Genomic DNA, 50,537 nt, shown 5'->3' with positions numbered 1-50,537 from the left:
CGCGGACTGCTGCTCGGCACCGAGATCGGCAACAACGGCTGGATCGCGATCGCCTGGTGCGTCGGCCTGTCCGTCCTCGGCCACCGCTGGTCGACGGCGCTGTTCAACCGCGACCCGAAGTAACCGCCACGACAGCACGGGCCGCCTCCCGCAACTCGTCCCGCTCCAGGGCGGCGAACTCCGACACCGCGTCGGCGTACGCCGCCCCGGCGGCCTTCCCGGCGGCCCCGACCGCCTTGCGGGCGCGGTCCGCCGACATCGTCGGCTGGTAGTCGCGCAGCACCCGCAGCCGTTCGGCCAGCGCCATCATCCGTACGGCCGAGGCGTCGCCGGAGGCGAGTCCCGCCATGCCGAGGGCGTGCAGCACCGTCCCGATCACAGGGAGGTCCATGGACGAGCCGGCCGGGCCGGAGAGCATCGTCAGCAGCCCCTGCCGCAGCCGCTCGAGAGGCTCCGCGACCAGCTCGAGGCGGCCGGCATGCGCGTGTGCGGTCACCGCCACCGACTGGGTCTTCAACGCCCACCGGTCGAGGAAGGGATCGCCGCTGTGCATCGGGCCGGCCTCGGCCACCCCCTCCACGGCGCTGCGCCACAGGCCGAGCCCGACCTCCGTCAGTCCGCGGGCGAGAGCGATCTCGGCCCGGCCCCCGGGGTCGGTGTTGCCGGGGTCGCCCTTCTGCTGGATGCCGATCTCCTCCGCCTGCCGCAGCCAGTACTCGGCCTCGTCGGGGTCACCGCGCTGCAGACAGGCGAGGACGAGGCCCCAGCGGACGCCGATGGTGTCGTGCTCGTCGCCGAGCCGCGGCAGCGCCTCGAGCGCCGCCTTGAGATGCCCGTACGCGGCCTCGCCCTGCTCCGTCTGCAAGCACAGCTGGCTCAGCCGGGTGTGTCCCATGACCTGCAGGAACGGGTTGTCGACCGGCGCCAGCGCGGAGAGGGTCCGGCGGGCCGAGGTGAGCGCGCGGTCGATGTCGTGCTCCGACTCCCAGACATAGGTGGCGACGTACTCGGCGACGCCGGCGAGCAGCGGCTGCCCGCTGTCGCAGAGCTTGTGCAGCACGTCGTAGTCGGGGGGCAGCATCTCGGGGACCGCGCTCAGCACTGCCGCGACGGCGCGCAGCAGGGTGTCCGGCGGGGCCGGGGGCAGCCGCCGGAGGGTGACGAGCTGGCGTACGACGTGCGGGCCGTAGCCCATGAACAGGCTCACCGTGCACAACACCGCTGCGGCGCGGGCGACTTCGACGTACTCGGGCTCGGGGTGGTAGTGCGACAGCGGCGGTCCGGTGTCCTCGGCGAGGGCGACGAGGCGGAGGTAGTGGGAGTCCGTGGACCACAGGGCGGCGAGGGCGGCGGTGAGGGCGGCGATGGTGGGGCCGTCCGTGCGGGCGAGGGCGTGCCGCAGGGCCTGCACGAGATTGTCCTGCTCGGCCCTGATCCGCTCCCTGGCGGCAACGAGGTCTCCGCCGTCCGGGCGGAGCCGGGAAGCCGGTGAAGGCTGCGAGCCGAAGAGCCAGTCGTGGTGCGCGACCCCGAAGTCCCGCGCCCAGGCGAGGAACCGGCCGACGGCCTCCTCGTCCTCGCCCGCCTCCGCGCGCCGGGCCGCACTGAACTCCCGTACGGTCTCCAGCATCCGGAACCGCACACCGACCGGGGTGTCGACGACGGTCAGCAGGGACTGGCCGGCCAGCTGCTCCAGCAGCGCCAGCGCGTCCTCGCCCAGCACCCGCTCCGCCGCTTCGCCCGGGAAGCCGCCGGGGAAGACGGACAGCGTGCGCAGCGCCGCCCTGGCGTCCTCCGCGAGCAGGTTCCAGCTCCACTCCACGACCGCGTGCAGCGTGCGGTGCCGCTCCGGTGCGTCCCGCGCCCCGCTGCGCAGCAGCGCGAACCGGTCTCCGAGGCGGCGGGCGATCTCCGGCACCGAGAGGACCCGCACCCGCGCCGCGGCCAGCTCCACGGCGAGCGGCAGCCCGTCGAGGTGGCGGCACAGCCCGGCCACCGCGTCCGGCGGCAGCTCCACACCGGGCCGGGCGGCCCGGGCCCGCTGCGTGAACAGCTCGACCGAGGTCTCGGGCCCGAGCTCCGGCAGCGCGTACACCGCTTCCGAGGTGAGGCCGAGCGGGGCCCGGCTGGTGGCGAGCACCCGCAGGTCCTCCGAGGACGAGACCAGGGCCTGTACGAGGTCGGCGGCGCCCCGGACGACCTGCTCGCAGTTGTCGAGGACCAGCAGGGCGGGACCGGAGCCGAGCGCACCGAGGATGCCGGCCACCGGGTCGGCCGGGGCGTGGCCGCTCATGGCGCCGGGCCGCCCCTCGCCCGCGCCGAGCGCGGAGGCCACCTCCGCGGCCACGTCCGCGTCCGCGGTGACGCCGGCGAGCGGCACGACATACACCACGCGCTGCTCGGCCCGGCGGCTGACGGCGTGCGCGAGCCGGGTCTTGCCGAGGCCACCGGGACCGACGACGGTGACGGCGCGGAAGGCGCCCAGCAGCCGCTGCACCGCCGCGATGTCCTCGTCCCGTCCCAGCAGCGGATTCGGCTCGTGCGGCACGCCGTGCCGGACCACGGGCGCCTCGCCGCGCAGCAGCTCCCGCTGTACGGCCTTGAGCCCGGCGCCGGGATCCGTGCCGAGTTCGTCGCGCAGCTCACGGCGGTACGCCTCGTACCGCGTCAGCGCGGCGGACGGGCCCGCCGTCGCCGCCTCGCCGCGCAGCAGCTCGGCGAGCACCTCCTCGTCGCGCGGACGCTCCGCGGCGGCCACGGCCAGCGGCCCGGCCGCCTCCGCGTGCCGCCCGAGGCGGGCGAGCGCGAGCGCCTTCGCGCGGAGAAGCGTGCCGCGAACGGGGGCGCGCTCGGTGCGCAGCGCGGCTACGGGGTCGTCGGCGTCGCCGGCCCCGTCAGGGGCGCCCTCCCACAGCGCGAGCCCGGCCTCGGCCGCGGCCAGCGAGCCCGCGTGGTCCCCGGCCCTGGCCCGCTCCGCGCTCGCGGCGGCGTGCAGCAGCAGGGAGGAGCTGTCGACCTGGTCCTCGGCGAGGGCGAGCCGGTATCCGGTCGGCGTGCTCACGAGGACGTCGGAGCCCAGCTGCGCCCGCGCCCTGGACACGAGGACCTGCACCGCCTTTCCCGGCCGCTCCGGCAACTCCTCCGGCCACAGGCCCGCCACGAGCCGCTCGGTGCTGCAGCCCGTGCGCAGGTCGCCCGCGAGCAGCGCGAGGAGGCCGCGGAGCCGGGGCGCGGTGACCTCCCGTCCGCGATAGGCGACACGCGGCAGCAGGGTCAGGTCGGTGGTCACCCGTGCAGGTTAGCCAAGGCGGCGGCCTCCGTGACTCCCCCGGTGGCCCAACCACCGCCGCGCGGACGACCCTTGCGCGACGCACGTCCACGGACGGCCGGGGGGAGGAGCCACCGGCGGCACGGACACCGGCTCCCCCGAAACCTCGTCCGCGTCCGCCGCTCCGGAGGCTGAATTCCGTTAACACGGAGGCAACTCCGGGGAAGCGGTACCGATATACGGACACGCGAGGCTGCTGCGCGTACGGCCGTGCGGGTGCCGTAAACGGGCCGGGGCGCGCCATGTCGCCCCGGCCCGTCGCACTGCCCGGCCGCCCGGCTGTCCAGCCGCCCCGGCTTCCCCGGCCGCCCGGAAAACCGGAGGAGCGGCGGCGGCGCCCTTGTTACGGTGGATGGCATGGCACGAGGTATCTGGTCGCAGAAGGTTCGGTCCCGCCGCTGACGGCGGCGCCTTCTCCCTGTTGACATTGCGCTCGCCGTTCCGGTTCCCGCCGGGCGGCCGCCTTCTGCTGTCCCCCGGCTCCCCTGCGAGCTGCGGAGCATCCGTTGAACCTCACCCCTTCGACCACCCCTGCCGGCGTCGCCACCCCCGAAGTCATGTCCCCGCCCGCCGCGGCGGGCGGCAGCGCGCACCTCCGTGCCGAGGGCGTCACCCTCACCCGCGGGGCGCGGCGTGTCCTGAACGACGTCACGGTCACCGTCTCCGCCCGGTCGCGGATCGCCCTCGTCGGCGAGAACGGCCGGGGCAAGACGGCCCTGCTGCACGTCCTGGCCGGGCTGATCGCGCCCGACGAGGGCACCGTGCACCGGGCCGGCACCGTCGGCCTGGCCCGCCAGGAGCTGTCCGCGCGGGACGGCGAGACCGTCGGCACCCTGACCCGCGAGGCGCTGGCCCCGTCCCTCGCGGCCCTCCGCGCGCTGGACGAGGCCGCCCTCGCCCTGGCCGAGGGCGGCGGTCCCGCCGCCGACGACCGCTACGCCGCCGCGCTCGACGCCGCCACCCGGCTCGACGCGTGGGACGCGCAGCGCCGCGTCGACGTCGCCCTCGGCTCCCTCGGCGCCTGCACCGACCGCGACCGTCCGCTGGCGGCGCTGTCGGTCGGACAGCGCTACCGGGTCCGGCTGGCCTGCCTGCTCGGCACGCGGCACGACGTCCTGCTGCTCGACGAGCCGACCAACCACCTCGACGCGGGAGGACTGGACTTCCTGACCCGCCGCCTGCGCGAGCACGACGGCGCCCTCGCCGTCGTCAGCCACGACCGGGCGCTGCTGCGGGACGTCGCGGACCGCTTCCTCGACCTCGACCCGGCCCGCGACGGGAAGCCGCGCCTGTACGCCGGCGGCTACGACGCCTGGCAGGACGCCCGGCGCCGTGAGCGCGAACGCTGGGAGCGGGAGTACCAGGAGCAGCAGGCCGAGCACCGGCGGCTGAAGGACGCCGTGTCCACGGCGCGCGACCGGCTTTCCACCGGCTGGCGCCCGGACAAGGGAACCGGCAAGCACCAGCGGCAGTCCCGCGCACCGGGCGTGGTGCAGGCCCTGAACCGGCAGCAGGACGCCCTGGACGCGCACCGCCTCGACGTGCCGGAGCCGCCGTCCGCGCTGCGCTGGCCGGACCCGGGGGTGCGGCCGGGCGCGCCCCTGCTGCGGGCGCACGGCGTCGCGGTCGCCGGACGGCTGGCCGGTCCCGTCGACCTCACCCTCGACGGCGGTGACCGGCTGCTCGTCACCGGGCCGAACGGTGCCGGGAAGTCCACGCTGCTCGCCGTCCTGGCCGGCGCGCTCGAGGCCACGCGGGGGTACGTGCGGGCGGCGGAGGGGGCGCGGGTCGTCCGCGTCACCCAGGAGACCGCCGCGCAGGACCCCGGGCTCACCGCCCGCGAGGTGCACGCCCGCCATGTCGGGCGGCTGGTGGCGCGCGGCACGCTCCGCGACGCCGACGCCGTCCCGCTCGGGGCACTCGGACTGCTGGACACCGAGGCGCTGCGCACGCCGGTCGGGCGGATGTCCCAGGGACAGCAGCGGCGCCTCGACCTGGCGCTGGCGCTGGCCGGGCGCCCCGGACTGGTCCTGCTCGACGAGCCGACCAACCACCTGTCGTCGGCACTCGTCGACGAGCTGACCGACGCGCTCCGCACCACGAGCGCCGCCGTCGTCGTCGCGACCCACGACCGGCAGCTGCTCCGCGACCTCACGGACTGGCCACGCCTGGAGGTGGCCGCACTCCGGCACCGGAGGGACGGGGAGGAGTAGGGCCTGCCCGGCGGATCGAGTCGAAGGCAATCGGCGGTGTCCGTCCCGCTGGGGCGAGTGGGGTCCGGTGCGTTCAGCTGCAAGGCGGAGGAGGGCGCCGACGCGATGGGGCCCTCCCTGCTCGAGCGGAGCCGAGAGCTCGGGGGAGTCGGCAACCGACGACAACGCCGCAGACGAGCGTGCCGGACCCCGCGTCTTCGGCATGATCCGCCGGACAGGCCCCGGGGACCGGCTGACGGGGACGGCCGGTGCGGCCGTCCCCGTCAGCCGTCCGTCGGCGGCTCCCCCGGGGCCCCCGAGGGCACCACCTGCTTCTCCTCCGCGAAGTGGCACGCCGAGTCGTGCGCCGCCGGGCCGCCGGCCCTGCGGAAGACCTCGGGGACCGCCAGCAGCGGCACCTCCTCGGCGCAGCGCGCCTGCGCCTTCCAGCAGCGGGTGCGGAAGCGGCAGCCGGAGGGGATGTCGGTGGGGGACGGGACGTCACCGGTGAGGATGATCCGCTCGCGGTGCTCCCGTGCCTGCGGGTCCGGTACGGGGACGGCGGACAGGAGTGCCTGCGTGTACGGGTGGGTCGGGTGGTCGTAGATCTGGGTGTCGGTGCCGATCTCGACGATCCGGCCCAGGTACATCACGCCGACCCGGTCGGAGATGTGCCGGACGATCGACAGGTCGTGGGCGATGAAGACGAACGCCAGGTCGAACTCGCTCTGCAACCGGTCCATCAGGTTGATGACCTGGGCCTGGACGGAGACGTCCAGCGCGGAGACCGGTTCGTCGGCGACGATCACCTCGGGGCGCAGCGCCAGCCCGCGGGCGATGCCGATGCGCTGGCGCTGCCCGCCGGAGAACTGGTGCGGATACCGGTTGATGTACTCCGGGTTGAGCCCGACCACGTCCAGCAGGTGCCGCACCCGCCCCCGCCGGTCGCCCTTCGGCGCCACCTCGGGGTGGATGTCGAAGGGCTCCCCGATGATGTCGCCCACCGTCATCCGGGGGTTGAGGGAGGTGTACGGGTCCTGGAACACCATCTGGATGTTGCGGCGGACGGCCTTCAGTGCCTTCCCCGACAGCCTGGTGACGTCCTCGCCCTTGTAGCGGATCGTGCCGGCCGTCGGCCTCTCCAGGTGGACCAGCATCTTCGCGACCGTGGACTTGCCGCACCCCGACTCGCCCACGATGCCCAGGGTCTCGCCCCGGCCGAGCGTGAAGTCGACCCCGTCGACGGCCTTCACGGCGCCGACCTGCTTGCGGATCAGGACGCCCTGGGTCAGCGGGTAGTGCTTGACCAGGCCGGAGACCTCCAGGATCGGCTCAGCCATCGAGGCACTCCCTCCAGAAGTGGCAGGCGCTCCCCCGCGTTCCCGAGACCTCGTACAGCGGCGGCTCGTCGGTGCGGCAGACGCCTTGGGCCATCGGGCAGCGGGGGTGGAAGGCGCAGCCGGGCGGGATGTGCATGAGGTTGGGCGGCAGTCCCTTGATGGCGTAGAGCTCCCGGCCCTTCTGGTCGAGGCGCGGGATGGAGTCCAGCAGGCCCCGGGTGTACGGGTGGGCGGGGGCCTTGTAGAGGTCGTGCACGGGGGCCGACTCGACGATCCGGCCCGCGTACATGACGGCGATCCGGTCGGCGACGTCGGCGACCACGCCGAGGTCGTGGGTGATGAGGATGAGCCCCATGTGGTACTCGCGCTGGAGTTCCGCGAGGAGTTCCATGACCTGGGCCTGGACGGTGACGTCGAGGGCGGTGGTCGGTTCGTCGGCGATGATCAGGGCCGGTTCCAGGGCCAGCGCCATGGCGATCATGATGCGCTGGCGCATGCCGCCGGAGAACTGGTGCGGGTACTGCCGCGCCCGCTCCCGGGCGGCGGGGATGCGGACCCGGTCCATCAGCTCGACGGCCCTGGCCCGCGCGTCCTTCTTGGACATGCCCCGGTGGACGACGAACATCTCGCCGAGCTGGTCGCCCACGGAGATCACCGGGTTGAGGGAGGACAGCGCGTCCTGGAAGATCATCGCCATCTCGGCGCCCCGCACCCTGCGGCGCTCCTCCTCCTTCAGGGTGAGGAGGTCGCGCCCCTGGAAGACGACCTCGCCGCCGGTGATGCGGCCGGGCGGCATGTCGAGGATGCCCATGACCGCCTGCGCGGTCACCGACTTGCCGGAGCCGGACTCGCCGAGCACGGCGAGCGTCTCCCCCGCGTCGACGCCGTAGCTGACGCCGTTGACGGCCTGGGCGACGCCGTCCCGGGTGTGGAACTCCACGTGCAGGTCACGCACTTCGAGCAGCATGGCGGCGGCTCACCTCAGCTTCGGGTCGAGGGCGTCGCGCACCGCGTCGCCGAGCATGATGAACGCCAGGACGGTGATCGCGAGGGCGCCGGAGGGCCACAGCAGCGCGTGCGGGGCGTTGCGGATGTAGGGCGAGGCCGCGGAGATGTCGATGCCCCAGGACACGCTGGGCGGCTTCAGGCCGACGCCGAGGTAGGACAGGGTCGCCTCCAGCGAGATGTACGTACCGAGCGCGATGGTCGCCACGACGATGACCGGGGCGACGGCGTTGGGCGCGATGTGCCGGAGCATCAGACGGGAGTTCGAGGCGCCGAGGGCGCGCGCGGCCTGGACGTAGTCGTTCTGCTTGACGGTGATGACCGAGCCGCGGGCGATCCGGGAGAGCTGCGGCCAGCCCAGCAGCACGATGAAGCCGATGACGGGCCAGACGGTGGTGCTGGTGATGACGGACAGCAGCACCAGGCCGCCGAGGACGACCGGGATGGCGAAGAAGACGTCGGTGATCCGCGACAGGACCGAGTCCCACACCCCGCCGAAGAAGCCGGCCAGCGCGCCCAGGACGCTGCCGAGGACCGCGACGCCGAGCGTGGCGCAGACGCCGACGGTGACGGACGTACGGGCGCCGTGGACGGTACGGGTGTAGACGTCGCAGCCCTGCCCGTTGAAGCCGAAGGGGTGACCGGCCTGCGAGCCCTCCTGGGCCTTGGCGAGGTCGCACTTGAGCGGGCTGCCGGAGGCGATCAGCGAGGGCCACAGGGAGATGACGACCAGGAAGAGGATCACCAGGGAGGAGACGACGAAGACGGGGTTGCGGCGCAGGTCGCGCCAGGCGTCGGACCACAGGGAGCGCGGTCTGTCCTGCGGGCCGGTGCCGTCGGGGCCGGCCGGGGCCCCCTCCAGGGTCTCGGCCTCGTCGACGCCCAGGTCCATGGTGCCGCCCATGCCGGTCCCGGCGACGGCGCGGTCGGGGTCGAAGTGCGGTTCAGGCATAGCGGATCCTCGGGTCGAGAACAGCGTACAGAAGATCGACGACGAGGTTGGCGACCAGGAAGACCAGCACGAGGACGGTCACGAAGCCGACGACGGTCTGGGTGTTCTGCCGCAGGATGCCCTGGTAGATCTGGTAGCCGACACCGTGGATGTTGAAGATCCGCTCGGTGACGATCGCGCCGCCCATGAGGAAGCCGATGTCCGCGCCGATGAAGGTGACCACCGGGATGAGGGAGTTGCGCAGCAGGTGCCGGGTGATGACCCGGCGCCGGGGCAGCCCCTTGGCGATGGCGGTGCGGACGTAGTCGGAGCGCCGGTTCTCGGCGATGGAGGTACGGGTCAGCCGGGTGACGTAGGCCAGCGAGACGGAGGCCAGCACCAGGCCGGGCAGGAGCAGCTCGTCGAACGGGGCCTCGGAGGACACCGACGGGCTGATCCACCCCCACTTCACCCCCAGCAGCAGCTGGAGCAGCAGGCCGGTGACGAAGGTGGGGACGGAGATGACGACGAGGGTGAGCAGCAGGACGCCGGTGTCGACGGGCCGCCCCCGGCGCAGTCCGGTGACCACGCCGAGGGCGATGCCGACGACGATCTCGAAGAGGATCGCGATGAGCGTGAGCCGGATGGTGACGGGGAACGCGGTCGCCATCAGCTCGGTGACCTCCTGGCCGTTGAACGCCGTGCCGAAGTCGCCGGTGAACAGGTTCCCCATGTAGGTCAGGTACTGCTGCCAGACGGGCTGGTCGAGGCCGAACTCCCGCTCCAGCTGGGCGGCCGTCGCCGGGTCGCAGCGCCGCTCGCCGCAGAGCCCGGCGATGGGGTCGCCCATCACGTTCACCATGAGGAAGATCAGCAGCGTGGCCCCGGCGAACACCGGGATCATCTGGAGCAGCCGCCGGACGACGTAGCGTCCCACGGCCGGTCAGCTCACCTTGATCTGGTCGTACACGGGGACGCTGAAGGGGTTGAGCTTCACGTCGGACAGCCGCTCGGACCAGCCCGCGCTGCCGTTCTGGTACCACAGCGGGATGGCGGCCATGTTGTCGCGGACCACCTCCTCGGCCTGCTGGAACAGGTCGATGGCCTTGGCGGTGTCGGTCTCCTGGTTGGCCCGGTCGACGAACTCGTCGAAGTCGTTGTTGGACCACTTGCCGTCGTTGGAGGAGGCGTTGGTGTAGTAGAGCGGCTGGAGGAAGTTCTGGATGAGCGGGTAGTCCATCTGCCAGCCGGCGCGGAAGGGGCCGCTCATCTTCTGCTGGGTGATCTGGTTGCGGAAGTCGGCGAAGGTGCCGACCGGGTTGCCGGTGCAGGCGCGCTCTTTGTCCAGCGCGTTGTTGATGGAGTTGCAGACGGCGTCGACCCAGTCCTTGTGGGAGCCGGTGTCGGCGTTGTAGGTGATCGTGACCCTGCCGCCGGGCAGACCGCCGCCCTCCTCGATGAGCTGCTTCGCCTCGTCGGGCCGGTACTCGCACCCCTCACCGCACAGTCCCTCCTGGAAGCCGCCGTCCTCGCCGAGGACCGGGGAGGTCCAGTCGGTGGCGGGGGTGCGGGTCTTCGCGAAGATGGTGTCGGTGATCTGCTCGCGGTCGATCGCCATGGACAGGCCCTTGCGGACCTTCTCCGAGCCCGGCTTGTTCCAGTTCCCGTCGTAGTGCGGGAAGGCGAGGGTCTGGATGATGCCGGCGGGGGTGTTGAGGTAGCGGTCGCCCAGGTCGCTCTCGACGTTCCTCAGCTGGGAGGCGGGGACGTCGTCCACCAGGTCGAGGTTCCCGGCGATGAGGTCGGTGTAGGCGGTGTTGTTGTCGGTGTAGACCTTGAGGTCGACACCGCCGTTCTGCGCCGCGTCGTCACCGGGGTACTCCTCCCACGTCCGCAGGGACATCTGCGAACCCCTGGTGTACGTGTCGACCGCGTACGGGCCGTTGCCGACCGGCTTGGCGACCCAGGCGTCGTGGTCGTCGAAGAAGGCCCGGGGCAGCGGGGCGAAGGCGGCGTAGCCGAGGGTGTCGGGGAAGGTCGAGAACTTCTGGGTGAGCTTGACGGTGAAGGTCAGTTCGTCGACCACCTCCAGCCCGGAGAGTGTGTCGGCGCTCTGCTCGCTGCCGTCCTCGGGGTGGGTCCGGTCGTAGCCCTCGATGTAGCCGAAGAAGTAGGCGTTGCGCTGGTTGTTCCGCAGGCTCGCGCCGTAGTTCCAGGCGTCCACGAAGGACCTGGCGGTGACCTTCTCGCCGTTGCTGAAGGTCCAGCCGTCCTTGACCTTGACGGTGAAGTCCTGCGAGTCCGTGGTCTCGATGGACTCGGCGAGCATGTCCTGGGCCTCGCCGGTCTCCGGGTGGTAGCGCTTGAGACCCCGGAAGATCATGTCGAGGACCTTGCCGCCCTGCACCTCGTTGGTGTTGGCCGGCTCCAACGGGTTCTGCGGGTCCCCCCAGGAGGCGCTCAGCACCGCGCCGGCGTCCCCGCTGCCGCCCCCGCCGTTCCCGCCCCCGCAGGCCGTCGCCGCGAGGGCGGCCGCCACCGCGCATCCGGCCCATCTGGCGTGCGTGGCTCCGCGCATGGAGTGCCTCCTCGTACGTACGCAGTGGTGCACTGACGCTTTACGCCAATATCGTCACAAAGAGTGCATCACGCACATGCGCGGGGCCCGTCCGGGCGCGACGTCGGCCGTATGCACCCGTCCGGCGGTGCCCGCACGGGAGGGACGGGGGGAGATGACACGAGGCGGCGTCAGAAGACCGGCACCCGGCACCCCTGTACGGGGTGCCGGGTGCCGGGTGTCGTCAGCGGGCCGGGCCGTCGTCGCGGACGGCGGCCCGGACGTCAGGCCTTCTCGACGGCGGAGTCGGCGGAGTGGACGTCCTCCTCCAGGGCCGCGAGCGCCGGGTCCATGACGACGTCCTCGGTACGGGCCGTGATGGTCGGCTCCTCCGGGAAGTGGCAGGCGGTCAGGTGCCCCGGCCTGCTGCCGGAGATCTGGACCAGCGGCGGCTCCTCGGTCGCGCACTTGTCCTGTGCCTTCCAGCACCGCGTACGGAACCGGCAGCCGGAGGGCGGCGAGATCGGCGAGGGCACGTCGCCCTGCAGGCGGATGCGCTCCCTCTTGTCCACGTCGAGGTCCACCTCGGGCACGGCCGACAGCAACGCGTGCGTGTAGGGGTGCCGGGGCCGGTTGTAGAGCGAGTCGCGGTCCGCGACCTCCACGATCTTGCCCAGGTACATCACCGCGACGCGCTGCGAGAAGTGCCGCACGATCGCCAGGTCGTGGGCGATGAAGACGAACGCGATCCCCATCTCCCGCTGCACCTTCTGCAGCAGGTTGATCACCTGGGCCTGGATCGACACGTCGAGGGCCGAGACCGGCTCGTCGGCGACGATCAGCTTCGGCTCCAGGGCGACGGCACGCGCGACACCGATGCGCTGGCGCTGGCCGCCGGAGAACTCGTGCGGGAAGCGGTTGTAGTGCTCCGGGTTGAGACCGACGATCTCCAGGAGCTCCCGGACCCGCTTCTCGCGTCCGCCGGGCGGGTTGATGCCGTTGATCTCCATCGGACCCGAGATGATCGTGCCCACGGTCTGGCGCGGGTTCAGCGCCGTGTACGGGTCCTGGAAGATCATCTGGATCTCGGACCGGATCGGCGCCAGCTTGGCCCGGCTCGCGTGGCTGATGTCCCGGCCCTTGTACGCGATGGTGCCCTCGGTGGGCTCGTACAGACGGGTCAGCAGCCGGCCGGTGGTCGACTTGCCGCAGCCGGACTCGCCGACGAGGCCGAGGCTCTCCCCGGGGAAGACCTCGAAATCGACGCCGTCGACGGCCTTGACCGCGCCGACGGTACGCCGGATCGGGAAGCCGCCCTTGATCGGGAAGTGCTTCTTCAGGCCCTTGACCTGCAGAAGCGGTGCGGCGTCGCCGTCCCGCTGCTGCGGGACCTCGTCGGCGACCGCCGTGGTCGTCTTGGTTGTGTCGCTCATGGTGATGCCCCAGTCGCCGGTTTCAGCTCAGCCCAGCCGGGGCTGAATCTTGTCGATGAACACCTGCTGCCGCTGTTCCACCGTCAGGTGGCAGGCGGCCGCTCGCCCCGGGGCGAGCTCAGGACGCTCACCCGAGCAACGGCTGCCGGAAACCAGGTCGGTGAAGCCGCACCGCGGGTGGAAAGCGCACCCCGTGGGCGGGTTGAGCAGCGACGGCGGCGAGCCGGGAATCGGCATCAGCGGCTCGTCCACGTCGGAGGTGAGCCGCGGCATCGACCCCAGCAGACCCCAGGTGTACGGGTGCTGGGGGTTCTTGAGCACCTCGCGCACCGTGCCGCGCTCGACGGCCCGGCCGGCGTACATCACCAGGATGTCGTCGGCCATGTTGGCGACCACGCCCAGGTCGTGGGTGATCATGATGATCGCGGAGCCGAACTCCTGCTGGAGGTCCTTGAGCAGGTCGAGGATCTGCGCCTGCACCGTCACGTCGAGCGCCGTGGTCGGCTCGTCGGCGATGAGCAGGTCGGGGTTGCAGGAGAGCGACATGGCGATCATGGCGCGCTGGCGCATACCGCCGGAGAACTGGTGCGGGTAGTCGTCGACCCGCTGCTTCGGGTGCGGGATGCCGACCTTCTCCAGCAGGTCGACGGCGCGCTCCCGGGCGTCCTTCTTGGAGGCGCCGGTGTGCTTCATGAACGGCTCTGCGATCTGGCGGCCGACCGTGTAGTACGGCGACAGCGCGGTGAGCGCGTCCTGGAAGATCATCGCCATCTTCTTGCCGCGCAGCGTCTCCAGCTGCTTCTCGCTGGCGTCGGTCAGCTCCTGACCGTCCAGCCTGATCGACCCCTCGATGGCGGTCTTCCTGCGGTTGTGCAGGCCCAGGACGGCCAGGTTGGTCACCGACTTGCCGGAGCCGGACTCGCCCACGATGCCGAGGGTCCTGCCGCGCTCCAGGCCGAAGGAGAGGCCGTCCACCGCCTTGACGATGCCGTCGTCGGTGGAGAAGTGGACCTTGAGGTCACGCACCGAGAGGAAGGCTTCCCCCGCGGCGGGGGCCGCGTCCTCGTCGGGCTTGGTCAGAGTGGTCACGGTGGTTCTCCTAGGACAGACGCACGCGCGGGTCGATGACGGCGTACAGGGCGTCCACGATCAGGTTGAAGAGGATGATGAGGGACGCGCTGATCAGCATGACGCCCATCAGCATCGGCAGGTCCTTGTTGATGACGGAGTCCAGCGCGAGCCGGCCGAGACCGGCCAGGCCGAAGGTCTTCTCCGTCACCATGCCGCCCGCCAGCAGCGAGGCCAGGTCGATGCCGAGGATGGTGACGATGGGGATGAGGGAGCCGCGCCAGGCGTAGCGCATGAAGACGTAGTTGCCCGACATGCCCTTGGCGCGGGCCGCCTTCACGTGTTCTTCCTGGAGCTGCTCGATCATCGAGGAGCGGCTCATACGCGTGTAGTTGGCGGTGAAGATGGTCGCCATGACGACCCAGGGGATCAGCAGACCCATGAACCAGCCGCCGAGGTCCTCGGAGAACGGCACGTACTTCGGCTTGTCGAGCCAGCCGGTGCTGTAGACGAAGGCGAGCATCACGAGCGGGCCGAGGAAGTAGATCTGCAGCGAGCTGAGGACCAGCGAACCACTGCTGAAGGTCTTGTCCAGCCAGGTGCCGCGGAACTTGGCGGCCAGCAGGCCGGCGCCGAGGCCGACGATGAGGAAGACCACCAGACCGCCGACGGTCAGCGAGAAGGTGAGCGGGAAACGATCCATGATCGTGTCCCAGACGTTCTGGTTGTTGGCGAAGGAGACGCCGAAGCAGGGAGCGTCGCAGTGGCCGACGGCGAAGTCCCGACCGGTGAAGATGCCGGTGAGGAAGATCCAGTACTGGACGGTGACCGGCTTGTCGAGGCCCAGGTTCTTGTGGATGATCTCCAGCGCGTCCGGGGTGCAGTTCTTGCCACAGGCCAGCAGGGCCGGGTCCTGCGGGATCGCGAAGAACATGAAGAACGTGAACGCACTGATCAACAGCAGAATCAGCGCCGCGCCGAATGTCCGGCGAATGAGGAATTGAAGCATGGCAGAAAGCTGCTCTCAGGACGGCGGCAGTCGGTTGGGAGGTCGGGACAGGAACCGGGCCCCGGGGGTGGGCGCTCCGCCGCGCGCCCACCCCCGGTTTCCCTACGAGCCGGCTACTACTTCTTCAGGAAGATCCGGGTGACGTCCACGTAGCTCGAGTCCGAGCTGTAGCGGATGCCGCCGATGTTCGAGCCGAAGATCTGGAAGACCTTGGTGTAGTACATCGGGGCGGCCGGGTTGACCTCGTCCGAGATGTACTCGTTCAGCTCGGCCCAGGCCTTCGTGGCCTCGGTGGTGTCGGTGATCTTCTGGATGCGCGCGATCTCGGAGTTGACGTGGTCGTCGTTGATGTGCGCGTAGTTCGACGCACCGTCCTGGATCTGCGTGCCGTCGTACAGCGGCGGGAAGACGGTGTTCGCGGACGGCCAGTCCTGGCCCCAACCGGTCATGTACAGGTCGAGGCCGTTGTCGACCTTGCCGATCTGCTCGTACCAGGTGGCGGCGTCGATCTCCTTCTTCTGGATGTCGAGACCGATCTTCTCCAGCGCGTCGGCGATCAGCACGGACTGCTGCTGACGGACCGGGCTGTTGGCGTAGGCGTAGACGAGCTTCTTGCCCGCGAAACCGCCTTCGTCGATCAGCTTCTTGGCGGCCGCGATGTCGCCGTTGGGCTTCTTGGCACGGTTGAACGGGTCGTAGGACTCGTCGTAGCCCGGGGTGGTGGGCGACATCAGCGAGTTGGCGACCTCACCGCCGTAGGCGCCACCGTCGGCCTTGAAGACCGAGGAGGAGGGGATGGCCAGGGTGATCGCGTCACGGAGCTTCTTGTCCTTGACGCGGTCCATGTTGAAGTTGAGCTGCCACACGTAGGGCGCGTAGCCCTGGATCGTGCGGTTGTCCATGACCTCCTTGTCGCCCACCACCTTCTGCAGCTGCGTGGTGGCGACCTGACCCGTGAACATCATCGCGTTCTTGGCCTCGCCCTGGTCGGCGAGCAGGGTCTTGGTCTGGTCCTCGTCGTCGTGGTTCATCGAGATGTCGAAACCGTCGACGTACTGGTGACGCACCGAGTCGGACTTCGCGTCCCACTGGTCGTTCTTGACCAGCTTCATGGACTTGCCCGGCTTGAAGTCGGCGATCTTGTACGGGCCCGTGGCGACCGGGTCGGTGTCGTACTTCTCCTTGGTGTCCGACTCCTCGGGCACCACCGCGTAACCGGGCATGGTCAGCAGCTGCGGGAGGTCGGGCTGCGCGTCCTTGAAGTGGAAGACGACCGTCTTGTCGTCCGGCGTCTCCAGGACGTCGTCGGGCAGGTGCTTGCCCTTGAACGGACCCTTGTAGGCGTCGCGGTAGGTGGTACCGGCACCGGACAGCCACTGCTGCAGGTAGGTCGGACCGTCGGTGATGAACGACGCGTACATGCGCTCGATCGAGTGGCGGATGTCCGCCGAGTTGATCGGGTCGCCGTTCTCGTCCTTGAGGTCGTCCTTGAGCGTGTAGGTCCAGGTCTTGCCGCCGTCGGAGACCTTGCCCGCGTCGGTGGCGAGGTCGCCCACGACGGTCAGGTTGCCCTCGTCGTCCTCGTCGTACTGGGTCAGGCCGCGGTAGATCAGGCGGCTGAGCAGCTTGCCGTCCGAGACGTAGATCTGGCCCGGGTCCAGGTGCGAGAAGTCCGACTCCTGGTAGACGACCGCGGTGCCGCCGGGCTTGGCGCCGGGGACCTCGGGGGCCGGACCGGTCGACGCCTCGGCATCGCCGATCTGCACCGGCTTCGACTGGGCGGCGGCGTCCTTCTTCTGCTTGCTGGTGTCCTTGGCCGAGCTGCCGCCGTCGCCACCGCCGCACGCGGTGAGGGTCAGGGCGCCGGCCGCCACCGCGACAATCGCGGCTGTAGCGGTGCGGTTTCGGAAGATGCTCATGGAGTCGAATCCACCTGCCTGTGAGTAGTGAGCGTGGTTGTTACTGGCCGGAAGCGGGCCGGGTGGCACCGAAGCCGACCGGGGCAAGGATGAGGAGTCCCCGGACTCAGCGGCCCGTCTTGGGATCGAACGCGTCCCGCACCGAGTCACCGAGGAGGTTGAAGGCCACAATGAAGGTCACCATGGCCATTCCGGGGAAGAGCATGTAGTACGGGTCCTGTTCGACGATGTCGGCCCCGATGGCGAACATGCGGCCCCAGTCCGGCGTGGGTTCGACGTATCCGACGCCCACGAAAGAGAGGAAGGCGATGCTGAGGATGAGGGACGGCAGCGCGAGGGTCGCCTGGACCAGCACCGGCGTGACGATGTTGGGCAGCAGTTCCTTGCGGATGATCCGCCAGGGCGAGGCCCCGGAGATGCGCGCCGCCTCGATGAACTCCCGGTCGCGCAGCGACAGCGTGGCCGCGCGGACGATCCGGGCCATGCTCATCCAGCCCAGGAACGAGAGCACGATGATGATCGCGCTGGCCCGCACGTAGGTGGGCGTCTCCTCGTCAGGAGCGACGAACACGGTGGTGATGACCGGCATCGCGGCGACGAAGAAGAGCTGGTTGGGCAGGGCCATGAAGAAGTCGGTCACCCGGCCGAGCCAGTAGTCGACCTTGCCGCCGAAATAGCCCCCGACGAGACCGATCAGCACACCGATGAGGGTGACCAGCAGCGCCGCGGCCAGCGCCGTGAACAGCGAGGTCCGGATGCCGTACACCAGCTGCGTGAACACGTCGCGGCCCAGGCCCGGCTCGATGCCGAACCAGAACTCGCCGGTGATGCCGCCGAAGGGCGCCGCCGGCATGGTGAACATGTCCAGGAGGTCCGGGTTCTCCTGTCCGTAGAGCGTGTACGGGTCCTTGCCGTACGCCTTCGAGATCAGCGGCGCCGCTGCCGCGACCGCGAAGAAGAACAGGACGACGAAGGCGGAGACCACTCCGGTGCGGTCGCGCTTGAAGCGCGCCCACATCAGCTGCCCGGGGCTGCGGCCCTCGAGCTTCTTCGGCTCCTGGGCGCCGCCCTGCGGCCCGCTCTCTTTGTCCAAGACGGGAGAGGCCACAGCCCCCTCGATCTCGGTTGGACTCGTCATGATTCGTCCGTTTCACAGGTGTTGGAGGCCGTCGACGGTACACAAGCGGTCCGACGGCCTTCGCACGGCGTACGTCATTGAAGCGCGCGGCTGGATCAGCGACTGGAGGTGAACCCCACCGCCGGGGACCCCGGTCCGCGGCCGGCTCCGGCCGGTCACGGACCGGACAGTCAAGGAAGTTCGCGACGCCGGATCGTTGCCTCGGCCGCGGGAGCGGGAACAGCACTGAACGTACCCACGGGGCCTACACCTGTCATCGGGGACGACGCGACCCATATGGCGCTTGTGGCACCTCGCATGGGTTCCTCCTCATGAATCCACTGGTTCACCGCAAAGGGGAGCACTCGACACGTCTTCGTCCACCGCCCGTCGCCGGTGTCGGAGATCATCAGGTGCCCCCTGGCCCGCGAGCCCGCGCCCTCGACGCGTGACCCGTTCGGCCGAGCTCTACGCGCCTAACTATCTGCCATGCGACAGAGCCGAACCACACCCACGAGGTCTCGGTTCGATCACAGCTGGGCCCTACATCTTCCAAAATCCGGACAAAGGGTTTCGGAAGAGATCCCTGCGAAACGGACTTGTTACACATCTATCGGCGCCAACCGTCCGCATAGCGGACACCTTGCGGGAGAAAAGCCGTTGCGGGAGGCGTGATCGCCGTGCAGGATCCCTCGCAGGGCTGACGTGCACTCAGCATGCCGGGGCGGCAGAGCCGTTGGCCCCGGCCTCGGACCGTGACACTCCGGACGTGAATCGCACCACGCCGGCCGCGACCGCGGTCCGCTCCGGGAGAAGGGTAGTGGGCATCGCCCACTTCAGGGGCACCTCCCGGCCGGATCGAGGGTTATCCCTACCCTCCTCTTCTGCTCCCCTGCGCCGTGACATCGCGCGGTGGCATCGCACCGTGCGGGTGCACACAGCACCGGGCACCCCTGGGAGCAGGGGTGCCCGGTGCTGTGTGCGCGCATGCCCGCGTGCCTGCGCGGGCCGGCGGGTCAGCCGTGCTTGGCGCGGCTCGCGGCGCGGGCGCGCTCGCGGCCGTCCAGGTTCACCTTGCGGATACGGACCGACTCCGGGGTCACCTCGACGCACTCGTCGTCGCGGCAGAACTCCAGGGACTGCTCCAGCGACAGCTTGCGCGGCGGGACGATCGCCTCGAACGAATCCGCCGAGGAGGACCGCATGTTGGTGAGCTTCTTCTCCTTGGTGATGTTGACGTCCATGTCGTCGGCGCGGGAGTTCTCGCCGACGATCATGCCCTCGTACACCTCGGTGCCGGGCTCGACGAACAGCACGCCGCGCTCCTGCAGGTTGGTCATCGCGAACGCGGTGACCGCGCCGGAGCGGTCGGCGACCAGGGAGCCGTTGTTCCGGGTCTGCAGCGGTCCGAACCAGGGCTCGTGGCCCTCGTGGATGGAGTGCGCGATGCCGGTGCCGCGGGTCTGCGTGAGGAACTCGGTACGGAAACCGATCAGACCGCGCGAGGGCACCACGAACTCCAGACGCACCCAGCCGGAGCCGTGGTTCGACATGTTGTCCATCCGGCCCTTGCGGACGCCCATGACCTGCGTGACCGCACCCATGTGCTCCTCGGGCACGTCGATCGTCATGCGCTCGACGGGCTCGTGCACCTTGCCGTCGATCTCGCGGGTGACGACCTGCGGCTTGCCGACGGTCAGCTCGTAGCCCTCCCGGCGCATCTGCTCGACCAGGATCGCCAGAGCCAGCTCGCCGCGGCCCTGCACCTCCCAGGCGTCGGGGCGGCCGGTGTCCAGGACGCGCAGCGACACGTTGCCGATGAGCTCGCGGTCCAGGCGGTCCTTGACCTGGCGGGCGGTGACCTTGCGGTCCTTCACGGCCGCCTTCGCGTCGGCGCCCTTGCCGGTGCCGCCGCGGCCGACCAGCGGCGAGGTGTTGGTGCCGATGGTCATGGAGATCGCGGGCTCGTCCACCGTGATCAGCGGCAGCGGAACCGGGGTCTCCGGGTCGGCCAGGGTCTCGCCGATCATGATCTCCGGGATGCCGGCGACCGCGCAGATGTCACCGGGGCCGGCCTTCTCGGCGGGCTTGCGGGTGAGCGCCTCGGTCATCATCAGCTCGGAGATGCGCACGTTGGACACGGTCCCGTCGCGCTTCATCCACGCGACGGTCTGCCCCTTCTTCAGCTCGCCCTGGTGCACGCGCAGCAGCGCGATCCGGCCGAGGAAGTTGTCGGCGTCGAGGTTGGTCACGTGGGCCTGGAGCGGGGCGCCCTCGTCGTAGGTGGGGGCCGGGATGTGCGACAGGATGGTGGAGAAGAACGGCTCGAGCGAGTCCGAGTCGGCCGGGACCGTGCCGTCCTCCGGCTTGGTCAGCGAGGCGACCCCGTCACGGCCGCAGGCGTAGACGATCGGGAACTCGATCTGCTCCTCGTCGGCGTCCAGGTCGAGGAAGAGGTCGTAGGTCTCGTTGACCACCTCGTCGATACGGGCGTCCGGACGGTCCGTCTTGTTGATGCAGAGGATGATCGGCAGCCGCTGCTGGAGCGCCTTGCGCAGCACGAAGCGGGTCTGCGGCAGCGGGCCCTCGGAGGCGTCGACGAGCAGCACGACACCGTCGACCATCGACAGACCGCGCTCGACCTCGCCACCGAAGTCGGCGTGGCCGGGGGTGTCGATGATGTTGATCGTGATCAGGTCCCCGCCGTCCTTGGGGTGATACTTCACCGCCGTGTTCTTGGCGAGGATCGTGATGCCCTTCTCACGCTCCAGGTCGTTCGAGTCCATCATGCGGTCGTCGACCGAGTCGAGCTGGTGCGCGGCGAAGGCGCCGGCCTGCTTCAGCATGCCGTCGACGATGGTGGTCTTGCCGTGGTCGACGTGGGCGACGATGGCGACGTTGCGGATGTCGTGGCGCGTGGCCATAAAAGGCGTACTCCCGGAATGGTGAGGAATGCCCTGCGCAGACGGCTGCGGTGCGCGGGCCCTGCCGGGCTGGACACGCCGCGGCCACCCCCCATGGTACGGGCCCCCGGCACCGGGGGCTCGCCCTCCTCGTCCGGACCGGCCGCACGGGCCGTCACACGGGTCGTCACACGGGGTGATCAGGACTGATCAGGAATCCGACTCCGGCTCCGATTCGGGGTTCGAGTCCGTCTCCGGCTCCGGGTCCGATTCCGGGTCCGATTCCCGTTCCGCCTCCGATTCCCGTTCCGGCTCCGGATCCCGCTCCGAGGCGGAACCGGAGCCGAAGGGCTCGGGGGCCTCCCCCCACGGTGTGCCGGTCTGGCCCTGCGCTCCCTTCTTCAGGTACCCCATGTCCTCGTAGACCGGGGTACGGAAACCGAACGCGCCGGTGTTGGCCAGGTCCTTGCGGACGGCGGTGAGCTGGGGGCGCTGGTAGAGGGGGATCGAGCCGGCCGCCGCCCAGATACGGGCGTCCGCCTTGCGGAGCAGTTCGGCGCGCTTCGCGTCGTCGAGCGTCGCGAGGGCCTGGTCGAAGAGCTGGTCGACCTGGTCGGTGCCGACGCGGGTGTAGTTCTGCCCGACGTTCAGCGAGCCGTCGGCGGCCGGGACCGGCTTGGCGTAGACGGGGCGGGCGTCGGTGGCGGGGTAGGCGGTCGCGGGCCAGGAGTAGAGGGCGAGGTCGTACTCACCGGAGGCGATGTGGTCCGTGAAATAGCTCTCGTCGTCGACCTCGGTGATCTCCGTACGGATACCGACCCGCTCCAGCATCTTCGCGATCCGGTCCGCCACGGCGCCAAGGACCTCCGAGCCGGGGCCGGAGGGGAGCACGAAGTCGAGCGTGAGTGCCTTGCCGTCCTTGGCGAGCGGGGCGTCCTCCGCCTGGGCGGGGGCGGCGGTGCCCAAGGGGGCGTAGGCGCCGGGGACACCGCCCTGGCTCAGCCGGGTGTGCTGGGTGCCGTCCTGGGCGAGGTGGTCGTCGTCGCCGTTGTTTCCGTCGTCCCCGCCGTCACCCTCGTGGTCCTCGGCGTCCCCCTCCTCGTCCTCGCCCACGATGTACGTGCCGTCGTCGTCGGCGCCGTTCCCGGATTCCTCGTCCTTGCCCTTGTCCTTGTCCTTGTCGGAAGCCTCGTCGGACGATTCCGCCTTCCTGCCCTCTGCCCCGGCGGCCTGCTCGTCCTTCTTCACCGGGCCGCCCGGTACCCAGCCGGCGTCCGCGAGCAGGGCCCTCGCCTCCTTGGCGTTCTGGTCGCCGAGGGCACCGCTGCCGTCGGCGTAGGCGGCCTGCCCGGAGAGCGCGAGGTGGCTGCCGACGGGCTCGGCGGGCAGGCCGAGCGGTTTCAGAACCGCTTCCGCCAGGTCCCGCCGGTCCAGGGCGCGGGCCACGGCGCGGCGGACCCGGTCGTCGGCGAGGGGCCCCTCGGCTCCGTTGAGGGCGAGCTGGGTGTAGGCGGGCTCCAGCGACTTGCGCACCTCGAAACCGCTGAGGGCCCGCTCCTCGCGCGCGAGCTCCGCGGCGGCCTCGCGCTGCTCCGCGCGGGCGGAGGTCTCCTCGTCGGCGGCCTCCTCGTCGAATCCGTTCGCGAGGGCCCGGGAGCGCAGGGCCCCGGCCGCGGACCGCCCGGCTCCGAACCCGGCGGCCTGGGGACCCATCAGGGATGTACCGCCCGCGGCCCCACCACCCCGCGCGCTCGCGCTCCCGCTCGCGTCCGTGTCCTGCGGGCCGGCGGCGGAGAGGCGGCGGGCGGCCGGGGCGTCGATCTCGGCCAGGTCCAGGGTTCCGTCGGTGAGCGCGGCGATCCGTTCGTCGCGGGGGACCTCGCGCAGCACGATCGTGGAGAGCCGGGCCGGCTCGCCCCACCAGCGGGCGTTGCGGGTGAGGGTGACCTCGTCGGTCTTGCGGTCGACCTTCTTCACCTCGAACGGGCCGGCGGTGACCTTCAGCTTCGTGCGGGCCCCGTCGTTGAAGGAGTCCGGGGCGCCCATGACGTCCTTCGGGTAGAGCGGCGCGAACAGCGACTTCCAGTCGGCGTAGGGGCGGCTGAAGGTGACCTTGACCTCCAGGTCGCTCTTGCCGCGCTGGATCTTCTCGATGCGGTCGTAGCCGGCGTTGCGGGCGGTCCAGTAGGCGGAGTCCTTGCCGGACAGGGCCCGCCACTGGGCGGCGAAGTCGGCGGCGCCGATCTCCCGGCCGTCGCTCCAGACGGCCTGCTGGTTGAGCTTGTAGAGGACGACCTGCTTGGGCTCGGTCTCGACGACCTCGGCGGACTCCAGGTAGTCGGGGTTGCGTGCCGGACGCCCCCGGCCGTCCATCCGGTACATCGACGGCAGTACGGCCTGGGCGATCCGGGTGGTGGTGGCGTCGGCGTCCGCCTGGAAGGCGTTCAGGGTCTCCGGGACGGAGTCCACGGCCCAGCGCAGGGTGCCGCCGTCGGCGACCCGCGCGCGGTCGGCGCGGGCGATGTCCCCGCCGGCGAGGGGCCGGCCGGCCGGGTCGTCGTCGGAGCTGCATCCGGCCAGCGCGGGCAGTGCGAGCGCGCCCGCGGTGAGGAGGGCGACCGAGCGCGTGACCGCGCGCGGGCCGACGCCGTCGTGGGACATCTCTGGGTTACCTCCGTGAAGCCGCGGGCGTTACGATCACTTTTGGTGGTATTTGGATTTCATCTGATGTATGCGGCCACTGAAGAGGAAAGGGTTCGGCAACCGGGAGCGACACGACGGCCGTGGACCGGAAGGTCACCCGCACGGCGTACGACACCGCGCGGTGCACCCGTGCGCCTCGGCCAATCGATGCACATCCCTTCACAGCACAAGGTGTGACGCGCAACACTCTCAGGCGCACGAACGTTGCCGCCTTGGGCCTGAAGGACCTGAAGGACCCGCGGGAAGTGAGGGCAAGTCATGTCCGTGCACGACGAACTGGTATCCGTCCAGCGCAGTCTCGACGACCTGATCCGGTCGGTGGGGCGCCTGGAGAAACAGCTCGGCAGCGGCGGCCTGGAGATGCGCCGCGTCCGGGCCGACACCAACCACCTGCGCGAGAGCGTCGCGCTGCTCCGGGAGACGGCCGCCACCACGGTCGGCGTACCGAAGCGGACCGATCTCGTCACCATCTCCGACGCGCCGTACGACCCGTCCCTGTGGGTGGACATCGACGACGAGGGGCTCGGCGCGCGCGACCGTCGCGCCCCCTGATCCCGTTCGAGTCCCCCTCCACCCCGCAGGACCCGCCGCGCCCCCTGACCCCGACCGGAGCGGACAAGTGGCCACTGGTACGGAACCTCCCGCCACAGAACCCCCACCCCGACGTACCGGCGTGAGAACCGGTACCCGCGCCGCGATCGCCGCTCCGCACCTGCGGACCGACCGCTGGTGGCTGGCCCCGGCCGCCACCGCGGCCGGTCTGCTCGCCTTCGTCGTCTACTCGACCTGGCGGGCCCTGTCGAACGCGGACTACTACGCGGCGCCGTACGTCTCACCGTTCTACTCCCCGTGCCTCGCCGAGAACTGCGAGCCGATGCGCGGCGGGCCCAACTGGGAGGTCGTCGGCGGCTGGTGGGGTTTCTCACCGGCGGTCCTCATCCTGATCTTCCCGCTCGGCTTCCGCCTGACCTGCTACTACTACCGCAAGGCCTACTACCGGGGCTTCTGGGCGTCCCCGCCGGCCTGCGCGGTCGCCGAACCGCACAAGAAGTACACCGGGGAGACCCGCTTCCCGCTGATCCTGCAGAACACCCACCGGTACTTCTTCTACGCGGCGCTCCTGGTCGCCCTGGTGCTGACCTACGACACCGCCCTCGCCTTCCGCGACGAGGACTACGCGTGGGGCCACATGGGGTTCGGCACCCTCGTCTTCCTGGTCAACATCGTGCTGATCTGGGCGTACACCCTCTCCTGCCACTCCTGCCGGCACATCGTCGGCGGCAAGCTCAAGCACTTCTCCCGGCATCCCGTGCGCTACCGGATGTGGCAGTGGGTGGGCCGGCTGAACGCCCGGCACATGCAGCTCGCCTGGGCGTCGCTGGTGAGCGTGGCGGTCGCCGACCTCTACGTCTACCTCCTCGCGTCCGGCGCCTTCGACGATCCGCGTTTCTTCTAGGTTTCTTCTAGCTGAGTGGGGACTGCCTGATGCCCGTGGTCGACCGGCAGGAATGGGACGTCGTCGTGGTCGGTGCGGGCGGCGCCGGACTGCGCGCCGCCGTCGAGGCACGCGAGCGGGGCGCCCGTACGGCGGTGATCTGCAAGTCGCTGTTCGGCAAGGCCCACACCGTGATGGCCGAGGGCGGGATCGCCGCCGCCATGGCCAACGTCAACACCGGCGACAACTGGAAGGTCCACTTCCGCGACACCCTGCGCGGCGGGAAGTTCCTCAACCAGTGGCGGATGGCCGAGCTGCACGCCCGGGAGGCGCCGCAGCGGGTGTGGGAGCTGGAGACCTGGGGCGCGCTGTTCGACCGGACGAAGGACGGCCGGATCTCGCAGCGCAACTTCGGCGGCCACGAGTACCCGCGCCTCGCGCACGTCGGCGACCGCACCGGCCTGGAGCTGATCCGCACCCTCCAGCAGAAGATCGTCGCCCTCCAGCAGGAGGACTTCCGGGAGACCGGCGACCACGAGTCCCGGCTGAGGGTCCTCCAGGAGTGCACGGTCACCCGCGTGCTCAAGGACGGCCGTCATGTTTCCGGTGTCTTCGGCTACGAGCGGGAGTCCGGGCGCTTCTTCGTCCTCCGGGCACCCGCCGTGGTCCTCGCCACGGGCGGCATCGGCAAGTCCTTCAAGGTGACGTCGAACTCGTGGGAGTACACCGGCGACGGTCACGCGCTGGCGCTGCTGGCCGGGGCCCCGCTGCTCAACATGGAGTTCGTGCAGTTCCACCCGACGGGCATGGTCTGGCCGCCGTCGGTGAAGGGCATCCTGGTCACGGAGTCGGTGCGCGGCGACGGCGGGGTGCTGCGCAACTCCGACGGCAAGCGGTTCATGTTCGACTACGTGCCGGACGTCTTCAAGGAGAAGTACGCCGAGTCCGAGGAGGAGGGCGACCGCTGGTACGACGACCCGGACCACCACCGCCGTCCCCCCGAACTGCTCCCCCGCGACGAGGTCGCCCGCGCGATCAACGCCGAGGTGAAGGCGGGCCGCGGCTCCCCGCACGGCGGGGTCTTCCTGGACGTGTCCACCCGGATGCCGGCCGAGGTCATCAGACGCCGGCTGCCGTCGATGTACCACCAGTTCAAGGAGCTGGCGGACGTCGACATCACGGCGGAGGCGATGGAGGTCGGGCCCACCTGCCACTACGTGATGGGCGGCATCGCCGTCGACTCGGACACGGCGGCGGCGCGCGGGGTGCCGGGGCTGTTCGCGGCCGGCGAGGTGGCCGGCGGCATGCACGGCTCCAACCGGCTGGGCGGCAACTCCCTCTCCGACCTGCTGGTGTTCGGTCGTCGGGCGGGCCGGCACGCGGCCGAGCACGCGGTGGGACACGGGTGGGAGCGGGGGCGGGAACGGCCCCGGGTGGACGACGTCCAGGTGGACGCCGCCGCCGCGGAGGCACTGCGGCCGTTCTCCGCGGAGGGCGGGGAACCCGACGAGGGGCCGCCGGAGAACCCGTACACCCTGCACCAGGAACTCCAGCAGACGATGAACGACCTGGTCGGCATCATCCGCCGCGAGCACGAGATGGAGCAGGCCCTGGAGAAGCTCGCCGCGCTGCGGGTACGGGCCCGCCGGGCCGGGGTCGAGGGGCACCGGCAGTTCAACCCGGGCTGGCACCTCGCCCTGGACCTCAGGAACATGCTGCTGGTCAGCGAGTGCGTGGCCCGGGCGGCGCTGGAGCGCACCGAGTCGCGCGGCGGCCACACCCGTGAGGACCACGCGGCGATGGAACGCACCTGGCGCAACGTCAACCTGCTGTGCACGCTCACCGACCCCACGGGCGGTCTCGCGGCCACCGGCAGCGTGCGCGGCCAGATCACCCTCACCCGTGAGACCACCGAACCCATCCGCCCCGACCTGCTCGCCCTCTTCGAGAAGGAGGAGCTGGTCAAGTACCTCACCGAAGAGGAGCTGTACGAGTGAGCAGCTATGAGGCCCGCTTCAAGGTGTGGCGGGGGGACGTGCGGGGCGGCGGCCTGGAGGACTTCCGGGTGGAGGTGCACGACGGCGAGGTGGTCCTCGACATCGTGCACCGGCTGCAGGCCACCCAGGCCCCCGACCTCGCCGTCCGCTGGAACTGCAAGGCGGGCAAGTGCGGTTCGTGCTCGGCGGAGATCAACGGCCGCCCGCGGCTGCTGTGCATGACCCGGATGTCGGTCTTCACGCGGGACGAGACGATCACCGTGACGCCGCTGCGGGCCTTCCCGGTGATCCGCGATCTCGTGACGGACGTCGGCTTCAACTACACCAAGGCGAGGGAGGTCCCGGCCTTCGTACCGCCGGAGGGGGTCGGGCCCGGCGAGTACCGGATGACACAGGAGGACGTGGAGCGGTCGCAGGAGTTCCGCAAGTGCATCGAGTGCTTCCTGTGCCAGGACATCTGCCATGTCGTCCGCGACCACGAGGAGAACAAGCAGGCCTTCGCCGGACCGCGGTTCCTGATGCGGGTGGCGGAGCTGGACATGCATCCGCTGGACGCGGCCGGCGCCTCGGGCCTGGACCGGGGACGCGCGGCGCAGGACGAGCACGGGCTCGGTTACTGCAACATCACCAAGTGCTGCACCGAGGTGTGCCCCGAGGGCATCAGGATCACGGACAACGCACTGATCCCGCTGAAGGAACGGGCGGTGGACCGCAAGTACGACCCGCTCGTCTGGCTCGGGAACAGGATCCGGCGCCGGTCGGCCCCGTCCTGACGCCGGGCGCTCCCGGCGCCCCGGCCGGGACCCGGGACACGGGCAGGGCCCGGGACACCGGCAGGACCCGGGCCACCGGCAGGGCCCGGAGGCCCCGAGGCCCGGGAAGCCAGAAGACCCGGGACCTCAGAGAGCCCGGGATCCCAAGGCCCGAGAGCCCAGGACCTCGCGGCTCGGAAACCCCGGACCCGAGAACCCAGAGAGCCCGGGGACTCAGAAGGCCCTGAGGCCCGAGCTCGGGGCCCGGGACCTCAGAGAACTCCGGGCCCGGGAACCCAGAAGGCCCGGGATCCCAAGGCCCGAGAGCCCGGGACCTCAGAGGGCTCGGGGCCCGGGGTCACGCCGCCCTCAGATAGCCCGAGTGCGCCACCTGGCCGAGGAAGGTCAGCCGGGTGTCGGTGGCCATGTGCTTCTCATAGGCCTCCTTGATCCCCGGCCACTTCGGGTGCCCGAAGTCGTCCAGGACGACGATGCCGCCGGGCGCCACGATCCGCTCGGCCCACTCCAGGTCCGCGGCGACACCGGCGGCCGAGTGGTCGCCGTCCACGATGATCACACCGTAGGAACGGTCGGAGACCAGGGCCCGTACCCCGGGGTCCTCGGAGAAGCCCTGCTGGATCCGGGTCGCCGCACCGGCGGCGCCCATCATGGCCAGGTTGGCGCGCACGGCCGCTTCGCGCACCGGGGTGCCGGAGGCGTCGTCCGTCATGGAGGCGCCGGGCTGGAGCTGTGTCCCCGCGAGCGGGTCGACGATGGTCAGCCTCGGATCGCGTCCGGCGCGCTCCATCATCCGGATCAGACCCGCGCCGAACATGCCGTACAGCGTGCCGATCTCGAGGATCTCGTCGTTCGGCGGATCGAGCAGGGGCACGGCGGACAGCTTGCCGCAGATGTTCATGGTGCCGCCGGCGATCCGGCCGACGCCGAGCGCCTCCAGGGCGACGAGCAGCCGGAAGGCCTGGGCCATGTTGCGTTCCGCGCCCTCGCGGTCCCCGGTGACCCGGGTCAGCTCCTCGATGCTCCGCTCCAGGTGGGAGGCGGAGGGAAGGCGGGACGCGCCGCGCCCTGTCCCGTCGAAGAGGAGCTCGAGGGGGCGCTGGCGGTTGCGCAGCGTTCTGAGCTCCTGGCGCAACGGTTCGCCCGCGGTGTCCGCGAGGGCCCGTCTGATCTGCCGCTGGATGCGCTGGTCGATCAGTTCGACGACCGGACGCAGGCCGCGCCGGGCGGCCTTGCTGGTGAGGAGAGCTCGCATGGGTCGGTGATCCTCGCTGGGGTGGGAGGTGCCACCGACCGTAGAGGGCCGACCGGTCGCTCACATAGGACCCTGCCACCGCGCCGCGAAAATCTCTCGGTGACGACGCCCCGCCGTCATGGAGTGTTCACCCGCTCTTCCCGGTGAGCGGACCGGCCCCGGCTCGGCCGGGCCCGGCTCGGCCGGGCCCGGCCCGCCGGCCGAGGTGCCGGAGGAGGCTCAGAAGAGGCTCAGGAGGGCCTCCGCCGGGTCGGTGAGGGTGGTGTCGGCGCCGGGGAGGGGGAGTTCGAACCAGACGGTCTTGCCGCGGGGGGTGCGGCGGGAGCCCCAGGCCGCGCTGAGCAGGCCGACGAGCTGGAGGCCGCGGCCACCCTCGTCGGTGTCGCGGGCGCGGCGGCGGCGCGGCTGGACCAGGCCGGCGTCCCAGACCTCGCAGACCAGGGTGCGGTCGAGCAGGAGACGGAGCCTGATCTCGCCCTCGCCGTACCGCAGGGCGTTGGTGACCAGCTCGCTGACCAGGAGTTCCGTGGTGTCGACGAGGGGTTCCAGGTCCCAGGCGAGCAGTTGTGTACGGGCATACTCGCGGGCGCGGCCCACGCTGCGGGGTTCGCGCGGCAGCGCCCAGTCGCCCACGGAGTCGGCGGGCAGTCCCTGGACACGTGCCATCAGCAGCGCGATGTCGTCCTCGCCGTGGTGGGTGTCGAGGGTGTTGAGGACGTGGTCGCAGACGTCCTCCAGGTTCCGGGTGTCGGCGCGCGGCGGCGCGGAGCCGTCGTGGGGGTCGTCGTCCGACGGCCGGACGGGGTCGGTGAGCGCGCCCACGAAGGCCTGGAGGCCCTCGTCGAGGGGATGGTCGCGGCTCTCGACCAGTCCGTCCGTGTAGAGCGCGAGCAGGGCGCCCTCGGGCAGCTCGACCTCGACCTCCTCGAAGGGTTCCCCTCCGACGCCGAGCGGCAGGCCCGGCGGCACGTCCAGCATCAGCGCGGGCTCGCCGGGTTCGACCAGGAGGGGCGGCAGGTGGCCCGCGTTGGCGAAGGTGCACCTGCGGGTCACCGAGTCGTACACGGCGTAGACGCACGTCGCCAGGTAGACCTCGGAGAGGTCGGCCTCCTGGGGGCGGCGGGCGGCCCGGGTCGCCTGCTGCACGCCTCCCGGGGCGCCGAGGCCCCGGGCGATCTCGTCCAACTGGGAGAGGACCTCCGCGGGTTCGAGGTCGAGCTGGGCCAGGGTGCGGACGGCGGTGCGCAGTTCGCCCATCGCCACCGCGGCGCGCAGGCCCCGCCCCATCACGTCCCCGACGACCAGCGCGGTGCGGTGGCCGGGCAGTTCGATGACGTCGAACCAGTCGCCGCCGACCTCGCTGGGGCGGCTGGTGGCCGGGCTGCCGGGCAGGTACCGGCAGGCGATGTCGAGGCCGGAGGCTTCCGGGTCGCCGGGCGGGAGCAGGGACCGCTGCAGTATCAGGGCGCGTTCGTGCTCGCGCCGGTAGAGGCGGGCGTTGTCGATGCAGACGGCGGCGCGCGCGGCCAGCTCCACCGCGAGTTCCCGGTCGCGGTCCCCGAACGGCTCGCTGCCCTTGGTCCGGGCGAACTGGGCGAGACCGACCACCGTGTCGTGGGCGACCATCGGCACGGCGAGCGTGGACCGCACCAGCCCGCCGTCCTCACCCGGCAGGGTCCGCGGGCGGGCGGTGCGCAGGGCGTCCGCGCACGGCGAGTTGAACGCGTAGTGGTGGACGGCGCCGAGTTCGACGGGCTCGCCGGTGACGCTGAACGGCGCTTCGGAGACGGCGCTGGCGAAGGCGACGCGGCGCACCTCCGCGCTGCCGTCGGCGAGGCCCGGCGGGGTCTCGTCGCCGGCCAGCAGCCCCTGGTAGAGGTCGACGGTGGCCAGGTCGCAGAATCCGGGGACGGCCACGTCGAGGAGTTCGCGGGCCGTGGTCTCCAGGTCCAGGGAGTTGCCGATCCGGGCGCCCGCCTCGTTGAGCAGCGCGAGATTGCGCCGCGCGGCGGCGGCCTCCCGGGCGGCGGCGCGGCGGGCGGTGATGTCCGTCCCCAGCCAGGCGATGCCGATGGGGCGGCCGCTGCCGCTGTGCACGCGGTACAGGTTGATGGACCAGTGACGGCGCCCGGCGGAGCCCGGTACGAAACCCGTGACGTGCATGTCCGTGATGGACTGGCCGGTGTCCAGCACCCTGCGCATGGTCGCGTCGACCCGCTCGGCCTCACCGCGCGGCAGATAGCTCTGGACGTCCCTGCCCCGGTGGTCGTCGGGCGTACCGCCGAAGATGGACGCGAACCGCTCGTTGGCGCGGCGAACCCGCAGGTCGGGGTCGATCAGCAGAAAACCGAAAGGAGATTGGCCGAAAATGGCCTGCGAAGCGGCGAGGTCGGTCTCGATGCTGCGCAGGGTGCGCACGTCGACGACGATGCAGACGGCCGCCTTCTCCCCCTCCTCGGTGCGCGTCGGCATGACGTAGACCTCGGCGAGGGCCTCGCCCCCGGGCTCGCCGCTCTCCCCCGTGTCGGGGAGCCGGAAGGGCACGACCCCGGTCCACTCCCGGCCGTCGAGGATCTCGGCCATCTTGCGCTGGCCCTGCTCGCGCCGGTCCGGGTCGACGAAGACCGCGATGGGGTCCGCCCCGACCGCCCGCCGTGCCGGGATGCCGAAGATCTGCTCGGCGCGCAGGCTCCACTGGTCGACCAGTCCGTCGGGGCCGATGGAGAAGGACGCGACCTCGATGTAGTCGTACATGGAGCCGGGAGGACTGACCTGCCACGTCCCGCCCGCGGACGGGACGTCACCGGCGGGCAGGAGGTCTCCGAGAGGAGCGGGGCAGGAGGCATCGCCGGAGGAGAGGCCGTCCTCGGCCCCGGCCCTCGCGCCGCCCGACGGGTCCTCGGACTCCGTGGCCTTCGCTGGTATCTCGCTCACGCGAACCGTCCCCTCCAGCTCACCGCGTCCGGCACCGGTCACCGGGGGCGGCTGCCCGCAGTATCCAGCACTACGGCGCCGCACAACACGGTGTTCACGATCACAGCACGGCCCCGATGCTTTTCGGTCCGGTCTGTGAGAACACTCCCCGTCTTCTAACCAGCGGACACGTCATCGAACCCCCTTCTTCGACAACCGTCGGGGGCCTGAACCGGCCGCCCGGCGGAAGGCCCCGTGCGGACACCGGCGAGGAGCGGTGCAGCGGCTGTTTTCAGCCGGGGGCGAACGCTCATTTCGGCACGACGAGTTCGAACCACACGGTCTTGCCGACGTCGCCGGACCAGGTGCCCCAGCGGCGGGCGGTACGGGCGAGGAGCTGCAGTCCGCGCCCGCCCTCGTCCTCGGGCCGGGCGAACCGCTCGTACGGAAGGCCCGGCAGCGGGTCCGAGACCTCCACCCGCAGGACCCCGTCGAGGCCGGAGGGACGCAGCAGGCGGACGCCGATGGGGCCGGTGGCGTGCCGGAGTGCGTTGGTGACCAGTTCACTGACCAGCAGGGCCGCTTGGTCGTCGACGCAGTCGAGGCCCCAGCCGTGCAACTGGGCCCGGACCGTGGAGCGCGCCGCACCCGCGGCGCCCGGGTCCGCGGGGAAGGTCCAGGTGACGTGGTCGCCCTCGGTGTCGGCCACCGGATCACCTCCGTCCCTCACCGGCGGCCGGTGCACCGCCCGTGCTCCGCTCCACAGACCCCTCGGCCCCTGTAGGACCCAATGGGTCGGACCCTGTAGGACCAATGGGCTCATACCCGGCATCGGCGGTCGAATACCGTCTTCGACGCCACGTCATGACACACGGGACGGTGATGCGGAACGCGGCGCGCGCACCCGTCCGCCGCGGCGCGTGCGTCACCCGCCCCGCGCGGTGAGGTCCAGATGGGCGAGCAGGTCGCGGACGGCCGGCACGTCGTGGTCCAGCCAGTCGACGTCCCAGATCTGCGCGGGAGTCAGCCAGCGCAGCCGGTCGTGGTCCTCGAGGGGCTCGGGGGCGGCGGACCCCGGGCGCAGGCGGGCGGTCCACACCCGCATCACGTACGGCGCCCTCAGCGCCCACTCCCCCGGCACGCGCTCTTCGGCCTCGGCGTCCACACCGAGTTCCTCACGCAACTCCCGCACGACAGCAACGTCTTCGGCCTCATCCGGCTCGACCTTGCCACCCGGCAGCTCCCAGCGCCCGGCCAGGTCGGCGGGGGCGCTGCGGCGGGCGGCGAGCAGCCGTCCCCCGTGCCACAGGGCCGCACCGACCACCACGATCCGCTCGCTCATGCGCCGGAGCCTACGGCAGACCCGGGGGCCTGCCCCGAACGTGACGGGACGGAGGCGGGGGCGGACCGCGTCGTGGTGGGGTCCGTGGGAGACCGGCGGGAGATCACTCGGAGGGTGTCGCGGTGCGCCCCGTGTGCTCGACCCAGTACAGCTGCTTGTGCCCGCGGCCGTCGAGACTGTCCGCGATCTTCTGCGCCTCGGCGCGGGTCGCGTACCGGCCCACGCGATAGCGGTTGCCGTTGTCGTCCTGTCGCACCACGAGCCAGGGAAGCGTGGCCGTGCCGTCGTTCATCGCGCCCCTCCGCTCCCCGTCCGCGACCTGCGCCGCGCCCTGCCCGGTAAGGAATCCCCAGTCCGCATATGCCCGACCCTACGCCTTGCCTTCACTCAGCGAACATGGGTTTGCACGAAGAGGCACGCAACCGGCCAGTACGCAGGGGGCGCATCGCGACGAATGCGCCGTGGGTGAATTCGACGCATCCGGTCAGGGGCGTGCCGCCTCCGCGCCTGCCGCCGGGGGGTCACCTGCGAGAACGGCCAGATTCGTGCGGCGCCCGAACGGGCACGCCACTGCCCGTCGGGAGGAGCGCGCGCCCGGACGGGGCGCAGAGGGAGTGTGCCGGGGGCGCCGGCGGCTCGGGGTCGCGGTCCGTGACGACCGCCGGCCCGGCTACTTCACCGGGAGGTGGTACGCGACCCGGTACCGGTCGGCGGGGATCACCACGTCGGCCGTCTCGACCGGGCGGCCCGAGGCGTAGTACGTGCGCCGGACGACCAGGACGACGTGGCCGGGAACGCCGCCGAGCAGCACCAGCTCCTCGGCGAGGCCGGGGCGGGCGCCGACCTCCTCGGTCACGTTGTCCACGATCACGTCGATGGCGCGCATGCGCTCGACCACGCCCATGCCGCCGAGGGGACCCTCCTCGGGCAGCATCACGGGCGTCCGGCCGGTCAGGGCGAGCGGCTCCCAGGAGGTGGAGAGCATCATCGGCTCGCCGGCCTCCCGGAAGAGGTACCGGGTGCGCATCACCCTGTCCCCCGGCTCGACCCCGAGCCGCTCGGCGACGTCCCCGCAGGCATCGGCCTGCTCGCTGCTCGACTCCCAGGTGCCGCGCACGTCCCCGTCCGCCTGCTCCTGCCGGAACGGGGTGGCGCCACGCTCCGGGCGGAACCCGGAACGGGCCACGCGCCGGGGCACCGGCCGCTCACGGACGTAGGTCCCCGAACCGGAGCGGCCCTCGACGAGGCCCTCCGCCATGAGCACCTTGCGCGCCTCCAGCGCGACCGTGTCGGAGACGCCGTACTCCTCGCGGATCCGCGCCTGGGACGGAAGGCGGGTGTGCGGGGGCAGCCGACCGTCGACGATCTTCTTGCGGAGATCACCCGCGACGCGCAGATATGCCGGCTGCTCACCGAATGTCACTGGCCGCTCCCATCAGGTCGTACGGACGGCGACAGCGTGGCAACCGTACGTTGCACCAGGCAAGCGAAGGCCAGAGAATCACTCGATGTGATGACGTACCCCCGCGGGGGTCTTCACGCAGGCACTTTCTCCCCGTTATAGCGGCCCTCACACCTCGATGCGGTCCTCGTCGGCCCTCCCGTCCCCGGCCCCGTCCCCGCCGTCGTCCCCGTCGAACACGGGCGGGGTGGTGGCCAGGTCCAGGGCTTCGCGTGCGGGGACCGACTGCTCGGGGTCGATGAGTTCCCAGCCCCTGTCGTAGTGCGCGTAGAAGGTGTCCACGTCGTCCGCCTCGGCGGCCTTCGCCCATGCGGCCTCGGCCTTCTCGAGGACACCGACGAGATCCGCCACGGGCTCCTCGGCGGCGGCCGGCCACGCGTGGTCCCGCAGCATCCCGCTCTGCCCGGCGAGCGCCTCGGAGATCTCCCGGGCCCATTCCCGGTGGCCGGGCAGGTCGTCCTCGACGGCCTCCGACCCGGGGGCCCGGTCCAGCGCCGCGTTGATGACGTGCGTGCTCTTCAGGTAGACCACCTGGTCCGCGTCGAGCGTGGTCTCGTCCCGGCGCAGCGAACCGGTGAGGGTGCCGTTCTCGTCCTGGTTGCCGAACACGCAGGTGATGACGCGGTCGCCGTGGTCCCAGCTGTCCCTGGACGGGGTCAGGTGGTACACGTCCACGTCGGCCGGCAGGGCCCAGCCGTCCATGGCGTAGGCGTCCTCGAGGCCGTAGCACCGTTCGTCGGCGGTGTCGAAGAGGCTGTCGTCGCCCGGGTAGGGGCCGTCGGGCAGACGGACGGTGCCGAAGACCTCCCCGTCGTGCTCCCCCTCGCACGGCACCCGGTCGGCCTCGGTCGCCCAGCCCACCAGTCCTCCGGGCGAGTCGAAGCAGTCGCCGTCGGCGAGGGCGTGGACCCCGGTGCCGTCCGTCACGGAGACCTCGTCGAGCTCGTCCCAGAAGACGGCGAGGAGCGCGGTGAGCACGACCCACGCCACCAGCGACACGGAGGACATCACGATCCCGCCGATCGCCATGCCCCGGCCCTGCTCCCCCCGACGCCGGATCTGCCCCAGCGCGACGATCCCCAGCACGAGCCCGACGACCGGCACGAACCACAGCAGGCCGAGGACGAGCGAGGCGATGGCGAGCCCGTTGAAGCGGGGCGGAGGCCGGTGCCCGTACGGGTTCTGGGGGAACGGCGGTGGCGCGTACGGCCCTTGGGGCCGGGGAGCGGGGTACTGCCCCTGCGGGTGCTGCTCCGGGGCGCCCCCGGGCTGCCGGGGCCCGGAGGGCGGGGGTATGGACACGAGTGCCGTGCTCCTGGTTCTGCCGTGCTGCTGCGGGGACGTGGTGCGTGCGCCGGCGCGGACCGCCGCCCGGGGCACATGGCTCCGCGCATCGTAAGCGTGCCGTCGGACAGGGCCGTTGAGGGCACCCCCTGTTCGAGCCGCCCGCGCCGGGCGGGGCGCCCCGCCCCCGTCCCCACGCCACGCCCCCGTGGCGGAGGGCCGGACCGGTGGTCCGGAGCCCGCTCACGGGGGCGAGGACGGGGGGCGGCGTCCCGGGCACCTGCCCGCGGATCCGGTCCCGTCGGATCAGAACTGCAGGGCCCAGCCGTTCAGCCGGCCCGTGTCGTACGTGTAGTTGTCGCTGACGCGCAGCTTCCAGGTGCCGTTCGCGGTCTCCGAGGAGGCGTCGACCGTGTACGTGGTGTCGATGTTGTCCGCGCTGCCGCCGGTGCCGTACGCCTTCAGCGTGTACGCCGTGCCGTCGGGGGCGATCAGCTGGACCCGGAGGTCGCCGATGTAGGTGTGGGTGATGTCCACCTCGACGGCCAGGTCGGAGGGCGCGTTGCCCGGGACACCGGAGACGGTCACCGAGGTCTCGACGGTGGAGTTGTCGGCGATGTTGACGCCCTGGGTGCTCTCGAAGCGGTCACCGGGGGGCGGCGGGGTGGTGCCGCCCTCCCCGACCCTCAGCAGGCGGTTGGGTGAACCGCTGCCCGGGTTGCCGACGACACCGCTGGTGGCGGCGGAGGTCAGCGCGGAGGAGACCTGGGCGGGGGTGGCCGAGGGGTTGTCGGCCAGGTGGAGTGCGGCCGCTCCGGCGACGTGCGGGCTCGCCATGGACGTGCCGGAGATGGTGTTGGTGGCCGAGTCGCCGGTGTGCCAGCCCGAGGTGATGGAGGAGCCCGGGGCGAAGATGTCCAGGACCGAACCGTAGTTGGAGTAGCCGGCGCGGGCGTCGCTGGAGGTGGTGGCGCCGACGGTGATCGCCTCGGTCACCCGGGCCGGGGACTTGGTGGAGGCGTTGGTGGACTCGTTGCCCGCGGCGACGACGAAGGTGATGCCGGCGTTGATCGCGTTGCGCACGGCCGCGTCGAGGGCGCTGTCGGCACCGCCGCCGAGGGACATGTTGGCGACGGCCGGCTTGACCGCGTTCCGCGCCACCCAGTCGATGCCGGCCACGACCCCGGCGGTGGTGCCGGAGCCCGCGTTGTTCAGCACGCGGACGCCCACGATGTCGGCCTTCTTGGCCACACCGTGGGCGCTGCCCGCGACGGTGCCCGCGACGTGGGTGCCGTGGCCGTTGCCGTCCTGGGCCACGTTGTCGTTGTCGACGGCGTCGTAGCCGTTACGGGCGCGGCCGCCGAAGTCGCTGTGCGAGATGCGGACACCGGTGTCGATGATGTACGCCGTCACCCCCTCGCCGGCCGAGTCCGGGTAGGTGTACGAGTTGTTCAGCGGCAGGTTCGCCTGGTCGATGCGGTCCAGTCCCCAGGAGGGCGGGTTGGTCTGGGTGCCGGTGGTGCGGAACGTGCGGTTCTGGACCACCGAGGCGACGGCCGGGTCGGCGGCGAGACGTTTCGCCTCGGCCTCGGAGGCCTCGACCTCGTAGCCGTTGAGCGCCTTGGTGTAGGTCCGCTCGATCTCGGCGCCGTACTTCTTGGCCACCGCGCGGCCCTCGGCGGAGCCGGACTTCGCCTCGTCCGCCTTCAGGGTCACGATGAAGCTGTCGCTGACGGCGTTCGCAGCGCCCTCGTACTGGATGTGGCCTTCGGCGGCGGCCGGGGCAGCGCCGGCGGGGAGCGCGGAGACGAGGCCTGCCACGAGTGCCGCGCTGGTCGCGACGCCGAGGGTGGCCAGTCTTCGGTGGGGGTGACGCATCAACGCCATGTGAGGGTTCCTCCTCAGTCGGGGTGCGTTGCTGTGGGGGTCGGTGCTGGTGACACACGTGCCGCTGGTGTGGCGTAGCCGGTCACGAGTGACGTGAACATGTCAATGATCACTGCCGGACCGACTGCGGGCGTCAGCCGAAAGATTGAGGGTTCCACAGGAATTGCACAAGAGGGCCCGCACGAACGAAACACCACCGCCATGCAGCCGACATGTTCGGCGGCCCGCCGCCCGGACTGCCGGGCGGTGCCGGACCACGCCGCCGGGAGGGGCACGACGACGCGGCCGCCGGGTGCGCGGGGCCCCGGCGGCGCGGTGACGGCACGTCAGCGGCTGCTGCGCCGGCCCGCTTCGTGGCCACGGGCGGGGCCCGGCCCGGCGGCGTCCGCCTCCGTGAGCGTCGTGAACGGCAGCACGAGCCGGGACGGGTGGACGCCGCCGCCCGGCGAGATGCGCTCCCCGCCCCTGACGAGCAGGGTGGGCTCCGTCCCGCCAAAGATGACGGCGCTCGCGGCCGCCGTCGCCCTCGCCTCGCCCGCCGGGGCCCCAGGTGCCGGCCCCGGCGGGCGAGGTGTCCGTCCACGTGGGCCCGCCGCGAGCGGAGCATCGGTGCGTCGGTCTCGTGGATCATTACCTGTGCGCGCCGGCCGGCGAGCTCCCCCAGGGCGTGCGCCCCGCCGACGTGGTCGATGCGACCGCGGGCCGGCGGGATCCGGCGCACGGGCCCTCCCGCGCGGGCCCTTCGGAGATCACCGAGGCCGGGCCCGGCCCTGCGCAGGGGGCCGAACGCGCGGGTGCGCTCATCGTCCTCCGACGACCTCAAGGACACGGGCACGGCCGGCTCCCCGAGCCGGGCCCGTCCGGCGGACAGGTCCCGGACGCGGGGCCGTGCGTACCGGGCCCTCTCGCCCCAGGCGGACGGACCCCGCCGGCCACCTCCGGGACGGCGGCCGAGCGGCTGTCGTCACCGGCCGCTCACCGCCGGGAAGGCGGATCGGACGGAAGGGCGGCGGGGGCGGCGGCGCCGTCCGCCTTGGCGGCGTCGGCGACGGCCTCGGCGGCCGCCTCCGCCGCCTGCGCCGTGTCGCTGGCGGCCTGGGCGGCCATGCCGTCGTCCCGCCGCTCCCGGGTGGCCGACGACTTGGGCAGCTCCTCGCTGAAGGCCCGCGACACGCCTTGGAGCGCGGAGGTGATCTCACTGGGGATGACCCAGAAGTTGTTGCCCGAGCCCTGGGCCAGCTGCGGCAGCGTCTGGAGGTACTGGTAGGCGAGCAGCTTGGGGTCGGGGTCGTTGCGGTGCACGGCCTGGAACACCTCGTCGATGGCCCGGGACTGGCCCTCCGCCTGGAGGATCGCGGCGGTACGGTTGCCCTCGGCCCGCAGGACGGCGGCCTGCTTGTCGCCTTCGGCGGTGAGGATCTGCGACTGGCGCTGTCCCTCGGCCCCGAGGATCGCGGCCCGCTTGTCCCGCTCGGCCCGCATCTGCTTCTGCATCGCGTCCTTGATGGTCTGCGGCGGGTCGATGGCCTTGATCTCCACCCGGTTGACCCGCAGCCCCCACTTGCCGGTGGCCTCGTCCAGCACTCCACGGAGCTGGCTGTTGATGGTGTCCCGTGAGGTGAGCGTCTTCTCCAGGTCCATGGAGCCCACGACGTTGCGCAGGGTGGTGACGGTCAGCTGCTCGACGGCCTGGAGGAAACTCGCGATCTCGTAGAAGGCCGCCCGCGGATCGGTGACCTGGAAGTACAGGACGGTGTCGATCTCGACGACCAGGTTGTCCTCGGTGATGACCGGCTGCGGTTTGAAGGAGACGACCTGCTCCCGCAGATCGATCACCGGATGGACGCGGTCGATGTAGGGAATGACGAGATTGAGGCCGGGATTCAGCGTGCGATGGTAACGGCCGAGCCGTTCGACATTACGAGCGCGCGCCTGGGGAACGATACGCACCGTCCGCACCACGGTGAAGATCGCGAAAAGCGCGACGATCAGGCCTGCGATGAGAAACGCCGAGGTTTCCATGGTTTCAGTCCCGGGGGTAGACGTACGCGGTGGCACCACTGATCTCAATGACGTCGACGGTCGCCCCGGGAGGGATCACCAGAGTCTCGTCGTATGCGCGGGCCGTCCACTCCTCACCCTCGATACGCACCCTGCCGCCCAGGCCCGTCACCTCCGTGACGACCGAGGCGGCCTTGCCCACCAGCGCTTCCACACCGAATCGCGCCGTTTGCGGCCGGCGCATCCGGCGCACCGCGACGGGGCGCACGAAGACCACGGTGGCGACGGCGACGACGGAGAAGACCAGGAACTGGAAAGGAACCGGCAGCCCGATCGCGGCGGTCCCCGCCGTGACCAGCGCGGCGGCACTCAGCATTCCGAGCGCGGCGGTGAGCGTGAAGATCTCCGCCACCGCCAGCACAGCGGCGACGATGAGCCAAATCAGCCATGGATCCATTGCGCACCTCTTCCGAACGGCGCGGAGACAAAGGACCGGACCTCACCATTGGACCCCAATGAGGGACGGCCCCGATACCCCCTGGACTCCCCCGGTCGCGGCGAAGAAACACGCCATGACCGCCGTGAGCAAGAATCCCGGGGTTTGCTTCCACTTTACCCGTTCGCGGGGCGAAGACGCCGCGGTGTGCCGACCGGGCGACCGGCTGGCCGGGGCAGCCTGTGGGCGGCGCACCGCCCGCCACGTGCCGTTCGGCTCACGGCTCGGTTCGGGCCTGTGTGCCGTTCGGCTCCAGCTGCCGGATGCGCCCGTCGAGTTCGCTCCGGTAGAAGTCGATGAAGCCGTCGGGGTCGGGACCGGCGTTCTGCATGACCAGCCTGTCGAAGCCCGCGTCGACGAACGGCTGCGCCACCTCGAGGTACCGGGCGGGGTCCGCGCCGCAGGCGAACTTCTCCAGGACGTCCTCCTCGCGCACGGTGGTGGTGGCCGCCTCGAAGTTGACCGGATTGGGCAGCTCGCTCATGACCTTCCACCCGGTCAGGGCCCATCGCGAGGTCTCCAGGGCGGCCTTCGCCGCGGTGTGCGCGTCGGGTGCCCAGGCCATGGGAACCTCCGCGTAGCGCGGGCCGGTGCCGCCGGCGTCACGGTAGTGCCGGACGATCTCCGGCTTGTCCTCGGTGGCGAACAGCCCGTCGCCCAGTTCGGCGGCGATACGCGTCGACACCCGGCCGCTGGCGGCCACCGCGATCAGGGGGAGTTCCTCGGGCAGGTCGAAGACCCGGGCGTCCTCCAGCCGCAGGTGCTTCCCTTCGTAGGACCGGTACCCCCCGCTCCACAACAGCCGGATGATCTCCAGGGCCTCCCTGAGCATCTCGTGCCGGGTGCGGACCGCGTCGGGGAAGCCGTGGCCGACGACGTGCTCGTTGAGCCGCTCGCCCGAGCCGACGCCGAGGACGAAGCGCCCCTCCGAGAGGAGGGAGAGGGTCGCCGCGGCCTGAGCGATGATCGCGGGGTGGTAGCGCACGGTGGGGCACGTCACGCCGGTCGCCAGCCCGATCCGTGAGGTCCTGGCCGCGATGCTCCCGAGGACGGTCCAGGCGAACGGTGAATGGCCCTGGTTGTCCAGCCAGGGGTGGTAGTGGTCGCTGATCTCGACGAAGTCGAAGCCCGCCTTCTCCGCGAGAACCGCCTGCCGTACCAGCTCCGCCGGGCCGAACGCCTCGGCTGCCAGCTTGTAACCCACCTTCATGTGTTCCTCGCTTCCCGGTGCGTCGCGGGCGTTTTGTCCGCACCGAAGTACCCCTCGGCACCGGGTGTCATACCTGTCCGCCCACCGGACGTCGAGAACGACGGACCCGACGCCGGGTGGTGCGCGGTGATCCCGGCCGACCGGCCGGTGACCGTCTCGACCCGGGCGGCCGGAGCGTCCCCGTGGACCGTCGGCACGGCGGAGGGGGCGCCCTCTCCCCGGACCGGCGACGGCGTTTCCTCCCGCGGTGGATCTCTCGTCTCCCCGCCCCTGCGCCCACCTGGTCTCCTTGAGGCGGTCACGGCCGCAGCACCCCTGCCTGCGGATCGAAGCAGACGAGTCCCATCGATGCCGCAAGGTCCGCGGCGTACGCCGAGACCTCTTCGGCCATGCTGTAGCGCATCGAGAAGTGGACGAGCGGACCGGCCGCCTCGTCGATCAGCGGCCCGGTGGACCAGGGAGAGGTGTCCTCCTCCTCGTCTTCCGCGAGGTCGGCCCATCGCGCCAGAAGCCGGGCGACGTATTCGGCGATACGCGGTGACGCCGGGAACTCTTCGTCCGTGTCGATGTGACGGTCGTACAGCCGGGTGAAGACCTCTCCCGCCCTCGCGTCGTCAGCGGGCTCGGCCCCTTCCCACACTGCCAGGTCGTAGCTCATGGCCGCACTGTGCCACGCACCGCTGACAGCCCCTCTGCGGCAGGACGTCACCACAAGCCGGCCGCGTGGCCTCCGGTCTACGCACGAGGGGGCGTGCGCAGCGCCAGCATGGCGACGTCGTCGTCGTTGTCGCCGGGGCGGACCTGCTCCAGCAGCAGGTCGCAGAAGGACTCCAGAGGGCGGTGGGCAAGGGCGGCCGCGTGCCGGCGCAACCGGTCCAGTCCGTGGTCGATGGAGTGGTGCGGGGACTCGACCAAGCCGTCGGTGTAGAGCAGGACGGTGGTGCGGGGCGGCAGGACGGTGACGGTGTCGGGACGGGGCCGGAGCAGTCCGGTCCCGAGCAGGATGCCGTGGGCGCCGGTGAGGTAGCGGGCCCTGCCGTCGTGGCCGATCAGCAGCGGAGGGGGGTGGCCCGCGTTCGTCCAGCACAGTCGCCACAGCCCGTCGTCACCGAGCCCGAGCGTGGCCAGGATCATGGTCGCCATGGGGACCTCGGCTATGTGCTTCACGGCGTCGTCGAGCTGGGTGACGACGGCGCTGGGCGTGGCCTGGGGCCGGGACCACGCGAAGGCCCGCAGCATGTTGCGGACCTGCGCCATGCCGGCTGCGGCGTCGAGGTCGTGCCCGACGACGTCGCCGACCGCCAGGGCGTGGGAGCTGTCGGTCAGGGCGAAGACGTCGTACCAGTCACCGCCGACGTAGGAGGCGTGCGGAGCGGGCACGTACCGCGCCGTCATCTCCACCCCGGGCACGGTGGGGAGCTGGGGCAGCAGGTGGCGCTGCATGGTTTCGGCGACCTTGCGCTGGCGCTGGTACAGACGCGCGTTGTCCAGCGCCAGGCCCGCCCGGCGGGTGATCTCCTCCAGCAGCGGCAGGTCGGCGGCGGTGAAGGCGCCAGGACGTTTCGAGCGTCCCAGGGTCAGGGCTCCGAGCACGTCGCGCAGCCCCCTGATGGGTGCGATGACAGCGGAGTGCATGCCCGTCTCGGTGAACAGGCGACCCTGCTCGACCGCGATTCCGGAATCGGGCGGCCCCTGATAGGTGGCGGGGTCGGCCAGGGAGGACGCGGCACCGCGCAGAGCGCGCGAAAGGGGCATCGGGGACTCCCCCGGCACAGGGGGCATGGGCCCCTGCAGGTCCCCCCGCTCGACCAGGATCCCGTCCTTGTGCTCCGTCACCAGGGCGCGCCGGACCTCGTCCCGTTCGGTGAGCAGATCGATCACCGCCCAGTCCGCGAGCCGGGGCACCGTCAGGGCCGCCAGCCGGCGCAGCGCCTCGTCCACATCCAGGGTGGACGTCAGCTGGGTGGTCGTCTCCGCCAGCAGGGCCAGGCGGTCCAGCTCCGCCAGCGACGCCGGGACCCCGTCGTCGTCCTCGTCCGACACGACCTGATCCGATTTGTACAACAGCACCAGCGCGCCCTGTTCCCCCGATCCGGAGGAACAGGGTGCGACGAGCCAGGACAGCCGGACAAGCGTGCCGTCCCCGCGGGCGAACCACTCCGAGTCACCGTGCTCGGTCCTCCCGGCGAGCAGCGCGTCCCTCAGCCGGCAGCGCGTACGGGGCGGGGCGTGCCCGTGGCTGTCGCGGTGCAGCAGGTCGTGGGAATCCTGCCCGACCAGTTCCCCGAGGCTGCGACCCAGCACCTCCTGGGCCGCGTCGTTGGCCGAGACGACGAGTCCGTCGGCGTCGACGACGACGACAGCCGTGCGCACGCCCTCCAGCGTCGCACCGAGCAGGGCACCGGACCACGCCTGGGGGCCGGGTACGGGGAGGTCCCCCGCGCCGGTGCCAGTTACGTCCATGACCCTCCTCGGCGAATGCAGACCTACCCGAGTTCCCCAGGAAAGGTACCCGCATGCGTCGGCCACTGCAGGAAAAGATCAACCACCGGGCATCTCCCTGCGCTCACGCCGGCACGAGCGATACCGTGCTCGGCCCGGACGCGCGCCCGGGAACCACTCGCCGGACTCCTCCGCCATCAGGCTCCGGCCCACCGCAGAACGCCAGAGCCCCGGATCTGACCTGCTTTCTCGCAGGTCAGATCCGTTTCACTGCCCCATCACACGTTGAAGCGGAACGCCTGCGACCCGATCCTGACCTGCGGCAGAGCCACATCCAGGGCTCTGACCAGCCATTTATCCGTTGGCGTGCGTTGGCTCCCGATGGCTGTTTGCGGGTGCCCTGCGGACTGGCTGCGGACTGGCCCACGAGGGTCTCGACGGAGCCGAGGCGCCTGCGCAGCTCTGTCGCGATCCCTTCGTCGCCACCCCCGGCCGGAAGTGGCCAGGGGTCCCGCTCGCCGTTCGCCACAACAAGGCTGTTCGCGAACCAGACGCGGTGGGGTGCGGGCACGAAGGAGTCCCGGAGCCATCGCACGAGGACAGCGGCTTCGCCGTCGGTCACGCCGGTCACGTCGGTCAGAGTGATGCAGGCATGGGCGGGCACAGGCATCGACGCCGTCCCGTCGATCCATACGCCAGGCGCCAGCTCGATCTCAGAATCGAGGACGGGGAGGTCGTGGATTCCCGAGATCCGATAGTCCACGGCGGGCTCGGGAAAAGTCCCTTTCGGAACCCTCTCCAGGTACTCGGCTGTGGCACGCCAAGCTCCGCAGTCACCCTGGGGCGGATAAGGGCGAGATGGGTGCGGATATTCCGTTCAGCGGGCACGGCCTCGCTCCGTCTTGCGGCGCGAATCGCGTCGAGCCCCGGCGTGACCGTCTGCGGACCGGGCAGCCTCCCGCATGGCGGCGCCGGACGCGCCGAGCCGCCTCCGGCGCCGCCATGACTGTTCACACCCACAGAGTTACGACCGCCGGTAGGATCGGCACCATGAGCAGTAGCAGAAAGTACTCCATCAGCCTGCCCGAGGACCTTGCCGAGGCCGTACGCGCCCATGTCGGCCCCGGCGGCTTCTCCGCCTACGTCGCCGAAGCCCTCGAACAACGGGTCGCCATGGACAAGCTTCGGGAGATCGTCGCCGACTTCGAGACCGACAATGACGAGCTCACCCGCGAGGAGGTCGAGGCCGCGCGCGCGCTGCTGCGCCATGACCACCGACAGGTAGGCGGTGCCGCCGCCTGATGCCCGGCACCCTGCTGCTCGACAGCGAAGGACTCTCCAAGCTCTACCGCAAGGACCGCACCGTCGTGGCTCTGGTCCAGGCGGCCTCGGAGGAGGGCATCCGCGTGATCACCAGCGCCATGACCACTCTGGAGGCCGATTACGAGCGGATCCACCCGGCCCGCGTCAAGTGGGTCCTCTCCCGCGTCGATGTTCACGATGTCACCAGAGAGGTCACCGACGAAGCCGCCGCCCTCCTTCGCGCCCATCATCTCCACGGCCACAAGTACGCCATCGACGCCGCCTTCGCCGTCATCGCCCGCAACGCGCCCCAGCCGGCCACGATCCTTACTTCCGACCCCGAGGACCTGACGCTTCTGTGCGGCCCCTCCGTAGAGGTCGTCAAGGTCTGAAGCGTCGGCCACAACCACTCCAACCAGGTCGACCCTCAGCCACAACACTTCGCAGACGAGGACTTCCCGCGGACAGACGTCTACGCCCGACCCACCAACAAGCGGGCCGGGCACCATATTTGATGAGATGTCAGACGTTGAAGCGGAACTCCACCACGTCGCCGTCGCGCATGACGTAGTCCTTGCCTTCCATGCGGGCCTTGCCCTTGGCCCGGGCCTCGGCGACCGAGCCGGTCTCGACGAGGTCGTCGAAGGAGATGACCTCGGCCTTGATGAAGCCCTTCTGGAAGTCGGTGTGGATGACTCCGGCGGCCTCGGGGGCGGTGGCTCCGCGCTTGATGGTCCAGGCGCGGGACTCCTTCGGGCCCGCGGTCAGGTAGGTCTGCAGGCCGAGGGTGTTGAAGCCGACGCGGGCGAGGGTGGCGAGGCCGGGCTCCTCGGCGCCGACCGACTCCAGCAGCTCCATGGCGTCCTCCTCGTCGAGCTCGGCGAGGTCCGCCTCCAGCTTGGCGTTGAGGAAGATCGCCTCGGCGGGGGCGACCAGGGCGCGCTGCTCGTTCTTGAATTCCTCGTCGGTCAGCTCGTCCTCGTCGACGTTGAAGACGTAGAGGAAGGGCTTGGTGGTGAGCAGGTGCAGGTCGTGCAGGAGTTCGTTGCGCTCGCCGCCCTGGACGATGCCGTGCGTGAAGAGCGTGTCGCCCCTCTCCAGGATCTCCTTGGCCTCCTCGACCGCCTTGACCTTGGGCGCGATGTCCTTCTTGATCCGCGACTCCTTCTGCAGGCGCGGCAGGACCTTCTCGATGGTCTGCAGGTCGGCGAGGATCAGCTCGGTGTTGATCGTCTCGATGTCGTCCTTCGGCGAGACCTTGCCGTCGACGTGGACGACGTTCTCGTCCTGGAAGGCGCGGATGACCTGGCAGATCGCGTCGGACTCCCGGATGTTCGCCAGGAACTTGTTGCCGAGGCCCTCGCCCTCGCTGGCGCCGCGCACGATGCCCGCGATGTCGACGAAGTCGACCGTGGCCGGGAGGACCCGCTGGGAGCCGAAGATCTCCGCGAGCTTCGCCAGCCGGGCGTCGGGGACGCCGACGACGCCGACGTTCGGCTCGATGGTGGCGAACGGGTAGTTGGCCGCCAGCACGTCGTTCTTGGTCAGGGCGTTGAACAGGGTCGACTTGCCGACATTCGGCAGACCGACGATTCCGATCGTGAGCGACACGTTGCGACTTCCCGTACGTGAGGATGGGGGACGAGGGCCGGCCGACTGGGCGCGCGGGCCGATCCACCAGTCTACGGCGTCCCCGCCTCCACCCCGCCTACGAATCGAACGCTTGGACAGCCTCCGCTCCTCGGCGTGTCTGACAGCCCATTCGGCACATAAACAGACCTAGGTTGGTCCAGTGGAGCAACACAGCACGCGACCTGCCCAGTACGGACCGCGACGCGACCGGCCGGCCCGGCCGCCCAAGCCGCCGCTGCCTCCGCAGGCGGGGCGGGCCCCCGGGGGCGGTGTCGCGCGGTCCGCCCGGCCCGCCCGCCCGGCACGGCGCGGGCCCGCGCCGGTCCGCCGGCCCGCTCCTTCCGCCGCGGCCAGGCGGCTGCCGAACCCCCGGCTCACCGGCCTCGGCGGCGGCCTCTTCTGCGGGCTCGTGATGCTGACGCTCGGGTCCCTCGTCGCGCTGCTGTTCGGGGCGTCCCAGGTCGTGTACGGCGTACTGTTCCTGCCGGCGTGCGTGCTGACCGCTCTGTGGGTGCGTGAGGGGGACCTGCTCACCGCGCCCGTCGTCGTCCCGATCGCCTTCGCCCTGGGCCTGGTCCCGGTCGCCGACGAGGGCGACGGAGGAATCGGCGGCCGGCTCATGGGCATGGTGACCGGCCTGGCCACCCAGGCCGGCTGGCTGTACGGGGGGACCCTGGTCGCCGGTGTGATCGTGCTCGGCCGGCGGATGCGCATGATCCGTACGATCAACCGGCGGACCGCCGCCGCCCGGGACCGGGCCTGACGTCCGGGGTGGCGGCGGGTGTCCGGACACCCGGAGGCGCCCGGTGCCCTGTGGCCCTACGTCCCCGTGGTCCTACATCCCGGTGGCCGCCCGCATCGCCGCTCCCACGATGCCCGCGTTGTTCTGCAGCTGCGCGGGGACCATCTCGGCCTTGATGCCCTCGATGTGGGGCAGGAACTTCTCGGACTTGCGGCTGACACCGCCACCGATCACGAACAGCTCGGGCGAGAACAGCATCTCCACGTGCGCCAGGTACTTCTGCACCCGGTGCGCCCACTGCTCCCACGTCAGCTCGCCGTCCTCCCTGGCCTTGCTGGACGCCTGCTTCTCCGCGTCGTGGCCGTGCAGCTCCAGGTGGCCGAGCTCCGTGTTGGGGACCAGGACGCCGTCCGTGAACACGGCGCTGCCGATGCCCGTGCCGAACGTCAGCATGATGACCGTGCCCCGGCGGCCCTTGCCGGCGCCGAACTGCATCTCGGCGATGCCCGCCGCGTCCGCGTCGTTGACGACGGTCACGGGCAGACCGCCGAGGCGGTCGCCGAGCAGGACGCGCGCGTCGGTGTGGATCCAGCTCTTGTCGACGTTGGCCGCCGTACGGATCGTGGTGCCGTCGGTGACCACGCCCGGGAAGGTGGCCCCGACCGGGCCGGTCCAGCCGAAGTGGTCGATGACCTGCTTGACCCCGTCGGCCACCGCGTCCGGCGTGGCCGGGTGCGGGGTGAGGACCTTGCAGCGCTCCTGCGCCAGGTCCCCCTTGTCCAGGTCTACCGGGGCACCCTTGATCCCGGACCCGCCGATGTCCACACCGAAGATCTGCATGGAACCACGTTAAGCCGGACGGTGAACGGTCACCGAATCGAAGGCCGTCACCGATCGGACACGGGGTGAGGAATGGGGACGTGACGACGTCACGCCGTCACGTCCCCGGGCGCTCTCACCGGTCGGCGCACCGCGCCGACCGCACTACGCCGGGGCCTGGCCCGTCCCCGTGCCGCCGCGCTCCGCCACCAGTGTCGCCGCCTCCTCGCGCAGGTCGCGGCGCAGCTCCTTGGGCAGCGAGAAGATGATGGACTCCTCCGCGGCCTTGACGATCTCGACGTCCTCGAAGCCGCGCTGCGCGAGCCGTTCCAGGACCTGCTCGACCAGGATCTCCGGCACCGAGGCGCCCGAGGTGACGCCGACCGTGGAGACACCCTCCAGCCAGGACTCGTCGATCTCGTCGGCGAAGTCCACCAGACGGGCGTCGCGGGCGCCCGCGATCTTGGCGACCTCGACGAGACGCTTGGAGTTCGAGGAGTTCCGCGAGCCGACCACGATCACCAGGTCCGCCTCGGCGCCCATCTGCTTGACCGCGAGCTGGCGGTTCTGCGTGGCGTAGCAGATGTCGTCGCTGGGCGGGGAGATCAGCTGGGGGAACTTGTCCTTGAGGGCGTCGACGGTCTCCATGGTCTCGTCCACCGAGAGGGTGGTCTGGGAGAGCCAGACGACCTTCGACGGGTCACGGACCTCGACCTTGGCGACGTCCCCGGGGCCGTCGACGAGCTGGATGTGGTCGGGGGCCTCGCCGGAGGTGCCGATGACCTCCTCGTGGCCCTCGTGCCCGATCAGGAGGATGTCGTAGTCCTCGCCCGCGAACCGGACCGCTTCCTTGTGCACCTTGGTGACCAGCGGGCAGGTCGCGTCGATGGTGGCGAGCCGGCCGCGCTCGGCCTCCTCGTGGACGACGGGGGCCACGCCGTGCGCGGAGAACATGACGATGTTGCCCGGCGGCACCTCCTCCGTCCGTTCGACGAAGACAGCGCCCTTCTTCTCCAGGGTCTGCACGACGTACTTGTTGTGCACGATCTCGTGCCGGACGTAGACGGGGGCCCCGTACTGCTCCAGGGCCTTCTCGACGGCGATCACGGCGCGGTCCACGCCCGCGCAGTAGCCCCGGGGGGCGGCGAGCAGGACACGGCGGCCAGGCGAAGCGGTCATGCGTCCCATCGTAAGGGCCACGTCCGACCGCCCGGTGATCGCGTCCGGCGGGAGGCACCGGACCGGCCCGGGCCGCGGGTGCACGGGGGGTGGCGAGCAGGGCGCACCGGCGCACCGGGAGCATGGGCGGACGGTGCACGGAGACGGACGGACGGTGTGCGGGCACGGGCGGGCGGTGTACGGCGGAAGGGGCGCCGCCCTCGTGGCGGCCCGGGATGTCGGCGGCTCGCACTACTCTCACGGCATGGCTGTCAACACGTCTGCGGAAGCGCCCATCCCGGTCGGTGAGGTGTCGCGGCTCATCGGGGGGTGGATCGACCGGCTCGGCGCGGTGTGGGTCGAGGGGCAGATCACCCAGCTGTCGCGGCGGCCGGGTGCCGGCGTGGTGTTCATGACGCTGCGGGACGCCTCGTACGACATCTCCGTCGGTGTGACCTGCTACCGGCAGGTGTTCGACGCCGTCGCCGACGTCGTCGGCGAGGGCGCGCGGGTCGTGGTCCACTGCAAGCCCGAGTGGTACGCCCCGCGCGGGCAGTTGTCGCTGCGGGCCGCCGAGATCAGGCCGGTCGGGGTCGGGGAGCTGCTCGCGCGGCTCGAGCAGCTGAAGAAGTCCCTCGCGCGGGAGGGGCTGTTCGCGCCGGAGCGGAAGAAGACGCCGCCGTTCCTGCCGCGGCTGGTCGGGCTGGTCTGCGGACGCGCCTCGGCCGCCGAGCGGGACGTGCTGGAGAACGCCCGCCGCCGCTGGCCCGCCGTCCGCTTCGAGGTGCGCAATGTCGCCGTGCAGGGCGTGCACGCGGTGCCGCAGGTCGTCCAGGCCGTGAAGGAGCTGGACGCGGTCGACGAGGTGGACGTGATCGTCGTGGC

38 protein-coding genes and 1 pseudogene (1 of these 39 only partly in view) are annotated in these 50,537 nt (G+C 71.2%); 10 read left to right on the top strand and 29 right to left on the bottom strand.

What is annotated here, in order from left to right; translation table 11 throughout:
* A pseudogene (locus ORI94_RS25410) lies at positions 1-123 on the top strand (ABC transporter permease); the annotation flags it as partial.
* Here ORI94_RS25410 and ORI94_RS25405 read toward each other — a convergent pair.
* Positions 104-3,289, bottom strand: coding sequence for an ATP-binding protein (locus ORI94_RS25405; protein WP_266079695.1), 3,186 nt, complete (start codon positions 3,287-3,289; stop codon positions 104-106). The pseudogene ORI94_RS25410 and the gene ORI94_RS25405 overlap by 20 nt on opposite strands.
* 545 nt (positions 3,290-3,834) lie before the next feature.
* On the opposite strand from ORI94_RS25405, the gene ORI94_RS25400 reads away from it, so the two are divergent.
* Positions 3,835-5,541: an ABC-F family ATP-binding cassette domain-containing protein gene (locus ORI94_RS25400; RefSeq protein ID WP_266079693.1), complete on the top strand. Its 1,707-nt coding sequence runs from the start codon at positions 3,835-3,837 to the stop codon at positions 5,539-5,541.
* A gap of 263 nt (positions 5,542-5,804) precedes the next feature.
* Here the strand turns inward: ORI94_RS25400 and ORI94_RS25395 are convergent, their stop codons facing one another.
* The 12 genes from ORI94_RS25395 to ORI94_RS25340 form a co-directional block, all read right to left on the bottom strand.
* Entirely contained in the window at positions 5,805-6,860 is a 1,056-nt protein-coding gene (locus ORI94_RS25395; protein ID WP_266079691.1) for an ABC transporter ATP-binding protein, read from the bottom strand.
* The gene (locus ORI94_RS25390) at positions 6,853-7,827 is read right to left on the bottom strand and encodes an ABC transporter ATP-binding protein (RefSeq protein WP_266079689.1); all 975 of its coding nucleotides are present in this window, start codon (positions 7,825-7,827) and stop codon (positions 6,853-6,855) included. Before ORI94_RS25390 ends, ORI94_RS25395 begins: the two co-directional genes overlap by 8 nt.
* A gap of 9 nt (positions 7,828-7,836) precedes the next feature.
* Entirely contained in the window at positions 7,837-8,817 is a 981-nt protein-coding gene (locus ORI94_RS25385; protein ID WP_266079687.1) for an ABC transporter permease, read from the bottom strand.
* Positions 8,810-9,733 carry an ABC transporter permease gene (locus ORI94_RS25380; RefSeq protein ID WP_266079685.1) on the bottom strand — a complete coding sequence of 308 codons (924 nt, stop codon included), beginning with the start codon at positions 9,731-9,733 and terminating at the stop codon, positions 8,810-8,812. Before ORI94_RS25380 ends, ORI94_RS25385 begins: the two co-directional genes overlap by 8 nt.
* A 6-nt stretch (positions 9,734-9,739) precedes the next feature.
* Positions 9,740-11,374 (bottom strand): peptide ABC transporter substrate-binding protein, encoded by a 1,635-nt coding sequence (locus ORI94_RS25375; protein WP_266079683.1) that lies wholly within the window; start codon positions 11,372-11,374, stop codon positions 9,740-9,742.
* A 263-nt stretch (positions 11,375-11,637) separates the two neighbouring features.
* Entirely contained in the window at positions 11,638-12,786 is a 1,149-nt protein-coding gene (locus tag ORI94_RS25370; RefSeq protein ID WP_266079681.1) for an ABC transporter ATP-binding protein, read from the bottom strand.
* Between the two features lie 27 nt (positions 12,787-12,813).
* Positions 12,814-13,875: an ABC transporter ATP-binding protein gene (locus tag ORI94_RS25365; RefSeq protein WP_266079679.1), complete on the bottom strand. Its 1,062-nt coding sequence runs from the start codon at positions 13,873-13,875 to the stop codon at positions 12,814-12,816.
* A gap of 10 nt (positions 13,876-13,885) precedes the next feature.
* A complete protein-coding gene (locus tag ORI94_RS25360; protein WP_266079677.1) occupies positions 13,886-14,863 on the bottom strand; it encodes an ABC transporter permease in 978 nt (325 codons plus the stop codon).
* 116 nt (positions 14,864-14,979) lie between these two features.
* Positions 14,980-16,782 (bottom strand): ABC transporter substrate-binding protein, encoded by a 1,803-nt coding sequence (locus tag ORI94_RS25355; protein WP_266079676.1) that lies wholly within the window; start codon positions 16,780-16,782, stop codon positions 14,980-14,982.
* 106 nt (positions 16,783-16,888) lie between these two features.
* Positions 16,889-17,920 carry an ABC transporter permease gene (locus ORI94_RS25350; RefSeq protein WP_266079674.1) on the bottom strand — a complete coding sequence of 344 codons (1,032 nt, stop codon included), beginning with the start codon at positions 17,918-17,920 and terminating at the stop codon, positions 16,889-16,891.
* 995 nt (positions 17,921-18,915) lie between these two features.
* Positions 18,916-20,823 carry a translational GTPase TypA gene (typA, locus tag ORI94_RS25345; RefSeq protein ID WP_042172642.1) on the bottom strand — a complete coding sequence of 636 codons (1,908 nt, stop codon included), beginning with the start codon at positions 20,821-20,823 and terminating at the stop codon, positions 18,916-18,918.
* 189 nt (positions 20,824-21,012) lie between these two features.
* Positions 21,013-23,463: an ABC transporter family substrate-binding protein gene (locus tag ORI94_RS25340; protein WP_266079671.1), complete on the bottom strand. Its 2,451-nt coding sequence runs from the start codon at positions 23,461-23,463 to the stop codon at positions 21,013-21,015.
* A gap of 300 nt (positions 23,464-23,763) precedes the next feature.
* Between ORI94_RS25340 and ORI94_RS25335 the strand changes: the two genes are divergently transcribed.
* The 4 genes from ORI94_RS25335 (at position 23,764) to ORI94_RS25320 (ending at position 27,710) form a co-directional block, all read left to right on the top strand.
* Positions 23,764-24,057, top strand: a complete 294-nt coding sequence (locus ORI94_RS25335; protein WP_266079669.1) for a hypothetical protein — start codon at positions 23,764-23,766, stop codon at positions 24,055-24,057.
* A 67-nt stretch (positions 24,058-24,124) separates the two neighbouring features.
* Positions 24,125-24,961, top strand: a complete 837-nt coding sequence (locus ORI94_RS25330; RefSeq protein WP_266079667.1) for a hypothetical protein — start codon at positions 24,125-24,127, stop codon at positions 24,959-24,961.
* 29 nt (positions 24,962-24,990) lie between these two features.
* Positions 24,991-26,937, top strand: a complete 1,947-nt coding sequence (locus ORI94_RS25325) for a fumarate reductase/succinate dehydrogenase flavoprotein subunit (protein ID WP_266079665.1) — start codon at positions 24,991-24,993, stop codon at positions 26,935-26,937.
* Entirely contained in the window at positions 26,934-27,710 is a 777-nt protein-coding gene (locus ORI94_RS25320) for a succinate dehydrogenase/fumarate reductase iron-sulfur subunit (RefSeq protein WP_266079663.1), read from the top strand. Before ORI94_RS25325 ends, ORI94_RS25320 begins: the two co-directional genes overlap by 4 nt.
* A gap of 337 nt (positions 27,711-28,047) precedes the next feature.
* Here ORI94_RS25320 and ORI94_RS25315 read toward each other — a convergent pair whose 3' ends face one another.
* The 13 genes from ORI94_RS25315 to ORI94_RS25255 form a co-directional block, all read right to left on the bottom strand.
* Entirely contained in the window at positions 28,048-28,962 is a 915-nt protein-coding gene (locus ORI94_RS25315) for a class I SAM-dependent methyltransferase (RefSeq protein ID WP_266079661.1), read from the bottom strand.
* 219 nt (positions 28,963-29,181) lie between these two features.
* Positions 29,182-31,896 carry a SpoIIE family protein phosphatase gene (locus ORI94_RS25310; RefSeq protein ID WP_266079659.1) on the bottom strand — a complete coding sequence of 905 codons (2,715 nt, stop codon included), beginning with the start codon at positions 31,894-31,896 and terminating at the stop codon, positions 29,182-29,184.
* A 289-nt stretch (positions 31,897-32,185) separates the two neighbouring features.
* Positions 32,186-32,584, bottom strand: a complete 399-nt coding sequence (locus tag ORI94_RS25305) for an ATP-binding protein (RefSeq protein WP_266079657.1) — start codon at positions 32,582-32,584, stop codon at positions 32,186-32,188.
* A gap of 216 nt (positions 32,585-32,800) precedes the next feature.
* Positions 32,801-33,217, bottom strand: coding sequence for a (deoxy)nucleoside triphosphate pyrophosphohydrolase (locus ORI94_RS25300; RefSeq protein ID WP_266079655.1), 417 nt, complete (start codon positions 33,215-33,217; stop codon positions 32,801-32,803).
* 103 nt (positions 33,218-33,320) lie between these two features.
* Positions 33,321-33,509 carry an SPOR domain-containing protein gene (locus ORI94_RS25295; RefSeq protein ID WP_266079654.1) on the bottom strand — a complete coding sequence of 63 codons (189 nt, stop codon included), beginning with the start codon at positions 33,507-33,509 and terminating at the stop codon, positions 33,321-33,323.
* Between the two features lie 378 nt (positions 33,510-33,887).
* Positions 33,888-34,640 carry a GntR family transcriptional regulator gene (locus tag ORI94_RS25290; RefSeq protein ID WP_042175574.1) on the bottom strand — a complete coding sequence of 251 codons (753 nt, stop codon included), beginning with the start codon at positions 34,638-34,640 and terminating at the stop codon, positions 33,888-33,890.
* Between the two features lie 147 nt (positions 34,641-34,787).
* Positions 34,788-35,981, bottom strand: coding sequence for a DUF4190 domain-containing protein (locus tag ORI94_RS25285; RefSeq protein WP_266079653.1), 1,194 nt, complete (start codon positions 35,979-35,981; stop codon positions 34,788-34,790).
* 288 nt (positions 35,982-36,269) lie between these two features.
* Positions 36,270-37,850, bottom strand: a complete 1,581-nt coding sequence (locus tag ORI94_RS25280; RefSeq protein WP_266079651.1) for a S8 family peptidase — start codon at positions 37,848-37,850, stop codon at positions 36,270-36,272.
* Positions 37,851-38,825: 975 nt separating this feature from the next.
* Positions 38,826-39,872, bottom strand: coding sequence for an SPFH domain-containing protein (locus ORI94_RS25275; RefSeq protein ID WP_266079649.1), 1,047 nt, complete (start codon positions 39,870-39,872; stop codon positions 38,826-38,828).
* Positions 39,873-39,876: 4 nt separating this feature from the next.
* On the bottom strand, positions 39,877-40,308 hold the full coding sequence (locus ORI94_RS25270) for an NfeD family protein (protein WP_266079647.1): 432 nt from the start codon (positions 40,306-40,308) through the stop codon (positions 39,877-39,879).
* Between the two features lie 256 nt (positions 40,309-40,564).
* Positions 40,565-41,557 carry a TIGR03557 family F420-dependent LLM class oxidoreductase gene (locus ORI94_RS25265; protein ID WP_266079645.1) on the bottom strand — a complete coding sequence of 331 codons (993 nt, stop codon included), beginning with the start codon at positions 41,555-41,557 and terminating at the stop codon, positions 40,565-40,567.
* Between the two features lie 298 nt (positions 41,558-41,855).
* Entirely contained in the window at positions 41,856-42,215 is a 360-nt protein-coding gene (locus ORI94_RS25260; RefSeq protein WP_266079643.1) for a hypothetical protein, read from the bottom strand.
* A 77-nt stretch (positions 42,216-42,292) separates the two neighbouring features.
* Positions 42,293-44,020, bottom strand: coding sequence for a SpoIIE family protein phosphatase (locus ORI94_RS25255; RefSeq protein ID WP_266079641.1), 1,728 nt, complete (start codon positions 44,018-44,020; stop codon positions 42,293-42,295).
* Between the two features lie 1,029 nt (positions 44,021-45,049).
* Between ORI94_RS25255 and ORI94_RS25250 the strand changes: the two genes are divergently transcribed.
* Positions 45,050-45,301 (top strand): hypothetical protein, encoded by a 252-nt coding sequence (locus tag ORI94_RS25250; protein WP_073946283.1) that lies wholly within the window; start codon positions 45,050-45,052, stop codon positions 45,299-45,301.
* Positions 45,301-45,693 carry a DNA-binding protein gene (locus ORI94_RS25245; RefSeq protein ID WP_266079635.1) on the top strand — a complete coding sequence of 131 codons (393 nt, stop codon included), beginning with the start codon at positions 45,301-45,303 and terminating at the stop codon, positions 45,691-45,693. The genes ORI94_RS25250 and ORI94_RS25245 overlap by 1 nt, the downstream gene beginning before the upstream one ends.
* Positions 45,694-45,823: 130 nt before the next feature.
* On the opposite strand, the gene ychF is transcribed toward ORI94_RS25245, so the two are convergent.
* A complete protein-coding gene (gene ychF, locus ORI94_RS25240; protein WP_266079632.1) occupies positions 45,824-46,912 on the bottom strand; it encodes a redox-regulated ATPase YchF in 1,089 nt (362 codons plus the stop codon).
* A gap of 181 nt (positions 46,913-47,093) precedes the next feature.
* On the opposite strand from ychF, the gene ORI94_RS25235 reads away from it, so the two are divergent.
* Complete coding sequence (locus ORI94_RS25235) at positions 47,094-47,696, top strand: DUF6542 domain-containing protein (RefSeq protein ID WP_266079630.1); 603 nt, start codon at positions 47,094-47,096, stop codon at positions 47,694-47,696.
* A gap of 72 nt (positions 47,697-47,768) precedes the next feature.
* Here the strand turns inward: ORI94_RS25235 and ppgK are convergent, their stop codons facing one another.
* Both ppgK and ORI94_RS25225 read right to left on the bottom strand, forming a co-directional pair.
* Entirely contained in the window at positions 47,769-48,515 is a 747-nt protein-coding gene (gene ppgK, locus ORI94_RS25230) for a polyphosphate--glucose phosphotransferase (protein ID WP_266079628.1), read from the bottom strand.
* Between the two features lie 144 nt (positions 48,516-48,659).
* A complete protein-coding gene (locus ORI94_RS25225) occupies positions 48,660-49,682 on the bottom strand; it encodes a 4-hydroxy-3-methylbut-2-enyl diphosphate reductase (RefSeq protein WP_266079626.1) in 1,023 nt (340 codons plus the stop codon).
* Between the two features lie 235 nt (positions 49,683-49,917).
* Between ORI94_RS25225 and xseA the strand changes: the two genes are divergently transcribed.
* On the top strand, positions 49,918-50,537 hold the 5' portion of the coding sequence (gene xseA / locus ORI94_RS25220; protein WP_266079624.1) for an exodeoxyribonuclease VII large subunit. Its footprint extends 589 nt past the window's final position; the window shows 620 of its 1,209 coding nt (coding positions 1-620); the start codon lies at positions 49,918-49,920; its stop codon lies beyond the right edge, outside the window.

This window comes from Streptomyces sp. NEAU-W12 (assembly GCF_026242095.1).
Classification (GTDB): Bacteria; Actinomycetota; Actinomycetes; order Streptomycetales; family Streptomycetaceae; genus Streptomyces.
The sequence above is the reverse complement of the archived record's forward strand: the minus strand, read 5'-3'. Positions and strand labels throughout refer to the sequence as shown.

Coding starts and splice junctions, on each gene's coding strand:
- ORI94_RS25255 (WP_266079641.1), bottom strand. CDS start 44,020: ATGGACGTAACTGGCACCGGCGCGGGGGACCTCCCCGTACCCGGCCCC.
- ORI94_RS25270 (WP_266079647.1), bottom strand. CDS start 40,308: ATGGATCCATGGCTGATTTGGCTCATCGTCGCCGCTGTGCTGGCGGTG.
- typA (WP_042172642.1), bottom strand. CDS start 20,823: ATGGCCACGCGCCACGACATCCGCAACGTCGCCATCGTCGCCCACGTC.
- ORI94_RS25385 (WP_266079687.1), bottom strand. CDS start 8,817: ATGCCTGAACCGCACTTCGACCCCGACCGCGCCGTCGCCGGGACCGGC.
- ORI94_RS25225 (WP_266079626.1), bottom strand. CDS start 49,682: ATGGGACGCATGACCGCTTCGCCTGGCCGCCGTGTCCTGCTCGCCGCC.
- ORI94_RS25265 (WP_266079645.1), bottom strand. CDS start 41,557: ATGAAGGTGGGTTACAAGCTGGCAGCCGAGGCGTTCGGCCCGGCGGAG.
- ORI94_RS25250 (WP_073946283.1), top strand. CDS start 45,050: ATGAGCAGTAGCAGAAAGTACTCCATCAGCCTGCCCGAGGACCTTGCC.
- ORI94_RS25370 (WP_266079681.1), bottom strand. CDS start 12,786: ATGAGCGACACAACCAAGACGACCACGGCGGTCGCCGACGAGGTCCCG.
- ORI94_RS25375 (WP_266079683.1), bottom strand. CDS start 11,374: ATGCGCGGAGCCACGCACGCCAGATGGGCCGGATGCGCGGTGGCGGCC.
- ORI94_RS25295 (WP_266079654.1), bottom strand. CDS start 33,509: ATGAACGACGGCACGGCCACGCTTCCCTGGCTCGTGGTGCGACAGGAC.
- ORI94_RS25300 (WP_266079655.1), bottom strand. CDS start 33,217: ATGAGCGAGCGGATCGTGGTGGTCGGTGCGGCCCTGTGGCACGGGGGA.
- ORI94_RS25340 (WP_266079671.1), bottom strand. CDS start 23,463: ATGTCCCACGACGGCGTCGGCCCGCGCGCGGTCACGCGCTCGGTCGCC.
- ORI94_RS25280 (WP_266079651.1), bottom strand. CDS start 37,850: ATGGCGTTGATGCGTCACCCCCACCGAAGACTGGCCACCCTCGGCGTC.
- ORI94_RS25390 (WP_266079689.1), bottom strand. CDS start 7,827: ATGCTGCTCGAAGTGCGTGACCTGCACGTGGAGTTCCACACCCGGGAC.
- ppgK (WP_266079628.1), bottom strand. CDS start 48,515: ATGCAGATCTTCGGTGTGGACATCGGCGGGTCCGGGATCAAGGGTGCC.
- ORI94_RS25395 (WP_266079691.1), bottom strand. CDS start 6,860: ATGGCTGAGCCGATCCTGGAGGTCTCCGGCCTGGTCAAGCACTACCCG.
- ORI94_RS25335 (WP_266079669.1), top strand. CDS start 23,764: ATGTCCGTGCACGACGAACTGGTATCCGTCCAGCGCAGTCTCGACGAC.
- ORI94_RS25275 (WP_266079649.1), bottom strand. CDS start 39,872: ATGGAAACCTCGGCGTTTCTCATCGCAGGCCTGATCGTCGCGCTTTTC.
- ORI94_RS25355 (WP_266079676.1), bottom strand. CDS start 16,782: ATGAGCATCTTCCGAAACCGCACCGCTACAGCCGCGATTGTCGCGGTG.
- ORI94_RS25360 (WP_266079677.1), bottom strand. CDS start 14,863: ATGCTTCAATTCCTCATTCGCCGGACATTCGGCGCGGCGCTGATTCTG.
- ORI94_RS25350 (WP_266079674.1), bottom strand. CDS start 17,920: ATGACGAGTCCAACCGAGATCGAGGGGGCTGTGGCCTCTCCCGTCTTG.
- ORI94_RS25325 (WP_266079665.1), top strand. CDS start 24,991: ATGCCCGTGGTCGACCGGCAGGAATGGGACGTCGTCGTGGTCGGTGCG.
- ORI94_RS25260 (WP_266079643.1), bottom strand. CDS start 42,215: ATGAGCTACGACCTGGCAGTGTGGGAAGGGGCCGAGCCCGCTGACGAC.
- ORI94_RS25315 (WP_266079661.1), bottom strand. CDS start 28,962: ATGCGAGCTCTCCTCACCAGCAAGGCCGCCCGGCGCGGCCTGCGTCCG.
- ORI94_RS25245 (WP_266079635.1), top strand. CDS start 45,301: ATGCCCGGCACCCTGCTGCTCGACAGCGAAGGACTCTCCAAGCTCTAC.